Genomic DNA, 56,683 nt, shown 5'->3' on the forward strand with positions numbered 1-56,683 from the left:
GCTACGCAGCTCGTTCACCTCGGGATAGGCCCTCGCAATTGCCTATTTGTGCAATAACAGTCCTGCAATGTTGCGAATGTTGCGAATGGCTTCTCGGTAGGGTGAACCCGATCGGCACCGAGGAGATTCGATGAAGAAGATGTACGCGGGAGCGCGGCTGCGACGACTGCGGGAAGAACGAAACCTGTCACAGTCCGCACTGGCGAAGGCGCTCGAACTCTCCCCCAGTTATGTCAATCAGCTCGAGAACGATCAACGACCGCTGACGGTCCCCGTCCTTCTCAAGCTCAACGCCGAGTTCGATCTCGACGTGCAATTCTTCGCTTCCGATTCCGACGCACGACTCGTTGCGGACGTTCATCACGCCTTGGCCGAAACCTCGGAATCCGGGGACGTATCGCTGGCAGAGGTGGACGAATTGGTGGCCCGAATGCCGGCGGTCGGACGCACCCTCGTGATGTTGCACCGCCGCCTTCACGCCGCAACAGAGCAATTGGACCAGTTCTCGACGCAATTGTCCGGCGAGGCAGCATCTGACGTGTCGCTGGTGCCCATGCCTTACGAAGAAGTTCGAGACTTCTTCTACGACCGAAAGAACCACATCGCCGTTCTCGACGACGCTGCCGAGCGGATGTTCGTGGACAACGGGTTGTCCGTGGGAGCAGTGGATCTGCAGCTGGCACGACTGCTTCGCGATCAGCACGGCGTCACCGTGACGATCCGCACGGACGAACCAGACAAGCTCGGGCCCAAGCGCTTCTACGATCCGGAGAAGTCGATCCTGACCCTGGCGCGGCGTCTGTCGGCAGGCCAACGCGCATTCCAGATCGCGATGCAGTTGGCCTTCTTCACGCAGGCCGACGTGATCGATTCCCTTGTCGCCGAGGACGAATCGTTGAGTGCCGAGTCCGCGGCACTGGCTCGAATCGGACTCGCGCACTACTTCGCCGGCGCACTGCTACTCCCGTACACCCAATTCCTGGAATCGGCCGAGGCTCTGCGGTACGACATCGATCTGCTCAGCCTCAAATTCGAGGTCGGCTTCGAAACAGTTTGTCACCGGCTGTCCACTCTCCAGCGTCATGGCCAACGCGGCATCCCCTTCTTCTTCGTCCGAACCGATCGCGCCGGAAACATCTCGAAGCGTCAGTCTGCTACCGCTTTTCACTTCTCCAGAGTCGGCGGCAGTTGCCCACTGTGGGTTATCCACGAGGCATTCGCGAGCCCAGGCCGCATCCTCACCCAGGTCGCGAAGATGCCTGACGGCCGGACATACCTCTGGGTGGCGCGCACCACCCACAGCGGCGGACTCGGATACCTCGCGCCCGAGCGGAACTTCGCCGTCGGACTCGGTTGCGACATCGGCTACGCCGATCGCATGGTCTACTCCCACGGAATCCAGACGGACGACCCCGCGACCATCGTGCCGATCGGCGCGGGGTGCAAAGTCTGTGACAGACCAGCGTGCTCTCAACGCGCCTTCCCCCAACTCGGCCGCTCGATCTCCGTCAGTGAGAACAGCAGCAGCCATCTGCCGTATCCGCAACAATAGGACGCAAACAATAGGGCGCACCGACTCCACCTGCGGTTCCTCTGCGCTACGACGCTCTTCTGCTTCCATGGACGTCATGCACCCCGATACCGTGACCCCTCGTCGACTGGTTCTTCGCCGCCTTTCGGCCGTGGTCGGCGTGGCCGGAATCGTGACTGGTGTGGTTGCCTTGATCGCAACTCAGCTGGACGTCGATCACAACATCGTGATCGTTCTGGCATCAGTGGCACCCTTGTTGATGATTGCTCCGCTGATCGGTGCCGTCGTCTCGGGTATCGGGCGTCAGTGGATCGTATGCGCCGCATCCCTTGTCGTCCTTGCACTGTTCGGATGGTCCGTGAGCCCGCTGTACATCAGCGGAACTGGCGAGTCGACGTCTGCGAACGGCCCGTCGATTCGGATGATGCAGGCCAACTTGATGATCGGTACAGCGGATCCGGAGTCGCTTGTAGCGATGGTCCGCGAAAGCAACGTCGACGTGGTGACGGTCCAGGAGTTGACGTACCAGGAAGTCGACGCGCTCGAAGCCGCCGGGCTCGAAGAGGTTTTGAGCCACCAGTTCCTGGTCCCCTACGCCGACGGCGGTGGCGGGGCCGGAATCTACAGTCGCTTTCCTCTCTCCAATCCACGTAGCCTCGACGGGTTCTCACCCGAAACGCTCTCGGCAGAGCTGAATGTCGGCTTGGCGCGGCCAGTCACATTGTTCGCCGTGCATCCGGCACCGGCGTACATCTCGCCGGCTTCGGTGTGGGCGGCCGAGCAGCAAAGGCTTGGGTCTTACATGGACGAAGCCGCCGGGATGGACAATGTGATAGTCAGCGGCGATTTCAATGCGTCGTACTCGAACAAGCAGTTTCGGAATCTCCTCAGAAACGGATATACCAGCGCCGCCGATCAATTGGGTTCCGGCCTGATCCCGACCTACCCGACCGACAAGTCGTATCCGGCGATGGTCGGTATCGACCACATCATCACCAAAGGCGCTGTGGCGACGTCCCTCGAACGGATCGAGATCAAGGGATCCGATCATCACGGACTGATCGCCGACATCACGTTGTCTTGAGTAAATACTGGATTGAGCACGCACCGGGGCATGGTTATGCCCCGGTGCTCACGTCTTCAGTTGTCGCGGTTCACGCCGCTGTGGGTGGGCTGTTCCCGCCGATCGGGTGCTGATACGGGTCGATCGACATCGGCGGATAAACGCCACTCCGTGTGGTGCAACGTCCGATGATGATGACCACACAACAAGATCAGATTATCGAGATCTGTTGGGCCACCATCATTCCAATGAACGATATGGTGAGCATCGCACCACCCCGACGGAGTCCCATACCCCGGAAACGCACACCCACCGTCCCGGACGGCCAACGCCCGCCTTTGCGGCACCGTCGCGGTTCTCGCTTCCTTACCGCAGTCGAGCGGAACACCATTCTCATCCAACAAGATCCGCGTGACCGTGCAGTCGCAGGCCAGCATCCGGGCCGTGTCGATACTGATCGGGCCCACCCAATCCGTCCACGCGAACCCGAATTCCTGAGTCGACGGCAGGAGGTCTTTCAAAGCTTGCAGATCTGTCATGTCTTTGGCGCTGGCGGTGACCGTGATGTGCGGTTTCACCCCACCTTCGATCGGACCCAACCCCGCCCGCTCGTACCGGCACAGGAGTTCGCAGAACCCGTGGGCCCGTCGTAATGCCGGCGTGCGGGTGTCCTTGACACCGTCCTTCTCCGGTGTCGGAGCGGACAGGCTCGAGAGCAGCGTGATCAACCGTGCCCCGTTGATCGCATCCAGATCGCCCTTGACCGTGACCCGCCCATACAAGCCTTTCGAGGCGTAAAACTCGTTGCGCTCAGAGTCTTCCCCGACCGGAACACCGTCCTCACGGTTGCCGTACTGCTTCTCGATCCGCCGAATCGCCGCCCGCACCGCATCACAATCCGCAATATTCTTCGACGCCAGATCAAGCAGAATCCTGCGAGCCTTGTCCACATCGGCACGATGAAACGCATCGCCCACCACGGGTTCGAGCGTCAACAACCGCGCCAACCCGACCCAGCAGACTGCACTCACCGATCTCCAGATTCGTCGACCCGTGCAACCACTGCGCGATCGCCCGAAAACCCTTCCCGCCGAGAACCTCCCGGGAAAACATCTCCACGATCAGCAACACCATCCGCGACTGCAATTCGTGCCGGACACGCACCAGATCCAGAACCTCACCCTCGAGGTCCTCACCATCCAGCTGCCACGAGCCCCGACTGCCCATACCGAAAGCTTAATCGAACACACTTTCGGCAACCAGGGACATGACGGACAACTTCAGAAGCGCCCAGAACTCGAGACTCGTTGAAATACATCATCATTGAACTGTCTCACGCCGCTAGGTCGGCGTGACTATCGCAAAATTCGGATCAGGCTCGTCAAGGTGCCCCGCAAGTTCTGCGAGTTTCGCCGGGTCGCCGGCAACCGAGATACTGCCGTTCGCAATCTCGGCGCCCAGGTCCGCACCACCGAGCAGCACACCGAGTAAGCCGAGACGACTCACACTGAACGTCGCATCCACAGACCCAGCATCTGCAGACCCACCTTCCACGTCGAAGTGGATCAGCACGCCGTTGCTCAGTTCCGTTCGGTGCACGATGTTTTCGTCGGTGATGTTCCAGTCGATGACGATGTGGGAATTCGCTGCACTCACTCCGTCCACGCGGAGCGACACAGCGTCGAACACCTGCTTCACCGACAACGCTGCGGTGATATCAGGAGCTGCAGCAACTGTGGGCGTACCCACCGAACCGTTGCGCAGTTCGTATGCACCGGTGAGGTAGAAGTTTCGCCAGGTGCCGTTCTCTGCGCCGTACCCGAGCTGCTCGAAGGTATCGGCCTGCAGGGTCTTGGCCTCGGTGTTGCCCGGTTCGGCAAAGATGACGTAGTTCACCACCTGCGCGACCCACCGAAAGTCTCCGCTCTCGTATGATTCCCGAGCTTTTCGGAGCACCTCTGCCGATCCGCCCATGAACTCCACGTGACGTTTGGCCGATTCGACGGGTGGATGCTCCCACAGATGCGCAGGGTTACCGTCGAACCATCCCATGTAGCGCTGGTAGATGGCCTTGACGTTGTGACTGACGGAACCGTAGTACCCGTGCGTGTGCCATGCCTGCGCCAATGCAGGTGGCAGTTCGATCGATTCGGCGATCTCGAGACCGGTCCACCCCTGATTGATTCGACGAAGTGTCTGATCGTGAAGGTACCCGTAGAGGTCGCGCTGCAATGACATGAACTCGGTGAGCCGTTCGGTCCCCCACGTCGGCCAGTGGTGGGACGCAAACAGAACGTCGGATCGTGAGGCGTAACGATTGATCGATTCGGTCAGGTACGCAGACCAGACGTGAGGATCTCGTACCAGGGCACCCCGTAGCGTGAGCAGGTTGTGGAGAGTATGAGTTGCGTTCTCCGCCATACACAGCGCGCGCAAGTCCGGGAAGTAGAAGTTCATCTCGGACGGGGCCTCGGTTCCGGGCGTCATCTGGAACTCGATCCGAACGCCGTCGATCGTCTCCGTGTGACCTGTCGTCGAGATCGACACCGTCGGCGAAATGAGCGTCGGCGTCCCGGTTGAGGTGGTCTGCCCCAACCCGGCTCCGACGGCACCGCGAGGACCTCGGGGCAATGCGGCCCCGTACATATAGGCCGCACGTCGAGCCATTGCCGTTCCCGCATAGACGTTTTCCTCGACGGCATGCTCCACGAGTCCAGTGGGGGCGACGATTACGCATCGCCCGGCAGCGACATCTTCGTCGGTGGTCACCCCTTTGACCCCACCGAAATGGTCGATATGCGAATGCGTGTAGATCACCGCGACGACCGGTCGATCACCACGATGCTCCCGATACAACGCGAGACCAGCGGCCGCGGTTTCCCGAGAAATCAGTGGATCGACGACGATGATCCCGCTCTCCCCCTCGATCAACGTCATGTTCGACAGATCGAGGCCGCGAATCTGATAGATCGAATCCGTCACCGCAAAGAGTCCCTGCTTGGCGACCAACCTCGACTGACGCCACAAGCTCGGATTGACGGTCGGCGGGCACTCCTCATCCAGGAATGAGTAAGAATCGTTGTCCCACAGCACTTTTCCGTCCGGACCGGATACCACGCCGGGATCGAGCGCGCCGATGAACCCTCGCTCGGCATCGGTGAAATCGGTCTTGTCGGAGAACGGCAGGGTCTCGGCGACTCGGGCGTTCGCCGCTTCGACTGCGGCCGATGCTGCGCGTGGATCGATCATAGATCAGCCTTTCATCTTCAATTGTCCAGTGTGGTAAACCTGTTCAGGACTCCAATAATCAGCGGGGACTAGCTCAACAGCTGCGATTTTGCCGCCGCGAACTCCGCGTCGGTCAACACGCCGGACTGATGAAGCTGCCCCAACTCCTGCAGCTTGGAGACCAGATCGTCAGCACCCGAAGGGGGAACGGACTGCACGGGAGCGACCTGTGCCGGCGGCGCTTGTTGCTGCTGGTACTCCTGCTGATACTCCTGCTGCTGCTCGGAGGCCTTCCGTTGACTCCGTCGATCCATGGCGTTGGACGTCGCTTTTGCGGTTCCAGCCACTACCGCAGTGCGTGCCACCGTGCCGAGCAATCCGGGCCGCCCTCTGCGTCCACCTCGAAAAACCATTGCGAACTCCTTGGGTAATTGTCGCTACTGAAATGCTGCTTCTACCGCTGCGACGACTACCTCGCGCGGTATCTGAACGTGAAGGACTACATCGCCGCCGCCACCGCGAACCGTCGTCGCGAGCTCACGCGCCCATGTCTGCTCGTAGACGATGACTGCGGCGGACGTTCCTGGCTCGAGTGACTCACGGACCACGTCCAGGTCCTCGTCACTGATCAATGCCTTGGCTTCGATGGAGAGAATCGCCAGTCCGATGTCGGTGAGATCTTCGTCGACGTCGATCTGCGACACCTGTCCGTTGGCGTCCTTGGCGATGTACACGAGGTCGAGCAGGGTGACAAAACCTCGTTCCACCACGTTCTGCAGCGCGGCGACAGCTTCAGGATCCACAGTTGAACCTGGGAATGCCAGCACCACGAGCTCGACCGGTCCGATGTTCATTGTGTCGTTCATCCATCAAGCCTGGTAGCTCTGGCGCGCAGTGACCTCACCCGCAGGGGATGAATTACCCGAGGCGATCGAGTTATTTGTTGCGACGAATGACTTCGCGGATCGGGCGTACGTGCACGCCTTCTGCCGCGAGGGCGCGCCGGGCTTTACCCCGGGTGACGAGTACGCCGATGATGCCGAGAACCCAGACCGGATATTGCACCATCCAGGCGACGCGGAATCCGTCGAACGTGTACCCACCCATGTGTCCGAGGATCACGCCCATCACTTGAATCACGATGAGGGATGCGAGGAATCCGCCGATGTTGACCATGCCCTGGGCGGTTCCCATCGCCGAACTCGGATTGGATGTGCGCGCGTAGTCGAAGCCGATCACCGAACCCGGCCCACCCACCGAGATCACAATCACCAGGATCGTCAACAACCAGAGCGGAGACGGTTCGCTGCGCGAAAGCACGATCGTCCACATGAGCGCGCTGGCCACCATGATGGTGAGAACCAACCACGATCGACGCATGGGATAGCGACCGGTGAGAATGCCGAGGATCGGGCCGGCCACGATTGCCGAGATGACCGACAGCGTCAGCAGCGAGCCGACGGTCGCGGAATCGAGACCCTGAGCCGATTTCAGATACGGCACACCCCATAGCAGTGCGAACGTCGTGATCGAGAACTGCGTCCCCATGTGACTGAAGAACCCGAGTCGGGTGCCGGGTCGCATCCACACCGTCTTGATCTGTCGCCCGATCTCCTTGGCACCGGCAGGCACGGCCACCACGTCGGCACCGGGAGGCACGTCGCGGATGACACTCAGCGCCAGAGCAAACGCCAACAGTCCGACGGCCGCAGCGCTGCCGTAGGCAAAAGTCCAGCCCGGACCGGACAACAGCAACATGAACGGGAGCGCGGACATCACCTGGCCCAGCTGACCGAGGATGCCCGTGAACTGCGAGACCAACGGCACCTGCCGGGGCGGGAACCACTGTGGTACCAACCGCAGCACCGAGATGAAGGTGAGAGCGTCGCCGGCGCCGACGGCAATACGTGCACCGATCGCGACGGGCAGCGATTCGGTGAAGGCGAGGGCCAACTGCGCGGACATCATGATGAACGCACCGACTGCGATCATGATCCGCGAACCGTAGCGGTCGAGGAGGACTCCCGCCGGAATCTGCATACCGGCGTACACGACGATCTGCAGTACGACGAAGCTCGACAGAACGCTGGGTGATATCGAGAACCGATCAGCAGCAGACAGACCCGAGACACCGAACGAAGTGCGGTGAAGCACGGCGATCACGTAGGCAAAAACACCGACACCCCAGACCAACCACACTTTTTTCATCGGGTCTGTATGTTACTCCTGTCTTTCGCAAGGCTCAGGACATGATTATTCGCGGCCCTGAGACACCCAATTCAGATCAGCCGACCGGAAGCCTTCGGTGATCGCGGCGAGGGAGTCTAGGCGAGCGATCTGGTCTTCGCTCAGAACGATGTCCAACGCTCCGGCGTTCTCGGTGACTCGTGCAGCGAACCGAGTGCCGGGAATCGACACGGAAGGCAACCCGTACTGACGGCCCTTGGCATCGAGCCATGCCAGGGAAACCTGTGCAGGCGTCGCGCCGAGCTCGTCGCCGACGGCGCGGACCACGTCGAGAACCTTCTGATTGGCAGGGAGCGCGGAGTCCGAGAAGCGGGGGAAGCGTCGGCGCAGGTCGTTGTCACCGAGCGTCGCCGCATCGAACGATCCCGCCAGGAAGCCTCGACCGACCGGCGAGAAGGGCACGAATCCGACTCCGAGTTCAGCGGCGGTGGGTACTACCTTGTTCTCGACGTCCCGACTCCAGATACTCCATTCCGACTGGATCGCCGCGATCGGATGCACCCCGTACGCACGACGCAGTTCGTCACCGGTCGCCTCGGACAGGCCGATGTTGCGGACCTTGCCCGCCTTCACCTGCTCTGCGATCGCGCCGACGGTGTCTTCGATCGGGACGTTCGGGTCGACCCGGTGCAAGTAGTAGAGATCAACATGATCGACGCCGAGTCGTCCCAGAGACTCGTCGAGTGCCTGCGGTACGTACGCCGGGTCTCCGTTGATCCCGCGCTGACCGTTGGCGATGTTGCCGACAAGACCGAACTTCGTCGCCAGCTGCACTTCGCCTCGGCGGTCCTTGAGAAGCTCCCCCACAGCACGCTCACTCGCGCCCTCGCCGTACACGTTGGCGGTGTCGATGAATGTGATCCCGATGTCCACCGCATGGTGCAGCGTGGCAAGCGCCTCGGCCGGGTCCACCGGGCCGTAGACCGGGGCGACGGACATCGCGCCGTATCCCTGAGCACTGACGGTGAGGCCTTCAGCCAGGGTGACGGTGGGGACGGTCATGAAATCTCCTCGATTCGAGTAAGCGACAACCTCGACAGTCTTCACCGAATCGAAGCCTGACGCACCGATTAACGTCACGCTGATCGGGTTACCCTCGAGTGATGGCATTCGATTGGCTCGAACTCGTGCTCACCGCCCACCGCGAATTCGGTTCACGACTCGCCGCAGTCGAGGACTGGAACGCACCCACGCCTGACTCCGACTGGCACGTCGAACACCTCGTCCGCCACGTCATCGAGGAGCAGCAGTGGGTACCGCCGCTCCTGGCCGGACTGACGGTCGGCGAGGCGACACCGGACATCGTTCCCGTCGGGGACGACCTGTGGACCGAATGGCAGAAGTATTCCGATGCCGCCATCAAGGCGTGGAAATCGACGGACCTCAGCGCCCACGTTCACCTCTCGTACGGCACGGTGAAGGTGGAACCGTATCTGCGCCAGCAGACTTCGGACGTCACGATCCACACCTGGGACCTCGCGCGAGCGGTCGGAGCCGACGAGCGGCTCGACCCTGACCTCGTCGAGGCCGTCTGGTCCGACCTCGACGGGCAGCGCGACATGCTCGCCGAGAGCGGACTCTTCTCCGCTCCCGTCGACCTCCCTGACGATGCGTCGTTGCAGGACAAGCTGATTGCCCTGACCGGTCGCGATCCTCGCTAGACGTTCAGCGACACACCCGTCGTGCGAGCGACGCCGTCCCAACCACCGGCAGGTGCACCGAGGCCGAGCAGTGCCGCAACCGTCGGCGCGACGTCGATCGTGCGAGCCTGCGTGTCGATCTTCCGTCCACCGTCGAGAGCGGGATGCCCACCGCTGAGAAAGAACGGAATGGGCAGCGTCACGAAATGGCCGTGGTTGCCGGGAATCGGATTGGACAGCGGAGTCGGATCACTGAACCGCCAGCCCTGAGCGCAAAACGCAACGACGTCACCGGCATTGGTGCCGAGATCGAATTCGGCCGGGAGGTGGCTGGATTCGACGCCCTCGACGCCCTCCACGATCTGTTGAATCCGGCGGACGGCCTCGGCCCGTTCGCCGTCCGGCCCGACGAAGTAGATCAGATCTGCGCCGCCGTTCTGGGCTATCCGAATCTTGCCTGCCAGCAACGGATCCGCGTTCAGTGGTCGATCCAAGCCGATGAGCCGCGCGGGTTCCGACCAGTCCATCGAGTGGTCGGCCAACACGATCAGAATGCTCCGATTCCAACGACCGGTGTCATGAAGGAAGTCGACGAAGCGGCGAACCTGGCTGTCGGTGTTCTGAAGTGCGGCTGTACGTGCGATACGAATGGACGGACCGGACAGATCCAGGTGCCCGACCCGATCGACGTCACCGAGGTTGGTGAACGACAGTCGCGGGGAGTTCCCCCCGACGATCCGGATCAGCGCGTCGATCGTGAAGTTGTCCGGCGCGTGCTCGGTGCCGGGGACGAGTGGCTGCGGATCCCACACCAACGAAGCGCGGTTACCGAACAGCCCGTGCAGGTAGTGCTTCGACAGCACACTTGCAGTGGTCAATCCGAGTTCGGTGCGCACCCGATCCAGAACCGTCGACGTCTGCAGGTCGGAAGGCCGATCGAGGTCACGCTTCTTGTCGATGGACGGATCGTAGACGGAGTTGGCGGGTACGCCCGAACGCGCCGGCAGCACTCCCGTCATCATCGCGGTGTGGTTCGGCAGCGTCTCCGCGATCGGGATGGCGCTGGCGTCCGGGTAGTGAATACCGCCGACCGCAAGCCCGGTCAGCGTCGGGGTGAGCTCCGATCGCAATTCGTCCGGACGCATGCCGTCGACGACGATGACATGCACGTCCAGGTCTGGGATTCCGGCGCTGGTGGGAACACTCGCACGAGCCGGCGTTCCGAGCAAAGCCGTTCCGGCGACAACACTTCCACCGATCAGAACGCTACGACGCGAAACTTCGATACTCACTGGTCGACTCCTGGTCGGTACGAGGCCTGATCGAGGGCGGCCGAGGTGGGTGAGACTCTACTGCCCGCGCCTGCCGGTAGACGGTAGCTCACGGCGTAGTGCGCATTGCTCTGCGGATTGGTGAGATCGTCGACGTAGTACCAGTCCATCTGAGTACCTTCGCGGGCGATTTCGAATACGCCGTAGCCGTGCGAATCCAGTTCGACGTACCGCACATGTCGGTTCACGGCCTTGAATGCCTCCTCTGCCGCAACGGTTACCGTGCGCGGCGGCACTTTCAGCATGTCGTCGATGTTGGGCGAGGTCACCGACGGGACGACGAACTCGGCGCCGACGGTCGGCCCACCCGGATAGTCGGCGGCGTTGGTCGGTAGGTCGCAAGCCCACGACGTGTGGATGTCACCGGTGATGAAAACGGTGTTGTCCACACCGTTCGAGGTGATCGCGTCGAAAAGCCTGGTGCGGTCGGCGGTGTACCCGTCCCACTGATCCGTGTTGTACGGGACACCGGCCTGCGGCACTCCCACCAGTTCGGTCAACGCCGCGGTGGTCGCCGGCTCCAGCGGCGGGAACACGCACGGCGTGATCATGACCGGATTGCCGACGATTTTCCACTGCGTCGGGGAGGTGACGATTCCGTTGGTCAACCAATCCATCTGTGCGCGTCCGGTAATGGAGCGCGACGGATCGTCGACCTGCTTCATGGTCGGTTGCTCGTCGCGGTAGGTACGCAGATCGAGCATCGAGATCTCGGCCAGATTCCCGAAACGGAACCGTCGATACAGCTGAACGCTCGAACCACTACCCGACGGCCGGACGGGCATCCACTCGAAATATGCCTTGGCCGAGTTCGCCTTTCGATCTGCCCAATCGCCTTCGACGCCGGGCGTGTGGTTTTCGGCGCCGTCCCGGTACGCATTGTCGGCCGATTCGTGGTCGTCCCATGTGGCGATGAACGGCAACTTCAGGTGAAGGGCTGCCAGATCCGGATCGGTCTTGTACTGCGCGTGCCGAATTCGATAGTCGGCCAGCGAGATGATCTCGTGGGCCGGCTCGTGAAGGCGAACGGATCCGTTTCTCGCGCCGTACTCCCCCTGCCCGTACTCGTAGATGTAGTCACCGAGATGGATGATCGCATCGAGGTCTTCGCGGAACGCGAGGTGACGATAGGCACCGAAATACCCCGCCTCCCAGTTGGAGCAGGACACGACGCCGAAGCGAAGCCGATCGAGATCCGCAGAGTTCGACGGAGCCGTACGGGTGCGGCCCACCGGAGAAACGGCCGAACCCGCAATGAATCGGTACCAGTACGTCGTCGACGGATCGAGTCCGGTGACGTCGACCTTCGCGGTGTGATCGGAATCTGCCGAAGCAGCAACACTTCCGGACGCCACGACGCTCGCGAACCCCTCATCGGTCGCGACCTGCCAGTTGAGCGTCACCGCCGGCCCGACGCCGGAACCGGGCGTCGCCTCTGCCGTCGGGGTGATGCGGGTCCAGATGATCACCGCATCCGGCAACGGGTCACCGGATGCCACGCCGTGCGCGAAGCCCGGGCTGCCACCCGGAACCTCGGCACCGGCGCGGCTCGCCGAAGCGACACCGAGGCCTACTGCGCCGGCGAGTGCCGCCGATCCCTGCAGCAGGCCACGTCTGGATATTCGATCGAAGGCATTCGTGTGCACGCTAGGAGTGAACCCGCACCTGAACAGCCGTTCAAGAGAGCTTCGGGATGTTCACCCAGGCTTCGCCTGCGCTTCTCTGCAAGTTTGATCGAGCCGATCCGGATTACAACCGGTAGTCGAGGGCCGAGCCCCGAACCACACCGACCTTGACTCCGATGTATCCGCCGAGTGCACCCCCGGTCGCAATCAGGATCCAGAACACCGACGGAATCAGAGTCTCGGACCCGTCGACCTGGGTGAACGCGGCGTAGCCGACGATCAACGCACCGAACAGCACGGGCAGAATCAGCAGTGCGGCAAAGAACGTCAACCACACCGATACGAATCGACCCTTCCACCGGGCGATCTCGTGCAGGACCGTCAGAACAACCAGGAAGACACCACCACCGGTCAAGACCGCCGACAGAACTGCAAACCCGAAAGCTGACATCAGCTCCGACTCCACTTGAATCCCCCCGTATTCGAAGCACCTGCGCACCCAGCCCCAACTGCGATGCAATGAGTCTATTCAAGACGGCCGGCGTTTCGTGGCAACTCGAGTCGCTCGTCTGCCGGAAACACACCCCGCCGACGCCTATGCTTGGAAAATGACCGAACCCGACATCAAGCCCAGAAGTCGTGACGTCACCGACGGACTCGAAAAGACCGCAGCGCGCGGCATGTTGCGTGCAGTAGGAATGGGTGACGACGACTGGGTCAAGTCGCAGATCGGCGTCGCCTCGTCCTGGAACGAGATCACCCCGTGCAACCTGTCCCTCGATCGCCTGGCCAAGGCTGTCAAGGAGGGCGTCCGAGAGGCCGGCGGGTTCCCCCTCGAATTCGGCACTATCTCCGTTTCCGACGGCATTTCGATGGGTCACGAGGGCATGCACTTCTCCCTCGTCTCCCGTGAAGTGATCGCGGACAGCGTCGAGACCGTCATGCAGGCCGAGCGCCTCGACGGATCGGTTCTTCTCGCCGGCTGTGACAAATCCTTGCCCGGCATGATGATGGCGGCGGCCCGCCTCGACCTCGCCAGTGTGTTCCTCTACGCCGGGTCGACTCTCCCCGGCGTCGCCAAGCTGTCCGACGGCAGCGAGCGGGAAGTCACCGTCATCGACGCGTTCGAGGCCGTGGGCGCCTGCTCGCGTGGGCTGATGAGCCGCGCCGACGTAGACACCATCGAACGGGCGATCTGCCCGGGCGAAGGCGCGTGCGGCGGTATGTACACCGCGAACACGATGGCCAGCGCCGCCGAGGCCATGGGAATGTCGCTGCCCGGCAGCGCTTCACCGCCCGCACCGGATCGTCGCCGCGACGGATTCGCGCGCGAGAGCGGCAAAGCCGTGGTCGAACTGCTGCGCCGCGGAATCACCGCGAGGGACATCCTCACCAAGGAAGCGTTCGAGAACGCCATCGCAGTAGTCATGGCATTCGGTGGTTCCACCAATGCGGTGCTCCATCTCCTCGCGATCGCGCACGAGGCGTACGTCCCGTTGACGCTCGACGATTTCGCCCGCGTCGGCGCGAAGGTCCCGCACCTCGCCGACGTCAAGCCTTTCGGAAAGCACGTCATGACGGACGTCGACCGTATCGGCGGCGTCCCCGTCATCATGAAGGCATTGCTCGACGCGGGACTCATGCACGGAGATTGTCTGACCGTCACCGGCAAGACTGTTGCGGAGAATCTGGCGCACATCACCCCGCCCGATCCGGACGGCAAGGTCTTGCGGGCGATGAACAAGCCCATCCACCCGACCGGAGGCATCACGATCTTGAAGGGGTCGCTCGCTCCCGGCGGCGCGGTGGTCAAGTCGGCAGGATTCGAGTCGGATGTATTCGTCGGCACTGCACGAGTTTTCGAACGCGAGCGCGCAGCGATGGATGCTCTCGAGGACGGAACCATCACCGGCGGTGACGTTGTCGTCATCCGCTACGAGGGCCCGAAGGGTGGTCCTGGAATGCGCGAGATGCTGGCCATCACGGGCGCGATCAAGGGTGCGGGTCTCGGCAAGGACGTCCTGCTGCTGACGGACGGACGATTCTCGGGCGGCACCACCGGCCTGTGTGTCGGACACGTTGCGCCCGAGGCCGTCGACGGCGGTCCCATCGCGTTCGTTCGCGACGGCGACCAGATCCGGCTCGACGTGGGTACCGGACAACTCGAATTGTTGGTCGACGATTCCGAACTGGAAGCTCGCAAGGAGGGCTGGGAGCCGTTGCCGCCTCGCTACACACGTGGCGTGTTGGCCAAGTACTCCAAGCTCGTGGGATCAGCATCGGGTGGAGCGGTGTGCGGCTGATCCCAGCTCGCTGCTAGATGGGCCGGTACCCGGCGCCGACGCCTCCGTGGGCATTGATCGTGTCCACGATGGAGGTCATGTTGGTGCCGAGTTCCGGCCCCAGGCACGGCACCCAGAGATAAGCGTTGACCATCGCGACCAGCGTCGTCCCGACCGTGACCGGGGCTCCCGAATCACCGTGGTCGACGCAGATCTGAGTCCAGGTGGATGCGTCGGCGCTCAGGTCTCCCCAGACGACGCCGCAGGTGGTGCCCGTCGTACGGCCTTCCTTGCAGGCTGTGGCCGGGAAACTGGCCGGTGCGCCGATCGAGGTGATGGTCGCCGCGCCCACTGTGCGCACTGGTGTGACCTTGCCCGGATCGAACTGGATGACCCCGTAGTCCAGGTCCGGGTTCGACTCGACGAAGGTGCCGACCACGCCGGCGTCCTCGTTGCTTTCCGGGATCACGAACGACCCAGGACCGCCGCAGTGACCTGCGGTGATACCCACGAGTCTGCCGCCGTTGTCGTGACCGATGGTGGTCAACGTACACACCAACTGGTTGTCGATGATGATGCCCGAGCCACCACCCATGGGCGTGGGTGCAGCAACCGCATTGCTGCTGACGATGAAGCCGAGTCCGAGTGCCAAGACCAACGCTGCCAGAGCCGAAACAATTCGCTGCAACATCACAATCTCTCCGCCGGTAATCTCCCCGCTGCAAAAAACGCATACCCCGGAAAGTGCGGACTTACGCAGCGGTTCTAGTCGGTGGCTCCGAGCGCCTCGAGCATCTTGCGCGCCTCTTCGAGCTGGCGGCTCAACTCGTCGACTCGAGCCGCAGCCATGTCTCGCGCAGCGACGATGATGGACTCGACGGCTTCGATGGCGGTGGGCTCACCCAACTCGCGGACAGCTCGCTCGACTGCATCGGGTGCGACCGGAACTGCTTTGCCCGGACGCTTCGCGCCCTGTGTGACCGTCACGCTCCAGTCGTTGTCCGCGCCCGCATGGATCGTGACGCTGATGCCGGCCGGCAGTTTCTTCGCACGCTTGACGGCCGGACGAGGTGTCGCGGCAGGGGCAGCAGTGGTAGTCGGTACCGGAGCGGGTGCAGGCTGCGCACGCGGCTTCGGTCGAACAGGCTCTACGAGTGGCTCCATCAGGGGTTCGGACTCCACAACTGGTTTGGGCCGTGGCGCCGGTTTGGCCGGTGCCGCGGAGACGCGGTTGATGCGCAATTCCTCTGCCTCGAAAGGCAATTCGTCGTTGACGCCCTTGGGGCGAATCAGCACTGTGTTGCCGTCCACCGACACGACTTTCGCCGAGGTACCGGCCTCGATCCCCAGGCTGGGAGTCGCTTCGCGCAGATAGACGGTGGCGCGCTTGCCTTCGGCGACAGCCGTGGCGAGCGCTGCCAGATTTTCCGCAGTGAGGTGATCCGGCGTTGATGCGGCGGCGCCGGAACGTCTACGGGGTGGCATGCGCAGGTCCTTTCAGAAGTACGTGGTGCATTTCAGTATCGACAGTGCATTTCAGTATCGACAGTGCATTTCTCGGGGCAACTCTTGCACAAGCCACCGACGTGTTGACTCTCACCGCCCGCCTGACCCCGAGGATCCGTAGACGGTTCGGCCAATTCAGTACTGTTCTCGGGGCACCGCGTGGAAGATGGTGGACAGAAATTCGTTGCGGCAAGAAGGAGCACGGTGAGCAGTTCGGAGTCAGAGTGGATCGACGAGGTCACCGAACCCGCCCCTGCTGAATCTCACGCTGCCGAACATCACACTGCTGATCCGGTCGACGTCGATGCTCATCTGCTCAGCCGGATTCAAGCCGACATCGAAGAGTCTCTCCTCGGCGGGCCCCGTTGTTTCACTCAGTCACAGATCGCGGAATTCGCCGGTGTGACACGCGAGCGTGCCGATCGTTTGTGGGTCGCGATGGGCTTTGCCGTCGACGAGGATCCCGACGCCGTCATGTTCACCCAGCAAGACGCCGACGCCCTCAAGACGATTATCGACATGGTCAATCGAGGAGTCATCTCGCAGAGCAGTGAGGTCGCTGCCGCCCGCTCACTCGGGCAGTCGATGTCGAGGTTGGCCGAGTGGCAGGTCTCGCTGATCAGCACACACATCATCGACCAGCTCGCCGACTCGGCAGATCACGAGCCCGAAACGATCCGGAAGATCGTTCTGCGCCTCGGCGCCGAGATCATTCCCGCTGTCGAATCTCTGCAGACGTACGTCTGGAAGCGCCACGTCGCGTCCTCGACGGGCCGCAACGTCGGAAACCCGGGCGAAGAAGTAGCGAGTCGTGTTCTGGTAGTGGGTTTCGCCGACATCGTCGGGTACACCTCACTGACCCGCGGCCTCGACTCCGCCGAACTCAACGATCTGCTCGAGCGGTTCGAGTCCGCGTCCACCGAAATCATCGGTCGCAACTACGGATGGGTGGTCAAGACCGTCGGTGACGAGGTCATGTTCGCCGCCGAGAGCCCCCACTACGCCGCCGAGATCGCCTTGCAGATCCAGCAGGCGGTCCTCGCCGATCACGACGATCCACAGCTTCGGGTGGGTCTGGCCATGGGGCCGACGTTGGTTCGCTTCGGAGATCTCTACGGTTCGGTGGTCAACAAGGCCGCGCGCCTCACCAGCTCCGCTCGCCCCGGCACTGTGCTGATCGACTCCGAGTTGGCCACCCAGCTCGGCTCGGACGCCAATTTCAAACTGCGACACCTCCGTCCGCGACGAGTACGCGGAATCGACAGGCTCGAACAGTACGTCCTTCGACGCAATCTGGAGCCGTGAGCGTCAGCTCGACACTCCGCGTGCAGCCAGAAAGTCGTCCACGATCTGCTCACACGCAGCCTCCCCGAGAGGCGTCAGCGTGGCCAGCTTGGTGAGCACCAAAGGTCCCACCAACTGAGCAAGTGCGACGTCGTAGTCGTACTCCCCCAACGCGTCGATCGCGTCCGGCGAGCGCAGGATCCGATCGAACGCGTGACGGTACTGCTCGAAAACCGTCTGCCGCAGCGATCGCAATTCGGGCTTGTCCGTGGACAGGGCATCGACGCTCGAGTAACCCTTCAGCTCCGGTCCCAAGCCGAGCCAGCACATCGCCGTCACCTGGATCGGTGCGCTTTCGATGGCCTTGGCCTGACTGGTCAACAACTCGAGCAATTGCGCGCGGAGATCGCCTTCACCGGACATCTCCGGCACCGGCGGTAGTAGACGTGCAAATGCCGCGGCGAGTAACTCCGTGCCGCTGTCGAAATGCCGATACAACGTCGCACGCGCGACGTTGGCCAACTTGGTGACGGCATCGATCGTCACGGCGTCGACGCCGCCTTCTGCCAGCAGCGTGGTCGCTGCGTCGAGCAACCTCGACCTGGAGCGCTGTTTGCGCGGGTCCTCGTCGTTTCCCTGCTGATCGATTCCCTGCTTGTCGATTCCCACCGTCACAACTTCAGTTATACCCACTTGGGGGTTGTGGAACTGCTGTTCTTGTAACGATACTGATGGTCTTGTTTCTATCGGGAGGTTTCGTGAGTAGCGATACGACGCTCGAACAGTCGACGTGGACCATCCGACAGATCTGGATGCTGACGGTCGCATGCTGCGCTGTCGCGCTGGTCGTCGCAGCAATGGCCGCACTCAACACGGCCCTTCCCGACCTGGCCCGCGATACCGGAGCAACACAGAGCCAGCTCACGTGGATCGTGGACGGGTACACGCTCACACTGGCTTGCCTCTTGTTGCCGGCGGGCGCACTCGGCGATCGCTACGGTCGACGCGAACTGCTCATGTTCGGACTACTAGTTTTTGCTGCCGGCTCGTCGATTCCGGTCTTCGCGGACGAGCCGTCGTGGATCATCGTCTCCCGCGTGATCTCCGGCGTCGGCGCCGCGTTTGTCATGCCGGCGACGTTGTCTCTGCTCACTGCAGGTTTCCCGCCGGCGCAGCGTGCCCGCGCCGTCGGAGTCTGGTCCGGCGTCGCAGGGTCCGGTGCAATCGCCGGACTCGTCGTCTCCGGACTGCTCCTCGAAAAGTGGTCCTGGCATTCGATTTTCGTCGGCCTGGCCGTCGTCTCCGTCCTGATCCTCGTGGTGTCGTTCACGATCGTGACATCGAAAGACGCGGAGGCAGCTCCCCTCGATCTGCCTGGCACCGCACTGATCGCCGGCTCGATCGGACTGTTCGTCCTGGGCATGATCGAGGCACCCGCCCGCGGTTGGCTCGATCCGGTGGTTCTCGCGTTGCTGATCGGCGGAATTGCCATGACGGCAGTCTTCAGCTGGGTCGAATTACGCACTCGCCATCCACTTCTGGACGTCAGACTGTTTGCCAATCGCGCATTCGGCAGCGGCGCGGCGTCACTGACCCTGCAATTTCTGGCGACCTTCGGCCTGTTCTTCCTGATCGTGCAGTATCTCCAACTGGTGCTCGACTACTCCCCCCTGCAATCGGCACTCGCCCTCATGCCTATCGCCGTGCCGGTGATGGCCCTGTCCGTGGTTGCGCCCCTACTGATTCCGCGTATCGGCCTTCGCGCTCTCACCGCCACCGGGGTTGCCTTCCTCGGAACCGGAATTGCGCTCTTGACGCGCTTGGACCCCAGTTCGACCTATGCCGAAGTCTGTGTCCCCTTGGTAGTAGCCGCTATTGGATTGGGCTTGTCGACAACCCCCGCCACTGCTGCCATCGTCTCCAACGCACCGGATTCCAAACAGGGTGTTGCATCAGCAGTCAACGACGCAACCCGTGAGATCGGCTCTGCCATCGGTGTTGCACTGGCGGGAAGTATCCTCGCCGCCGGCTACGGCAATCACGTCCAGCCCGCGGTGGACTTGCTGCCCGAACCCGCCAAGGAACCGGTATCCGGTTCTCTGGCCGCTGCTCTCCATGTCGCCGAAGCAGCCGGGCCGCAGGGAGCCCAGTTGGCCGAATTCGCCCGTGAATCCTTCATCAAAGGCATGGATCAAGGAGCACTCACGCTCGCCGCGATCATGTGGGTATCCGCGATCGTTCTGGGATTCTGGGCTCCGGGTCGTCAGCGAGACTGACCGCCTCGTCGGTATGCCGGGGCCTTGGTCGTCTGCTCCGATTGCAGAGTCTGGAGTAGGGGCATCGACCGGAGCGGCACCACAACCGAGAGAACCATGACGCTGGTCGACCGGGTGGCTATCCCCGACCGATTCAGTTCGAGCAGCGTCGCTTGCAAATCCTCGTGCGACGCAGCGGCAATCCTGCACAGCACGTCGCCGGAACCGGTAGTGGCAAAGGCTTCGAGCACACCGGGGATTGCCTCGAGTTCCGCTGTGACGGTGTCGAGCGCCCCTTGGGCGATCTGCAAAGTCACGAATGCTTGCACTCCGAAACCCGCTGCAGCCAAATTGACGTGCGGCGCGTATCCGGCGATGACGCCCGCGTCTTCCATCCTTTTCAATCTCGCCTGCACCGTCGCCCGGGCAACCTTGACCTGACGCGAAAGCTCCAACGCACCGGCTCTCGGGTGCTTGTTCATCGCGTCCAACAGAGCCAGATCCACTGCGTCGAGATTCACGTCTGCTCCACTCGCCATTCAACTATGCAAACTGCCTACAAAACCATGCCGTTGTCTTCGGATTCCGGCGCTGTGTCTACTTTCAACTACCTCCGTTGACTACCCAACCTTGGAAGGACTTATCTGTTTGTACTGGCAGTGCCGAACATAACTCGAGCACCGCGCTGTGTACATCGCACTCAGAGGGGACTCATCATGACCGTCGAACAGACTCTCACCGACGACGAACAGTTGGCCGGCCTGGATCTGGAGCAATTGCGCCAGTTGGTCGGCTTGGTCGAGTACGACAGCGATCACGATCCCTTCCCCGTGAGCGGGTGGGACGGACTCGAATGGATCGTCGGAAACGCCACGCAGACTTCGCATTTCTTCCAGTCTGCGTTCGGCATGGAATTGATGGCCTATTCAGGTCCGTCGACCGGAAACCGCGACCACCACGCGTTTGTACTCAAGAGCGGGGCGGTCCGGTTTGTCGTCAAGGGTGCTGTGGATCCGGCTAGTCCGCTGATCGAACATCACAGCCGTCACGGTGACGGCATTCGCGACATCGCGCTCAGCGTCCCCGACGTGGACAAGTGCATCGGGCACGCCATCACCCAAGGTGCGACGGTGTTGAGTGAACCGCACGACATCACCGACGAGCACGGCACCGTCCGCCTGGCCACCATCGCGACGTACGGCGAGACTCGGCACACCCTCGTCGACCGTTCCCGCTACACCGGCCCTTACCTCCCGGGCTATGTCGAACGGACGTCGTCGTACCGCAAGCGTGACGGCGCACCGAAACGAATCTTCCAGGCCCTCGACCACGTCGTCGGAAACGTCGAACTGGGGAAGATGGACCAGTGGGTCGACTTCTACAACCGGGTCATGGGATTCACCAACATGGCCGAGTTCGTGGGCGGCGACATAGCCACCGACTACTCCGCGCTGATGAGCAAGGTCGTCTCGAGCGGCAATCACCGAGTCAAGTTCCCACTCAACGAACCTGCCATCGCGAAGAAGCGGTCACAGATCGACGAATACCTCGAGTTCTACCAAGGCCCGGGCGCTCAGCATCTTGCACTTGCGACCAACGACATCCTCGCAGCGGTGGACGCTCTGGTCGACGAAGGAATCGAGTTTCTCTCCACTCCTGCTTCGTATTACGAGGATCCCGAACTCCGAGCGCGCATCGGCGAGGTTCGAGTCCCGATCGAGGAATTGCAGAAGCGAGGCATCTTGGTCGACCGCGACGAAGACGGCTATCTTCTACAGATCTTCACCAAGCCGATCGGTGATCGTCCCACCGTGTTCTTCGAGATCATCGAGCGCCACGGATCGCTGGGATTCGGACTGGGAAACTTCAAGGCCCTGTTCGAAGCGATCGAGCGTGAGCAGGCTGCGCGGGGCAACTTCTGAGGTAGGTCAGCTGTTTTCGGTCCACGCCCAGACCACCGCGGGTCGCCCGGTGGCGTTGACCCGGACTCGTTCGTCGGTTCGTTCCAGTCCTGGCAACGATTTGAGTGTGCGGTTCAAGTTGCCCGGGTCCGGACGCACACCGGAAAGCTCCTCCGCCACGGCCAAGGCGTACGACGCCGGAAACGACGGTCCCAGCAGCGCTCGTGTGAATGCCTGATCTCGCCACAAGAGGGTGTCCGCAAGGATGGGGCGAGTATCGGCGACTATCCGATTGTGGTCGAACGCAAGGTCCCCCGGGTTGTCCCAGCTCACCCATTCGGCTGAACCCGGCACCTCGTCAGACGAGATCACTGCCCACATGGTCACCGAGAGCGTCGGACCACGAGGGTCGCGATTGGGCTCGTCGAACACGGTCAGTTGTCCACCGGCCAGGATCTTCTCTTCGGGAATTCCGAGTTTGGTGGTCACCGCTCGCCTGGCGGCATCCTGCAATCTCTCACCGGCACCGAGAAGTACACCGGGCAGCGCCAACTGCCCGGTGTACGGCTCTGCTTGCCGCGGCGTGACGGCAAATCGCAGTTGCCCCGGCTCCGGGTTACCGAACCGCAGAGCGATGACGTCGATCGAGACGAGAGACTGGTCCACACCATCCATCATGCAGGCACAGGGCTCCACTCACGACGATCGGCCCGGTCAGGGCCGTCGGCAGTCAGAACCACCGGAACTCCCATTTCCTGACCCAGGTAACCGGCGAAGCCCTCCCTGTCAGTCGGAATACCCTTCGGCACAACCGCTACCGCCTGCAAGGCATCTGTCAGTGCCTGTTGGTGATCGAGATCCTTCCACTGTCCGACCGGGAGGGATCGCCACCCCTCGTATTCCTGCACCCCGTGGATCGGGATGCCTGCCGTCAGGCCACGATCCATCGCATCGAGGTGCGTCAGCGCCAATCCGTCGACGCCACCGCTGACCTCGATTGCGTAGCGCAACAACAACTCGTCGAGGTGCCCGATCCGAAACTCACCTTGATACTCGCCGGTGCCGTTGTGCTCCTCGGGCAAGACCTTCGCCAGCGCTGGATCCTCGGTCGGGAAGGGCCCAGCTCCGTGCCGTGTCATGTAGGTGCGGGTGACACCGAGTACGTAACTGTCCCGGCCCAACTGGTCGATCATTGCTCGCGCATTCGACGGCTCGACCGTCGACCATGTGGTGTGTGGGTGAAAGCCCCGCCACTCGTCGAGAAGGACACCTTGTGCCCCCTCGAACACCAATCGGCCATCAGCACCGATCGCACCCAAAGCATCCGGACCGGTGATGTCCACGACCGCAGCGAATTCCGTATACATGTCGACCATGTCGTCGATCGGCGGAAAACCGTGGCGACTCTCCGCGATCATCGGATCGTGGAATGTGGCCAACGCCGACAACTTACGACGCAAGGAGTCCGGCCGAAGGCAGTCCCCCACCGTAGGCGCATTCGCAACTTCGAGCGCATACGCCGCAGTCTCACCGATCCCCTTTCCACACGAGCCGTGTCGGTTACCGCCGCGAGCATCCTCGCGGGCCCTGTTGGCGGCCACGTGAATCGGTGTCGTCAACAATGCGCGCGCGTCGATCCGTATCAGATCGAACGGGTTTCGAACTCCGAGCGCTTCCAGAGCACGCGCCTCCCGGGCGAGCGCGATGGGCTCGACCAACACGAATCTCGAGAGAAACGTCGGGACGCCGGACAGCGTGCCCGAACCGAACTGCGAAAACGTGTGGTGCCGCTCGCCGACCGTTACGTTGTGCGCTGCCTGTGCCCCACCGTTGAAGCGGACCACTGCGGCCACATCCAGGTCGGCTTGATCGGAGCACAGCCAATCGACGGTTGCTCCCTTCCCTGCATCTCCGAACCCGAGGTCTACGACGACGATGTCGCGGTCTTCGAACGGCTCCATCATGTTCTCCTCTCAAGCGAAATCGACATCGTCAGTGCTCGTTCCGAGATCGCGGGGCAACCCGGCCACCGTCGCGGTGCTGCGCCCTGGAATCAGGGCGAGAGCCTTGCCGACAGTCTCGGCTTCAGCTCTTGAACCGATGTCGCGGAGATCCGCCAGTCCGTCACGCAGGTCGATGCGGTCCTCGCCGATTCCGACCGTCAGCGCGATCAGTTCGCACACCGCGGCGGGATCGTCGAGTTTGACGAAGCGTTCACCGAGCAACGTCTTCCAGTGATCCGCGATTTCCGGATCGTTGAAGTACGACGACTGATCCGGCAGAACGAAGTAGACGTTCCATCTTTCTTCGAGTTCACGGTAGATCGACGGCACCGACACGTCCTGACGTACCTTGTCCCCGATCACCGAACGGATGTGACGAGCCGAGAGCCGCGGCTTGTTCAGCTCGTCGCCGATGATGAAGAGGTAGCCTTTCCTTCCGCGCTTCTCCCAGGCATCCGTACTGGTGTGACGTGCCATGAAATATGCGGCCAATTCATAGCTTTCCGACTTCTGACCACCACCGTTGCCCTCGAGGAAGATCGTCCGAAGCTGCTCGTCCATCGCGTTACCCGACTCGAACTGGCCGACTTGTAGTGGCACCTGATCGGAATCGGCGTCGCCGATACCACCGAACAGAATCTGCGGATCATCCGCATATCCCTTGCGTTGCAGCAGCCCGTGCAGCTTTCCGAGCTTGTCCTGCATGATTCGAGGAACAGCGCCCATCGAGCCGGTGACATCGAAAAGCACTGCTATCGGGAGAGAATCGGGGTGCCCGTCCGAGTCTCGGCATTCACGCTTGTCGACGCCGAAGGGGTCGAGGGTCGGGTCCGCTTTCCAACTGCTTCGCGGACGCGACCGAAGCGAATCGGTGTAACCGAAGTCGTCGACACCGCGTGCGGCACGAAAAGTCTTGCCCGCCAAATAGGTGTTGTCGTCCCAGTATCCGTAGCCCATGACAATCACTGTCCTTTCGTGGATGGAACGGCGAACGGACGAAATGTCCGCTGGCCATAGAGAAGATCGAGGAGTTCGTCGAACTCGCCAAGTAGGTCGACCGCGTCGGGACGCAATCTCGGGTTGTCCTGCATGCAGCCGTCGGCAAACGCCTTCATCCGTTCGTGGGTCTGCTCGCCCAGCATTCGGAGCATCAAATGATGAGCCATGTACACGTCCCAGGCCGGAGACGCTCCTTCGCCGAGTTCCGGTGGGTACGAATCACGATCGGAACCGATCGTCGCCACCGGGCGGCTGCCCGTACGGGTGGCAAAGGACCAGCCGACCAGCACCACCCCGTGCCGATCAGGCTCGATCAGCACGTTCTCCGCGGTAATCGCGGTGTGCACCCAACCAGTCGCATGCGCTGCTGCCAGAGCACGAAGTAGCCGTCGGTGCATCCACGCCCAGTCCCGTGGATCGAGGCCACCTGGATACGCCTCACGGACGTCGGCGAGACTCACAAAACCTTCGGTCAGATCGTCCAGCACGTCGATCTGGCGTCGCGCGCCGGCGTCCACATGAGTGATTCGGTCGATCAACCGCGGGAAGTACGGCGCTGCCCAACCGGCTTCGCACGAATTCTCGATGTCCGTCAACACATTCCGTTCGGCCTCGATCATCGAGTTCGCCCGAGGGTTTCGCGGAATCTTGAGTACGACACCGGCATCGGACCGGTACAGGTTGGCGACCGAGCCGCGGGCTACCAGTCCACCCAACGAATACTCTCCCCGCTCGCCTACATATACGGGACGAGAATCTGCGGACTCGAACTCTGCCGACCAACTCCGGTAGAGCTCGTTCAACCGAGATGTTGCCGCCGAGTACCGCACCCGATCTTCGGGCTTCGCCCGGTCCGGATGGATGGCAGAGGCGAGCCGATGAAAACGACGCTTTGCAGCGCGGCGGGAGTCGAGATCACTGGAGACTCCCCCGAACACATCAGCCGAAACCTTTGCCGTCTCGACCGTTTCGAGTGCAGTGCGCGTCGTTTTCATGGTTTTAGTCTAACTGACTAAAACGAATGCGGCAACAATGCGTATTGCATCCCGGTAGATGCGCATTGCATCCTCACCATCGAGACCGGTCTCGCTTGAAGATAGGTATACCTAACTTCGATTGCTTCCAAGGAGCACCACATGCAGGACACGCAAACGGCCATCCGCCCCCGATTCACCACCCATCGCGCTGTCGTCACAAGGAAAAGGGAGATAGGGCCTCATTTCGTTCGAGTGACGTTCGGCGAACTCCGCGACTACGACTGCGTCGGCATCGCTCCGAAGGTGAAGATCTTTCTGCCCGATGACGCCGACCATTCCGCAGCCGCCCGAGAACTGACGATTCCGACCGTCGGGGTACACGGTTTCGAGTACCCCGACGACGCACCCAAGCCGATAGTGCGGACGTACACGATCCGCGCACACCGCCGGGAACTGTGTGAGGTCGACATCGATTTCGTCGTCCACAGCGACGGGCCGGCAGGCAGATGGGTCACGAACGCCGTTCCCGGCGACGTTGTCGGACTGACCAATGCTGCAGGGAACCAACCACTCCCGGAGCTGGCGCGTTCCCTGCTGCTGCTCGGTGACGTGTCCGCGCTCCCCGCGATCATGACGATCTTGGAGTCTCTCACTACCGATCAGGAAGCGATCACGCTCCTGATCACCGACAGCCCGGAGAATGAGATTCCGTTGGAAGCGGCCGCCGACGGTCGCGCTCGGTGGATCCACGGGTCCGACGAAGAGACGATGATCGAAGAGCTCCGTCAAGCGTTGTCGGCACATCAGCCTGACTACGTCTGGGCCGCGGGAGAGGCAGGCTCGCTCCGCGGAGTCCGTCACCTCCTCCGCCTGGACATCGGCTACTCCCCGATGAACTCGCATATCGTTGGATACTGGAAACGCAAAGCCGACGCAGACGAGGTGGCCGACGACGTCTTCGCCCGCATGCACGCGGCGATCGCCGAAGGCCGGAACCTGACGCCTCAGGAACTGGACGAACTGACAGTCGACGATGTGGAGTTCCTATCTACGAAGCCGTGAACTGCAAGGGAGGAGGGAAACGTGGGCGTCACGCCGACGAACACCACGGAGCGTTCCCGTCGCCGAGTGCGCGCCGAGCATCTTCGCCTCGACCACGACGTGGAAGTACACAGCCACGACGTGGTGGAATTGGCTCTCGTACGAGATGGCCGAGCAGTCCAGCGCAGCGCAGACGATGTGACGGATATTCGTTCGGGTCACGTGTTGATCCTCACTCCCGGCACACGCCACAGCCTCGAATCGAATTGCCTGCTGACCACCAATGTTTTCCTGGATCCGACGCTGTTCGTCGACGAGTTGTCCTGGATCACGAGAGTTCCGGGCTGGGGTGCCGCGTTTTCTCCGCAGTCGCGCGCGCCTCGCCCCGTTCTCATCCTCGATGCCGACGACCGCACCGCGCAACTGGCCGAACTCTTCGACGAACTCGCAGCAGGCACGGGCCGATCCCGAGATCTCGGGATCGGAATTTTCGAGCAGTATGCCCTGCTGTTCGCAGCGTTCTCCGTGCTCGAGCCTCTCGTCTCCGCCACGGTGAATAGCCGTGAAGAACGCAGCTACCGTGCAACGGTCGAACTGGCTGTGGAGTTGATGAGCAATAACCTCGATCATCCCTGGACTCTGGGTTCGCTGGCCGCGGAGGTCGCCCTCTCGCCTTCACAATTGAGCCGCGTGTTCGTTGCCGACACCGGTTCCAGTCCGATGTCCTATCTGCAGACATTGCGCGTCGAACATCTCGCATCTCTCTTGCGCACAACAGAACTCAGCATTTCCGGGGCTGCCCGCGCCGTCGGATGGCACGATCCCGGCCACGCAGCGCGTAGGTTCCGATCCCGGTGGCAGTGCAGCCCGAACCAGTATCGCGAACGGTTTCGCTGATCACTCCACCTTTCGGTCACTCGCTCGTCGTCCTGCCGAGGCCCAGGGCGGCTACGGCTTTGCGTAGCTCGATCACCGCCGGACCAGTGTCCCCCTCACGGGTACACAGATCGATCGAACACTGCTCGATGTCGGAGATTCGCACGAAACTGACATCCGAGCGGGTGTAGTACTCGGCAATGGTTGCTGCCGTTATGACCACCGCTCGACCGTTGGCGACGACCTCGAGCGCTTCGTCCATCGTGCGGACCGAGGGACCGTACCGGACGGGTACACCACTCGGGCGCGGGTCCACCGACCACCATTTCACCCATTCGAGTGGTGCACCGTCACTCGAAACCTGCACCATCCCATCTATTTCAGAAATCTCGATGCTCGTACGACCCGCCAGTCGGTGTCCTCGAGGCAACGCCGCCACCCGCGGTTCGACGCCTATCCGTTCGAGCACCACACCGTCGAGCACCGGCAGTGGCGGCCGCACGAAGGCGGCATCGACGGTCGCGCTCGCCACCGCGGAAACCTGTTGGGACCAATCCAATTGGACCAGCTCCACCTCCGCATGCAACGAATCGATCACCGCACGCCCCAAACTTCCGGCAGCCCCGTTGATGAATCCGATCCGCAACCGCCTGGCCCGCCGACGCTCGAGTGCATCGAGCCCGTTCATCGCGCGAACGGCGAACTCGAGCGCGGGCCGCGCATCCGCGACGAACACCTCACCCGCGGCGGTGAGCACCACCGGGTGTGAACTGCGATCGACCAACTCGACTCCCACCTGCTCCTCGAGTCGACGAATCTGCTGACTGAGAGCAGGCGCCGTGACGAACAACCGGTCTGCCGCTCGTCCGAAGTGCCCTTCCGCCACGACGACGAGCAACGAGGACACCAACCGCAGGTTCAGATCCTCACCTCTTCGCGCCTTTTTCATTACCGTCCATTCGGTTGTTTACGGCCGCCGTAGACCCATGAAGTGATGACCATCACGGTATCTGAACAGCGGCGTTAAGCAAACTGGCAATTTTCGAACGAAGTTCTACATGTACAACGAATGCCTCGCAGGGTCACAGTTGTCGCAGATCCGGACAGCCCGCCGAATCTGCGAAACCAGGAGATGTGATGAGCAAGTACGAGCACGAATTCGTCCACATGATGGATGGCGTCGAAAAGCAATTGGAAACCATCGACAATCCACGGCACCAGAAGATCCTCCGCAACTACCGACGCCACGCGTTGCTCGAGGTCTCCGGTCGTTACAAGGAAATCCTCTCGCCCGACATGACCGTCGAAGAACCCGTTTACCGGTTGTTCGAAGACGGGCAGTCGATTGTTCTGGACGGCATGGACGCCGTCACCACCTTCTACCAGTCGCTCGCCGAGACGGACACCCTTGTCATGTGGACCGGCAAGTCCGACTTCGCCGTATCCGACAGTGGGTTCTCCGGCGAGACCCTCTTCAGTCAGTTCGTCCCCGGTTCGATCCTCGGAGACGGGGTGTTCGGCGCTGTCCACGAATCGGGTGGATCCACGTCCACCGTCCTCGAACAGTCGTCGGACATCGACCCCGACGGTTGGTACCTCGTACGTCGTACCTTGGCATTCGTCTGGCCATATGACGAGCAGGGTCGACTCATCGGTGAGCACGTCTACGAAGATTCTGCCTCGAAAGTGGTGACCAAGGTGGACCCGAGCGAAGTCATCACGGCAGCGCGCGCGGCCGAACTGCTTGCACCACTGCTCGAAACGCATCTGCCGTGAGCGCGCCGGTAGCGATCGTCACCGGCGCAGCAGCCGGGTTGGGTGCCGCCATTGCCGAGCGCCTTGCCGAGGACTTCGGCACCCTGCTTCTCCTCGACATCGTAGAGGCGGCGCTCGCCGACACCGCAGCACGCCTGGAAAGCCTTGGCGTAGAGGTTCACACGGAACGATGCGACGTTCGACGTGAACGCGACGTCAAGAACGCGTTCGACGTGGCTGCGTCGATCGGCAGACCGGCAGCACTCGTCAACGGTGCCGGCATCGGCGTCTTCACTCCGTTTCTCGAAATCACCGAAGACCAGTGGGACAACACCTTTGCGGTGAACACCAAGGGCAGCTTCCTGATGTGCCGAGAATTCGTGAGTAGAACCGAGGGTCCCGCAGCGATCGTCAACATCGCGTCGATCGGCGCCCGCTTGGGCGGTGACATGCTCGCGCACTACGGACCGTCGAAGGCCGCGGTGATCGAGATGAGTCACAGTGTCGCCCGGATCGGCGCGACCCGAGGACTCCGTTCGAACACCGTCATGCCCGGACTGATCCTCACCGACATGTGGTTGCGGACCATCAAGGAACTGCGTCGACGCGATCCCTCGCTCGCAGATGTCTCCGATTCCGACGTCTTCGATTCTTTTGTTGCCCAGATGGTTCCGATGGGTCGAGCTCAGACACCCGGAGACATCGCCGAGATGGTCGCGTTCTTGCTCAGCGACAAGGCTCGCAACGTCACCGGGCAGACGATTGCCGTCGACGGCGGCGCCGTGATGACCTGATCGGGTAGATGGCGGTCAGCCCCAGCGTGACTGGCCGCCGTCGAGCGGGATCGTGGCACCCGTGAGGTAACCGGCGTCTTCGCTGACGAGGAAGACGACGGCACGCCCGATGTCGGTCTCGGGATCTCCGACTCGTCCCAGCGGAATACCCGCGACAAATGCCGCCGCCTCTTCCGGATTCTTGTCCATCCACCACTGCAACGCGGGAGTCTTGGCGTGCGGGGCGACGTTGAGAACTCGAATGTTGTCCTTGCCCCATTCGCAGGCCGCGGCGCGGGTCAACGAGCGCATTCCTTCCTTGATGGAACCGTAAGCGCCGTAGTTGCTGGCATCCCAGCGCACGGCCGCCGAGGTGACCATGTTGATGATGACGCCACCGCCACGACTGTTCATGTGCGGGTACGACGCCTGCATCATGCGCAGGGTGGCGAGTGGGCCCGTAGCGAAGGAACGCTCGAAGTCTTCGTCGAGCACACTCAGGAGAGGACCCGGCTTGGAGTCGTTGGCGTTGTTGACCAGGATGTCGATTCCGCCGAACAGTTCGACGGTACGGTCCACGGCCGCGGTGATGTCGTCCTTCTTGCTGACGTCGCAGACCACCGCCTCACCGCGCGCGCCGATGTCAGCGAGTAGTCCGCAGGTGGTGTGCAACTTGGATTCGGTACGGCCCGCAACGGCGATCATTGCGCCCTCTTTGGCCAAGGCCAGGGCAATCCCCTGCCCGATTCCCTGACCCGCACCCGTGATGAGTGCGACTTTGCCTTCGAGTTTGCCCATGTGACTACTCCAATGTCTGTCGACGCAGAGGTCCCTTTTGCGGGAAGGACCGGTCGATTCTGGTGACTGCCGCCGTTTGTCGTCTACACTCGACCTACAAAACAACCAAGCACTTGCTTGACCCTAAGGTGTGCGACCATGTCGCGTCAATCGCCTTGGGCGGCAATTCAGCTCGGCACCGCACCAGGAAGGCTCCACCGTGACACTGCCCAACCCCGTCGATTTCAGCGGACGCTCGGTGATCGTCACCGGTGGCACCAAAGGCATCGGCTACGTGATCGCCGAAACCTTCCTCGCCGCGGGCGCGAACGTGCTGGTCTGTGGCCGTAACGAGCCCGAGTCTCTACCCACCGCCGACGGTCGTAGCGCCGCCTTTCGCGCCACCGACGTCCGTGACCCCGCCGACGCCGCAGCCCTCGTCCAGGACGCAGTCGAGCGCTTCGGCCGTCTGGACGTCCTGGTCAACAACGCCGGTGGCTCCCCTGACGCCGATGCTGCGACGGTGTCGCCCCGCTTCGTCGAGAAGATCGTGGCACTGAACTTGTTGGCTCCCTTCAACGTTGCCCAGGCTGCCAACTCAGTCATGCAGACGCAGGACGACGGCGGCGCCATCATCAACATCGGCAGCGTCTCGGCAATCGACCCGCAGCCCGGAACCGCGGCGTACAGCGCGGCCAAGGCGGGCCTCCTCGTTCTGACCAAGGCGTTGGCCCTCGAATGGGCGCCCAAGGTCCGGATCAACCACATCACCACCGGCCTGATCCGTACGGAGGCTGCCGCCGAGGTCTACGGTGCCGACGGCGGCGCTGCGGTCACCAAGACCATTCCGATGGAGCGTATGGCCGTACCGGCCGATATAGCCAACTCCTGCCTGTTCCTGGCGAGCCCACTCTCCTCGTACGTGAACGGCGCCGACATCGCCGTTCACGGCGGCGGCGAATACCCGGCTCGCTACATGGCGACCCATCAGGACTGAATCACTCGCAAAGCAGCCCCTGAGCGAATGTGCTCAGGGGCTGCTTTTTCGTGCGAACAACTGCGGGGCGCGACGAGGGGGTCAAGCACCCCGCAGTTGAGTATGGAGGGGCTAGTGAGTGGAGAAGCTCACTCGTGCACCGGAAATCGCCACCTGATCATCCTTGACGACCTGGAACGCAAGGTCGTCGGGAGTTCCCCACGCAACGATGGACGGCGCTTCACCCGGATGGATTGCCGCAGCGAATCGGCCCTCGAGGCTGACGAGATCAGCCGGATGCACTCCGGCGACCCGAGCAAGCTCGAGTGTGCTGGCGGCCAACGTGCACAACCCGTGCATGATCGGACGGGGCTGGTTGATCCGCGCCGCAGCCTCGGGATCGATGTGGATGTGGTGTTTGTCGCCCAGCAGCCGGTACATCGCCGTCTGGTTCTCCGCGGTGGTCAGCACACCGGTGAGCGAGGGCTCGCCAGTCGGCTCCGCCGGACGTGAGGGTCCACGTTCTCCGCCGAATCCACCGGCACCGGGAGCGAACAGTGACCAGGTTGCGACGAAGTATTCGCACTCGACCTTGACCTCGAACACCGCTGCTGCACCCTTGTCCCACACCTCGCCGACCGAAGCCTTCAAGGTCACGTCACCGCTACGCGGCAGCGGGGCAAGCACTTTCAGTTCCTGCGAGCCGTGCAGTGCCGTCGAGGTGTCGAAGGCGCCCGCCGAGCCCAGAGCGTCGGGAGCCCACTGCGCCAGCGTCAGCGCAAAAGTCGGCAGTACCCGAAGCTGATCCTCGAAGACGAGGTCCAGTTCGGTTGCCTTGGCGCCCACGGCAAGTGCGTACAAGATCGCATCGCGCTCGGTGTACGACACGGTACGGGTACCGAGATCGGCTCCGCGCCAATCACCGGCGGTCTTCGCAGCTTCCGAAGTTGTCACTGTCATTTCCTCTCTCAAACAGCGCCGAGAACGAGACCGCTGGTGGGTACTGCCGTCCCGGCTGTGACCAGCACGTTTTCGACGCCCGCCGGTTGATTGGTCGATGTGCCTCGGACCAGACGCACACCTTCGGCAATTCCGTTGACGCCGTGCAGGTATGCCTCGCCCACCTGACCACCGTGAGTGTTGGACGGCAGGCGTCCGCCGATCTCCAGGTTGCCTTCACGGATGAAGTCCTTGGCTTCACCGGGCTTGCAGAAGCCCAGTTCTTCGAGCTGCGGAAGCACCAACGGGGTGAAGTGGTCGTACAGGATCGCTGCGTTTATGTCATCGGGGCTCAGGCCACTCTGGCCGTACAGCTGACGAGCAACCAGGCCCATCTCGGGGATACCGGAGATGTCGGGGCGGTAGTAGCTGGTCATCATGTGCTGATCCTTGCTACTGCCCTGAGCGGCGCCCTTGATGACGACGGGCTTGTTGGCCAGATCCTTTGCGCGCTCGGCAGAGACGATGACCAGCGCCTGGCCGCCGTCGGTCTCTTGGCAGCAGTCGAGCAGGTGCAGCGGCTCGGCGATCCAGCGTGAGTTCTGATGATCTTCGAGCGTGATCGGGCGCTGGTAGAACCACGCAGCCGGGTTGTTGGCGGCGTGCTTGCGCGCCACCACTGCAACTCGTCCGAAGTCCTCACTCGTCGCACCGTACTGGTGCATGTATCGACGGGCGAACATGGCGACCCACTGAGCGGGAGTCGACAATCCCTGAGGAGTCATCCACGCATATGCCGCTCGGTCCGCCGTGCTGTCCATGGGTCGATCGTGCTGCCCCAGGCCGTATCGCACACCGGAGCGCTCGTTGAAGGCTCGGTAGCAGACCACGACGTCGGCAACACCCGTCGCAACTGCCATAGCAGCCTGTTGCACCGTGGCACACGCAGCGCCGCCACCGTAGTGAATACGCGAGAAGAACTTCAGCTCACCGAGGCCGCAGTTGCGAGCCACGATCGCTTCGCCGTTCGTCTCCGACGTGTAGGTGGACAGACCGTCGACCTCGGAGGGATCGATACCGGCGTCAGCGAGCGCCGCGATGATGGCCTCACACGCCAACTGCAGTTCGGTGCGGCCGGAGTTCTTCGAGAACTCGGTGGATCCGATGCCGACGATGGCAGCGGCACCCGAGAGCGGGCTGATCGCCATCAGGGCCTCCCCTCTTCCTTGAAAGCGACTGCGACGGTGCCGGATGCGTGATTCCCCAGGCTGTTCGCGCCCTGTACCTTGACCACGACCACTCCGTCTTCCTTGGAGACGACTTCACCGGTCATCGTCATGGTGTCGCCCGGGTAGTTGGGCGCCCCGAGACGAATGGCGATGCGGCGCAAGGTCGATGCAGATCCGGCCCAGTCGGTGACGTACCGGCCGACGAGACCGTTGCTCGTGAGGATGTTCATGAAGACATCCTTGGAGCCGCGCTCCTGAGCCAGGCTCGGGTCGTGGTGCACGTCCTGGAAATCGCGGGTGGCGATCGCGGTGGCGACGATCAACGTACGGGTCAGCGGGATCGCCAACTCGGGCAGTGCCTCTCCGACCATGATGTCCGCGTAACTGCGACCGGCAAGAACGGTCATGCGAGCACCTCCACACCGGATGCGAGCTGCGCACCCAGACGCGCGAGGTCGGAGCTGGAACCGCCGAGGGTGGCAGCAATCTGCTTGCCCCACAGCAAGTGACGGTGAACCGGATAGTCGGTGTCGACGCCCATGCCGCCGTGGACATGCGTGGTGCGATGCACGACGCGCTGTCCGCCGTCGGTTGCCCACCACTTGGCGACCAGTACCGAGGTGCCGAGATCCAGGCCCTCGGAGATGCGCCAGGCGGCCTGCCACAGTGTCACGCGCATCGCTTCGAGATCGATGTAGCAGTCAGCGAGTTGATGATTGACAGCCTGGAAGGTCGCGAGCGGACGGCCGAACTGCTTTCGGCCGTTCAGGTACGTGACGGCCTGCGCGACTGCGCCCGATCCGACACCCCATTGGATTGCTGCCAACGCCAGCTGAACTCGGTCGATCAGCCACGGAACCGTCGTACCGTCGGCCGCACCGATGAGCTGCGCCGGCGCACCGGCGAAGGTGACGTTGGCACAGATCTCCCAGTTGGTGGACTGCGTCTGTTCGAGCGTCACTCCTTCGGCATTCAGATCCACCAGCAGCAGTGCCGTACCGGTGGAAGCGGTTGCCGAAACGAGAGCGAGGTTCGCGACGTGAGTCATCGGCACTACGGCCTTCTCACCCGTCACGGTCCAGTTGCCGTCGGCGTCCTGCTCAGCCGTGGTCAGTGGGTCGCCGCCCGTGTACGGACCGAACTCTTCGAGACCGATGGTCAGGAATCGACTGCCGTCGGCAACACTCGGAAGGATCTCGGCGCGAAGGGAATCGGAGCCGAATTCATTGACAGCCGATGCCGCAAGGGTCGTCTCCCAGATCGGCACGGCCGCAACGTGACGTCCCTGCTGTTCGAGCAGTGCGTACAGCTCCGACAAGCCGAGGCCGCCGCCGCCGAACTCCTCCGGCAGTGCGATGCCGAGCAGCCCGGTGCTCGCGAGTTCGCGCCACAGTTCACGGTCGACGCGCTCGGCCGAGAGTTCGATCTCCTTGGTGCGCTCGATCGTTGCCTTGCTGGTGAAGACCTCGTCGGCCAGTGCGCGAATTGCTTCCTGCTCTTCGCTGAAATTGAAGTCCATCAGTGCTCCTCGCGTACGGCCGGCCGGAACGCGGGAAGCGTCAGATCCGGGTCGGCGTCGATCCAGTCAAGTTCCACGGGCATGTCGACCACGACATCTTCGGGCGCGATACCCACCATGTTGGCGATCAATCGTGTTCCCTCTTCGAGTTCGATTACCGCAACGACGAGCGGGTAGTCGAACGCGTCGATCTTGGGATGATGATTGACCACGAAGCTGTACACCGTGCCGCGCCCCGACGCGTCGATCGTGTCCCACTCGAGTGACTGACACTCCCCGCACATCGGGCCGGTGGGATGACGCAGCGTCTTGCAGGACGTGCAGCGCTGGATCACCAGACGGTGCTCCTTGGCGGCTTCGAACCAGAAAGCGTTGTCCGCGTTGAGAGCCGGACGCGGACGCAGAGCGCGCGGCGCCTCCGGTGCAGCAGCTTCCTGAGGCTTGAACCGCAGCGTCCGCCACCGCTGGGTGCCGACCACCTCGCCGTCACCGTTGCGGTAGGTCTTGAGCGTCGTGACAAAGTGTCCGACACCGAGTCCGGTCTTCTTCTCCGGCGAAATCGACTCGATGACCTCGGTGTAGTTCACGCGATCTCCTGGCCGCAGTTCGGCGAAGAACTCCTGATCGGAATCGGTTGCCACAACGGAGCTGTAACCGGCTGCGTCGAGAGTGGCGATCAGATCGGTCCACACCTGCGACGGGTCGTTGCCCGCCATCTTGTCGGTGAACGTCCGCATGATCCAGACCTGGAGCATCTGAGCGGGAGCGACGACGCCGTCACGTCCGGTGGCGCGGGCAGCTTCGTCGTCGAGGTAGACGGGGTTGGTATCGCCCATGGTCTCGGCCCAATGGCGGATCATGGGGATGTTGACCTCGTCGGGCCCCCAGGTGGTGGGGACCAGAGTCTGGCCGACAAAGGCGTCCAGTTGCGCCGAAATGTCGCTCACTTGACCCTCTTTTCGCGAACGAGTCCCAAGCCGATGGTGCCGACCATGTCACGCAGAACTTCGTTGACGCCGCCACCGAAGGTGTTCACGACACCCTGACGCGAGATCTGTTCGATCTGACCGGCAAGCAGCGCACCTGGGGACTCCGGGCGAATGCGTCCGGCGGAGCCGAGAATTCCGAGGAGGGTGCGATAGACGTCGACGTGAGTTTCGGTGCCGTACGTCTTGGTGGCACCGGCGTCGGCTCCGGAGAGCGTGTCCTGCGCGACGGCTGCCGTCATCTTCCAGTTCAGCAGTCGCATGGCCTCGAGCTTGGCGTGTGTACGAGCGAAGTCCTGCTGCACCCATGGGATGTCGATGGCGCCGTTTTCCTTGGCCCAGTCCAGGACCAGGTTCCACAGACCGTAAGTACGCCCACCGATCGCTGCCAAGCCGATTCGCTCGTGATTGAGCTGAGCCGTGATGAGCTGCCAGCCGCCGTTGACCTCGCCGACGACGTCCTTCGACGGAACACGAATGCCGGAGTAGTACGTGGACGTCACCATCAAGCCGCCGACGGTGTTGATCGGTGACCACTCGAAGCCTGCGTCCTCGGTGGGGACGATCAGGATCGAGATGCCCTTGTGCTTGGGGGCATCCGCGTCGGTGCGGCACGCCAGCCACACGTAGTCGGCGGTGTTGGCGCCACTGGTGAAGATCTTGTTGCCGTCGACGATCCACTCGTCACCGTCGAGGACCGCACGGGTCTTGAGCGAAGCCAAGTCCGTTCCGGCCTCGGGCTCGGTGTATCCGATGGCGAAAACGATGTCGCCGGCCAGAATGCCGGGCAGGAATCGTTCCTTCTGCTCTTCGGTGCCGTACTTCATCAACGTCGGTCCGACGGTATTGACCGTCACGAAGGGGAACGGCAGACCCGCGCGCTGAACCTCGTCGAAGAACACGAACTGCTCTTCGATGGAGCGTCCCTGGCCACCGAATTCCTTGGGCCAGCCGATGCCGAGCCAGCCGTCCTTACCCAGCAACTTCACGATCTCGCGGAAGTACTCGCCGCCCACACCTTGCTCGCCGGCCGCGCGACGCTTCTCTTCCGGCAGCAGCGCCGCGAAATACGCGCGCAACTCCTTGCGGAGCTCCTGCTGCTCGGGCGATTCCCTCAGATCCATCGCTGTTTCTCCTATGGCATTCATGGCTGGCAACTCTTGGCCTGGACGCTAACCAGATGCCCAGGTGGGCGCTGTGAATGTCTCGTTGAGCGGGAAGCCGAAACATGAGCGGCGTCACATAAGGTGAGATATGCGCATGGACTCATCGGATCGCGTCGCTCTCACCGACTTGGCCGCCAGGTACGCGCAGGCCGTCGACCGCCGAAACACCACCGCACTTGCGGCTCTCTTCACTGACGACGTGGCATTCGTCTTGCCGCCGGCATTGAACGGAACGGATGCACCGACGGAGATACGTGGGAACTCCGTTGTCAGTAGTTCAGTGGTCGATGCGGTCTCACATCTGCACTCGACCCGGCACATCGTCGAGCAGCAGATCCTCGACCTCGACAGCCCCACCACCGCGCACGGTGAGGCCTACTGCTCCGCCCACCACATCTATCCGCGGGGCGAGGGCCACCGGGACAACCGGATCGAGATTCGTTATCAGGACAGCTTCGACAAGGTCGACGGCACCTGGCTGTTCTCGCGTCGCGAATTGGTGGTCGATTTCGCGGAGGACGTTCCGGTCATCCTCCTCGGACAATAGGTAGACGAAAAAATCGCGGTGATTCTGTATCTCCTCACAGGAGGATTACCGGGCTAGCGTTCACGAACTGTCACGCCATCTCGGCGTGGCGTTCGGCTATGTCTTGGAGATTCACATGTCACGCTCGCGCACCAGAAGATTCCTCGCTGCCTTCGCAGTGGCCGCCGTCGCAGTCGGAACCGTCGCAGCGTGCTCGAGCGACAACTCCTCCGACGAGAACGCACCCCTTCGCATCGTCGCTTCTTCTGTTCCGCATGCCGAGATCCTGAAGTTCGTCGAAGAAAATGGCCTGCTCGGCGACACCAAGATCGAGGTCAGCGAGATCACCGGCGATCTCGACGCCAACGAGGTGCTCGAAGCCGGAGACACCGACGCCAACTTCTTCCAGCACGTGCCGTACCAGGAATCGTGGTCGAAGGAGAAGGGTGTCGACGACCTGGTCGCCGTGGCGAAGGTCCACGTCGAGCCCCTCGGTGCATATTCCAAGAAGGTCACCAACGTGGCCGACCTACGCCAGGGCGCAACGGTCGCTTTGTCCAACAACGTGACGAACTTCGCCCGTGGGTTGTACCTGTTGCAGCAGGCCGGATTGATCAAGCTCGATCAGCAGTTGGGTGCCCCCGGCACCGACATCACCCAGATCAGCGAGAAGAACATCATCGACAACCCCAAGGGGCTCACGTTCACCCAGGTCGATCCCCCGCAGCTTCCGCGCACGCTCGATGACGGAAACGTCGATCTCGCAATCATCAACGGCAACTACGCAATCGAAGGCGGGCTCAATCCGGCCAAGGACGCACTGGTGCTCGAGAAGGCCGAAGGCAACCCGTACGCCAACGTCCTGACGGTTCGTACCTCCCTCGAAAACGATGCGCGAGTGCAGAAGTTGGCTGAGGCATTGACGTCCACCGACGTCGCGACATTCATCGAGCAGACCTACCAGGGCTCGGTCATTCCGGCCAGCGCCACCTGATCGAGACCCGTCATGGTCTTCTCGATCGAATCGGTCTCCAAGGAATACCGCAGCGGCACGAAAGTTCTGCATGCACTCGATTCCGTGTCCCTGAAAATCGAAGACGGCGAAATCTTCGGCATCATCGGCAAGAGCGGCGCCGGCAAGTCCACTCTGCTGCGATGCCTCAACCTGCTCGAACGCCCCACCAGCGGCCGGATTCTGTTGGGCGACACCGATCTGACTGCGCTGAGCCCGGCGCAGTTGCGCGATGCACGCAAGCGGATCGGTGTCGTGTTCCAGCATTTCAATCTGCTGCATTCCCGCTCCGTCGCCGCCAACATCGCGTTTCCTCTCGAAGTGGCGGGGTATTCGCGGGCAGATCGACGTGCCCGCGTCGACGAACTGATCGAGCTGGTCGGTCTGGAAGACCGACGCGACGCTTTCCCTTCGCAACTGTCCGGTGGCCAGAAACAACGCGTCGGCATCGCGAGAGCCTTGGCGGCTTCACCCGATGTCCTCCTGTGCGACGAGGCCACGAGCGCCCTCGACTCGGACACGACCGACTCGATCCTCGACCTGCTCGCCGACCTCAATCGAGGACTCGGTGTCACCATTGTTCTGATCACCCACGAGCTCAACGTGGTTCGACGGATCTGCCATCGCGCTGCTCTGATCGATCAGGGCCGCATCGTCGACGAGGGAACTCTCACCGAACTGGTCGCGGACCCGGACTCGCCTCTCGGTGAAGCACTGCTGCCGACCGGAACGGTGCGAACATCCCGGACCGGAATTCCGGCGCTCCTCACCTTTGTCGATTCACTGTCGACCTCGCCCGTGATTTCCCAACTCTCACGGGATCTCGACGTCGACGTCACCGTGATCTCCGGCGGGATCGAGGACATCGGAGCCCATCAGGTCGGCCGTCTTCGCGTGGAGTTCGCCTCGCACACGGGACTCGTCAGCGACGAAGAGACAAGAAAGGCTGTCGAAGAACATCTTTCGCAGCGCGGAGTGAAGGTGACGTTCTCATGAACAAGACGTCCTGGCAGGATTCCCTCGGCGAAGCGTGGGAAGCCCTACTCGACACGCTCTACATGGTCGGCGTCTCGTTCGTGCTCACCGTGATCATCGGTATCGCCCTCGGCGTTCTCTTGCACGCGAGCGCGCCCGACGGAATCCGTCCCAACCGCGTCCTCAATTCGGTACTGGGCACCGTGGTGAACATCGGCCGTTCGCTGCCGTTCGTCATCTTGTTGGTTCTACTCATCCCGGCGACGAGGGCGATCGTCGGGACAGCGCTCGGTGCCACGGCAGCTATCGTGCCGCTGACCATCGGCTCGGTGCCATTCTTCGCGCGCGTCGTCGAGAACGCTCTGCGTGAGGTCGATTCCGGACGCGTCGAGGCCGCACGGTCCATGGGCGCTACCGACAAGGACATTGTCGTCAAAGTACTACTGCCCGAATCGGTTCCGGGCTTGGTAGCCGGAGCAACCCTGACGGCGGTGATGCTGATCGGTTTCTCGGCCATGGCAGGCGCCATCGGCGCCGGTGGTCTCGGCGACTTCGCGATCAAGTACGGCTACCAACGATTCAACACCCCGGTGCTGTTCGTCGCAGTCGTGATCTTGATCGTGCTGGTCCAGGCGATCCAGTCGACCGGCGATCTCGTAGTTCGTTCAATGGCGCACAAGCGGTAACCGTTCAGCTCGAGACCATCGCGATCGCAGTTCGCAGGCCGCGCCGCTTACCGGTCTGCGGATCGACGCCGAAGACTTCCTTGATTCCACCGCGGATGCGGAACTTCAACTCCGAATGCGTCTCCGGAGCATCGTCCTGAGACGCGGAGAGAAACCTGTTGGGCAGAGACAACTTCCAGATGGTCCGCAGCGTCAATCCGTACTGCTTCCACAACGGGCCGGTGGTGTACGGGAGGTCGTACTTGTCGCACAGGTCGCGCAGCGGCACAGCGATTTCCGAGTACCGGTTGCTCGGCAAGTCGGGGAAGCAGTGGTGCTCGATCTGGTAGCAGAGGTTGCCGCTCATGAATGCCATGACCGGACCGGCGTGAAAGTTGGCTGACCCCAGCATCTGTCGCAGATACCACTGAGCGCGCGATTCGTTCTCGAATTCCTCGAGCGTGAACTTCTCGGCACCGTCTGGGAAGTGCCCGCAGAAGATGACGGCGTAACTCCAATAGTTGCGGATGAGATTTGCAACGACGTTGGCCGTCAACGTGGTCTTCCACGCCGGACCGGTCAGAGCGGGGAACAGGATGTAATCCTTCGTCACCTGCCGCGCGATCTTCTTTCCGACGTCCTTGGCCATCTCCGATTTCTCGGACCACTTCACCTCGCCCTTGCGGAGTTTGTCCGTTTCCAGGTGATGCAGTGCCACGCCCCACTCGAACAGTGTCGCGAGAACGAAATTCGTGATCGGTTGAAAAAGATAGTCGGCGTGCCACTTCTGATCACGGGTGACGCGCATGATTCCGTAACCCACGTCGTTGTCGAGGCCGACGATGTTGGTGAACTTGTGATGAGTGAAGTTGTGCGAGTGCTTCCATCCCGAGGACGGGCAGGTGTTGTCCCACTCCCAGTTGCTCGAGTGAATCTCGGGATCGTTCATCCAGTCCCACTGGCCGTGGATGATGTTGTGGCCGAGTTCCATGTTCTCGATGATCTTGCCGGCACCCAGGAGCGCAGTCCCCAGAATCCAGGCAGGCTTCTTCTTGCTGGCGAACAAGACGATGCGGCCGGCCACCATCAATGAGCGTTGAAACGCGATCGTTCGCTGGATGTATCGAGCATCGTGCGCTCCGCGCTTCTCCTCGATGTCGAGCCGAATGGCATCCAGCTCGCGCCCGAGCGCCTCGACGTCTTCCTCGGTCAGATGGGCATATTCCTTGATGTCGGTGATCGCCACAGTGTTTCTCCGTATCGGTTTTCTCCGTGCCGCAGGACTGGTCCGTCGGGCGGTACCCCTGGGAGCCGGTGAGGAAACGTCAGCCCCGATATTCATGTGCGTCTTCACGCAATCTATGCCAGAGTCGATATACGTGAGCCCCGAAAACAAGATCACCATCCGCACCGCTACCGAGAGTGACTGGCCGGCTCTCCAACTACTCGACTCGGTGGGGTTCGGTTTTCACCCGTCTCCCGCGGTCAGCGAACTGACGAAGGCGCTCTACAAGCCCGAGGACATCATCCTCGCCGTCGACGGTGACTTACCCGTCGGCGTGGCCATCGAAATCGACATGGAATTCACCGTGCCCGGCGGACGCCAACTCCCCACGCGCGGAATCACCTGGGTATCCGTCGCCCCGACTCACCGTCGTCGTGGCGTCCTACGCTCGATGTTCACTGCACTTCACGCCCACATCGAGTCGACCGGAGCACCACTGGCCGCCCTGACGGCCAGCGAAGCCGGCATCTACAACCGCTTCGGATACGGCCCCGCCACCTTCAGCGAGGGCATCACCCTCGATCGCCGCTTCGCGCGGTTCCGCCCCGAGGTGCCCGACAACGGTGGCGTGTCCATCGTCGACATCAAAGCTGCCTCGACGCTTCTACCCGAGATCTACGACCGCTGGCGGCTGCAGACACCCGGCGCTCAAGTGCGTCCGCAACCGCTCTGGGACCATATGTTCGCCGACCCGTCCGAGGATCGTGACGGCGCCTCCGGACTGTTCTTTCTGACACACGCGGACGGATACATCGCTTACCGGCACACGAGCGAGGGCCGCGACAGCATCGCCCGGATCGACGAGTTCGTGACGATCACCGAAGATGCGCACGCGGCGCTGTGGCGAACGATCTGCGGCCTCGACCTCGTTACCCGGATCGAGACACGCCAGCATCCTGCCGATCCACTCCGGCTGATGCTCACGGACTACCGCCTTGCCCGGACGACGACGCGCTCCGATCGACTGTGGCTGCGCATCATGAACGTGCCCGCGGCTCTCGAGGCTCGTGAATATGCTGCTGACCTGGACACAGTCATCAAGGTCGACGATCCGTTCCTGAAGGCCGGCGGAACTTTCGCGCTTCAGGTCAAGGGCGGCAAGGCCACCTGTACGGTCACTGACGCGGAGCCTGCGATCACGATGCCCTCTGATGTTCTGAGCAGCTTGTACCTGGGCGAGCACCAGGCCAAGTCCTTCGCGGCGGCGCACAGGCTCCACGCGTCCGATCCGCAGGAGATCCGGAATTTCGACTTCGCTTTCAACGCGCAGAAGCCCGCAATTCTCGGGTACGGATTCTGATGATCTTGCCGACACGTGGGTGGACGATTTGTGCCGTCGGCCGTATTCAGGGTTAGCCTCGAACAATGGCGTTTGTCGGAAAGATGGTCAATAGGCTTCCTGAGCGGGTCCTCGTGCGCGTCCTGCCGCACGCAGAAATGCTCAAGTTCCTGGTGGTCGGCGGCATCGCCTTCATCGTCACCACGGTTCTGTTCTTCGGTATCAAGTGGACGGTCCTGCCTCAGCACCCGGTGACGGCCAACATCCTCGCAGTCCTCATCGCGACGGTTCTGTCCTACGTGCTCAACCGCGAATGGTCGTTTGCTCAGCGTGGTGGTAGACAGCGCCATCACGAGGCCGCGCTGTTCTTCATCGTCGCGGGTATCGGTTTGGCCATCAACCAGGTTCCGCTGTGGATCTCCAGCTACGTGTTCCACCTGCGCCAGCCCAACGTCTCCCTCTTCATGGAGAACTTCGCGGACTTCATCAGCGGATCGATCATCGGAACCCTGCTGGCCACGGCCTTCCGCTGGTGGGCCATGCGTCGGTACGTCTTCCCCGAAGAAGCCACCGACAGCCAGGTCGTTCTCGACATCGAAGCGACTCCCGGCACCAAGACACCGACAACCGACGCCACCGCCCTCGACTGACTTTCCGGATCGACGCACCCGATCGCTCGCGCTTCGATCAGAGTTCGTCGATACCGATCAGCCCGTCCTGAAGGGCGCGTGCAAGCAGTGCCATCTTCGTCGGGGCTGTCCGGCCCACTCCGTCGTACTTCCCTCGAATACGGGCGAGGTGCGTATTCACCGTTCCCTCCGCGATGTACAACTCACGGGAGACTTCGGCTTTCGAGTCGCAGCGAATCCAGGTCAACAGCACCTGTACTTCACGCCTACTGAGGCTGGGTGAGTCGGCAGTCTTCATCGGTGGTGTCCCTTACTTCCAGGCTTTCAGCGCGGTCGAACTCCCATGGAAACGGAGCGTGGTCGCGGGGTCACTCCGTTTGTTGACTGACCGCGACGCGTCCACCATGCAATTCGTCGATGCAGGCGTGACGACGCTCGTCGAGGCCCCTCGAGACATTCTCGAACGCGGACTTCGGAGCGAACAGGTCGTCAACCACGCCGGTGCATCGCAGGCCACGTTCTTTCGCAAGTTCCGAACCAAATCCGAATTCATCGAGGCCGTGATCACCAGCCTCACCGAATCGACCTTGCACAGCGCCGACAAAGTGAAGCAGACCGTGCGCGCACAGTTGGTAGCAAACGACGACGCGCTTCGTCCGACGGTCACCACTCTCGTCAAAGAGGCATTCGACGCAATCGTCAACGACGCGTCGACTGCAAGAAGTCTTCTCTCACACATTTTTGCGGGCTCACACCGGCGAACCTCCACCGCTCTGGAAAACGAATATCGTCGACGCGACGAGCTCGTGTCCGCGGCCTACGAGGCCCTCTTCGAGAAAACCGACGCAACACTCCGAAGGCCGTTCACCACCAAGACCTTCGCTGTCACGGTCAATGCGGTGATCGACGGCTTCCGCATTCGTAGCCGCACCGATTCCCGCTCCGTCTCACCCGACATCATGTCCGACGCGCTGCTCGCGATATTGGGTGCCGTCGTCGACACGTCTGGCCTTCACCAACACCTCGATGACGTTGTCAGTCCCATCGACCAGCCCGCGGAGACGCGTCCGCTGCCGCGTGATCCGCGAGCGGCGTTTCTCGCCGCCGCCCGTAGCGAATTCGGCAAACGCGGATACTTCATGACGCAGATCAACGACATCGCCGACACTGCGGCAGTCCCCCGCGCCGCCGCGAACAAACTGTTTCCCACCAAGCCCCACATCCTGGTGGCAGCCCTTCAGAGCCGAGTGGACTCACTGCGAGAAACTGTTGCCGACGACATCCTGATCGGTCTCGGCGACGTCGCGATCATCGAGAACTTCCTACTCCGCTGCGCTCAACTAGCCTCTGACGAAACAGAGTTCATGGATGCACTGCTGGTTGCCGTTGCCCTCGACACCTACGGCGAGCCCGAGAGCCTGCTGTCACTCAAAGAGAAACTCAACATTCCCTCGATCATCGCGCCGATTGTGCAGCGGGGCCAGGACAACGGAGTCTTGTCGACCATCAGTGCTCCGATGGACATCGCCGCGGGAATCACCAACACCCTCCTATTGCGGTGCTTCACCCGCCGAGCCGACAGCCCGGCCGACAACGCAGCCTTCGTCGGCGCGATGCTCCTGAACGGGCTGGCCCATCCCTGATCAGACGGGGCGAATTACGCTACGAGCCCCAGCCGCTTCGAGCATTCGGCCATTTCGTCGATGATCAGTTCCAGCGACGTGCCACGACGGCTGGCGGACAGCACGATTCGATCGGCTCCCAAGCCGCGTGCCCACTCGAGTTTCGCTTCGTCGAGCCTGGGCAGGCTCGCACCGAGTACCAGAGAGACGTCGGCAGAATCTCGATCTGCCTTCACCGCAGCAGCTTTCATCGCTGCAATGGCCTTGTCGAGATCTTCACCGGCGAGTCCCAGCGGCTGGAAACCATCACCCAACCGGCCGGCACGCCGAGCAGCAGCAAGACTGTGTCCACCGATGTAGAGCGGAACTCCGGACTCGCGATGAGGTTTCGGCCAGCTGTACGCACCCTTGAACGAGAAGTAATCGCCGTCGAAATCGACTGCTTCCTTGCCCACCCAGAGTGCACGCATCACCGCGATGGCCTCATCGGCTACCTTGCCGCGGCGCTCGAAGTCACCGCCGCACGCTTCGATCTCTTCCTTCATCCACCCCAGACCGAGGCAGATGCGCAATCGCCCACCCGAAAGGCGATCGAGCGTCGCCAATCGCTTGGCGAGCACCACCGGATTGTGATTTGGCAGCACCAGAACTCCAGTGGACAAGCCCAACGTGGTTGTCGCACCCGCCACGAACGAGAGCAGTTCAAGCGGATCCGGGATGTCGCAGTCATCGGGAAGATGCGATTTGCCGGTCGGAGAATAGGGGTATTCACTCTCGGTGTCGGCGATGACCACCGAGTGCTCCACTGCCGAGATCTCGTCGAAACCCAGCGATTCAGCCGCACGGGCGAATTGCAGAATCCAATCAGGGTCTCCGCTTCGACCCAGTTCGACCGGAACGACCACGCCGAGCTTCATACCGTTTCCTCCAGTGTCGCCATCAATTTCGGACCGTCCACGACGCGACCGACGAACCGGTCCGCATCGGGATCTGTTGCAAGCCACACCGCCGCTGCAGCGGGTACGGATGCCGGTGTGGCCGCAAATCCGGCTTCCACTATTGCTTCCGCGCCACCGCGGGCTTTACCTGATTCCGTGATGACAAATCCCGGACTCAGGTTGAACGCTTTGATTCCGGCGTTTCGATACTCGGAGTTGATCGCTCCGGCGATACGTCCGAACGACGCCTTCGACGCGGCGTACGACAAACCCCAACCACCCTCGCCGGGCGGCGCAGGCGGATCCATGGTCGCCGAACCCGATGCCAGGTTGACCACTACGCCGTTGCCCCTCTTGATCATCGACGGGAGTATCACCTGAACCAGAGCGAGTTGGTGCAGATAATTTCCGATCACCATCGCCTGAGCGTCGTCGATCTCGATGTCGAGCACCCGGTCCATGTTTCCGACCGTCTGCGCGTAGGCGTTGTTCACCAGCACGTCGACATGTCCCCACTCTGCCAGCACCCGTTCACCGGCGCCGCGGACGGATGTCAGATCGAGCAGGTTCATCGGAACGGCCAATGCGCGCACACCGAAGGACTCGATCTCGGCAACCGTCGTCTCCAGGCTGCCGGGCACCGGAATCACTTGCTCGCCTTGCCTGGTTCGCGGGGCTGCCCGCCCCTCTCCTTCACGAACGGTGCGAGCAGTGATTGCTACGTCGAATCCGGCGCGCGCGAATGCAAGCGCGCACTCTCGGCCGATCCCCCGGGAGGCGCCGGTGACCAGCGCAACTCCACTCACAGGAACCGCGAACGGCCGTGTGTCTCGAACTCCTTCTCCAGATTCACCACGTCAGTTTCGGTCATCAACGTGTATTCGGGAGTGCCGCGGCCCACCCAGTGGAACACCGGCTCGTCGGTACGCCAGCGATCGGCCTGAAGCTCACGTTTGAGAACCTTGTTGGAGCCCGTGACGGGCAGGTCGGTCGAAACGCGAACAAATCGTGGCGCCGCCTTGGTACCCAAATCCGCCTGCGCGGCAAGGTAGTCAGCGAACTCGACCGGATCGAAATCGGCGAGATCGGCAACCTCGATCGCAGCCATCACCTGATCACCCGAACGCGGATCCGGCACCGCGAAGACACCCGTGGCAATCACCTTCGGATGACGACGCAGGATGTGCTCGATCATCAGCGCCGAGGTGTTCTCACCGTCGACCCGGATCCAGTCACCCTTGCGTCCGGCGAAGTAGATGAAGCCGGCCTCGTCGACGTAGCCGAGATCGCCTGTCCAATACCAACCGTGGCGAATCTTCTCCGCGATGGCGTCTTCGTTCTTGTAGTACCCCTCGAACTTCTTCGATCCGGCCTTGTCGACCATCTCGCCGATCGATTCGTCGGGGTTGAGCACGTGACCGTGCTCGTCGAGGATCGCGCGGGGGCGCTCTTCGCGGGTGTCGGGATCGACGATGACGATGTTCTCGTTCGCGGGTCGGCCCAGCGCTCCGGCCGGTTGGTTCGGATCGAGCACCACCGAACCGGCACCTTCACTCGAGCCGTATCCCTCGAAAAGTTGTGCACCGAATCGGCGGATGAATTCTGCCTTGTCCCCCGGTGAGGCCTCGGTCCCGAATCCGTGTGTGAGGGTGTTCTCGATGTCGTCCGGTTGTTCTGCCGTCGCCATGAGATACCCCAAGGCCTTACCGACGTAGGTGAAATATGTTGCGCCGTAGAACCGAACGTCCGGCATGAAGCCCGAAGCGGTGAACTTGCGGACGAGGCAGACGGTGGCTCCTTGTGAAAGGGCAGGCGCCCACAGGGCCATCAGCGCGTTGCCGTGGAAGAGCGGCATGCAGCAGTAGCAGACATCGTCGCGGTCGATGTCGTACTTGGCGCAGTTCGCGTAGGCCAACCGTGTCAGGCGCCCCTGGCTGCACCGCACTGCCTTGGACATTCCGGTGGTACCCGAGGTGAAGAGAAGCAGGAACAGAGTCGACGCGTCGACGCCGAGGTCGATTTGAGGCGATTCGACGTGATGCGTTGCAATCTTGTCCGGGTAGGACGCGTCGTCGACGAGCACGAAACGGTCTTCGGTCAGTCCGAGGTCAAGGCCGGACAACTTCTCGTAGCCCGCTTTGTCGGTGACGATCAGCTGGCAGTCGACGTACCGGACCTCGGCCTCGAGCTCGGCTCCACGCCTGGTCGGATTGATGCCGACGATCGTGGCTCCGGTCAGGGCCGCGCCGCCGAGCCAGAACAGGAACTCGGGATCGTTCTCGAGAAGGACTCCGATGTGAAACGGTCCAGGCGCGCGAAGCGACTTCGCAAGCGAGCCACGCGCTGCGCTCTCGCGCACCACTTCGTCCCAGCTCCAGTCCTGCGTCCGCGTCCGCAGACCCAAGTGCTGATCACCGAGACGGTCGATCAACATCTGCGCGACGTCCTCGCGCTGAGGAGCTGCAAGAGCTGCATTCGAAGATGCTTCGGTGGCGGTGTTCGTCATCGTGTCCTGTGTCCTAGTCGATATCGGAATGTCGATTACTCCAACTGCGATACGACTCGAACGTATCGACGCCTCAAAGCCGGAACCGTCTCAGTCTCGCTCAGTGGTAACCGCCGCCACAGATATGATTTTCTCGTGAGATTTTGTGACGTGAAAAGCGCCACAATACGAAAGGCCATTCCATGACTGCCCCCGCAGATCCGCAGTTGCTTCTGGACCAGGCGGTCTCACGCCTCACCGGTCCAGGTGGGCCGTTCGAGATCGTCGAAGAAGAGGTTCTCGGCACCGTCATGCCCGTGATGAAGAACCGTGGTCACGCCATCGGTGAACTCATCTCGGCATCTCGCGCCTGGGGCGACGGCGACTATCTCGTCACCAGCGATCGTCGAATCTCGTTCACCGAGCACGCCGATTCCGTCGCCGCGCTGGCAACTGCTCTGCGGGACAAGTACGGCGTCCGCAAGGGCGACCGTGTGGGCATCCTCGCTGCCAACACTCCCGAATGGGTCATGACGTTCTTCGCGACGCAGGCGCTCGGCGCGATCGCTGTCGGTCTCAACGGTTGGTGGGTTCCGCGCGAGGTCACCCACGGGATCGAGCTCTCACGTCCGAAGGTTCTGGTCGTGGACGCCAAGCGCGGCGCCGCCCTCCCCGAACTGCCGGCAGACATCACGGTCCTCACCATGGAGGAGGATCTGCCCGCGCTCATCGCGGAATATGCAGGCTCCGACGTGCCGAGCACCGACATCGACGAGGACGATCCCGCCGTCATCCTGTTCACCAGTGGTACCAGCGGCCGCCCCAAGGGCGCACTCCACTCGCACCGCAACGTGATGGCCGTCGTCGACTACCACAAGTACAGCGACGCGATCGGCGCAGCATTCACCGGCCGTGAGTACGACGCATCCAAGCCGAGCCCACTGCGTTATCTACTCACCTCCCCGCTCTTCCACATCGCCAGCCTGCACAATCTGGTGGTCCCCCGTCTCGCGACGGGCAGTGCCGTCATCCTGACCGAGGGCGGCTTCGACGTCGACAAGGTGCTCGGATTGGTTGAACGCGAACGCGTCACCAACTGGGGTGCGGTGCCGACGATGGCGTCGCGTCTACTCGAACACGGCAACATCGCCAAGTACGACGTCTCCTCACTGACTGCATTCTCGCTGGCGTCGGCGCCGTCGTCACCCGCTTTCAAGGAACGACTCAAGGAGCAGGTGCCGTTCGCACGCAATGCTCTGGTCGACAGCTACGGTCTCACCGAATGCAGCACCGCCATCGCAGTCGCCGTCGGCGCCGAACTCGAAGAGTTCCCAGGCACTCTCGGACGTCCGATCATCACCGTCTCGATGGAGATTCGCGATCCCTTCGGCGAGTGGCTGCCGGACGGCATCGAAGGTGAAGTGTGCGTGCGCAGCCCGTTCGTCATGCTCGGATACTGGGAGAACGACGAGGCGACCGAGTCTGCAATTGCACCTGGACGCTGGCTCCGCACCGGCGATTTCGGCGTCATCGAGAACGGACGTCTCCGTCTCACCGGTCGTCGTTCCGACCTGATCCTGCGTGGCGGCGAGAACGTCTACCCCACCGAGATCGAGCAGACGCTCGACGAACACCCCGACGTGATCGAGTGCGCTGTCATCGGCATGCCGCACCCCGACCTCGGCCAGGAAGTGTCCGCCGTGGTGGTCCTGCGTCCCGGAGCGGACACCACGGAGGCCGAGTTGCGCGACTACGCCGCCGAGCGCCTGTCCTACTTCAAGGTGCCGTCGAAGTGGCGCATCACCAATGATCTGTTGCCTCGCAACGCAACCGGCAAGATGGTTCGGCGCGAGATCACCGTATGACCGCGGAGCTGTCACGGATCGTCGCCGAGTCGGCGATCCGTGACCTGCTCTGCGAGTACACGCATCTGATCGATCAGGGCAGATTGCGTGAAGTCTCCGCATTGTTCGCCCGGTCCGACTACGGGCAGTGCGGGCCGGACGGGATTGCCACCACGCTCATTTCATCCGACGCCGATGCCGTGTTCGCAGCCTGCAGTGGCTTCATTCGCATGTACGGCGATCCTCCGATTCCACGAACCAAGCACCTGCTGACAAACACGCGGATCGCAGTCGACGGCGAATCGGCGTCGGCGCTCTCGTACATCACGGTCATACAAGGCACTGAAACACTTGCCCTGCAACCCATCCTGTCGGGGCGTTACTTCGATCGTTTCAGCTGCGTCGACGGATCGTGGCAGTTCAGCTCGAGACTCTTCTGTATGGACAACATGGGCGACATGTCCGCTCATGCCAAGCGTGCGCTGTAGAGGAACGACGGTGGAAATCGGCGTCAACGTTCTGGGCCTCGAGGCCCTGTTCGACGGCGAGATTCGCCCGGTTCTGGACTTCGCCGCGCGCGCTGACCGTGCCGGAGTCGATCTGATCTGCACCGGCGATCACCTCGGCTTCAATGCCGACGCACACGCTCGGCGGGTAGTCGAACACAACTTCTTGTTCCCCTTGGATCACCCTTGGTACGAACCGATTTCATTGCTGTCCTCGATCGCTGCAGTGACGGAACGTGCTCGCCTCGGGGTGTCGGTTCTGATCGCCACTGTTCGTCCGGCGGCTCTGCTCGCCAAACAGGTTGCCACACTCGACTCACTGTCCGAAGGTCGAACTGTGATGGGCTTCGGCGTCGGTTGGCAAGAAGCCGAATACACTGCCACCAACATGCCTTTCGATGCGCGATTCGGGCGCATGGAGGAGACTGTCGCAGCGTGTCGCGAACTGTGGACCAATGCCCCGGCCAACTTCAAGGGACGCGACTTCGCCTTCGAGAACTACCACAGCCTCCCACTGCCGATCCAGCCCCGAGTACCAGTGCTCTTCGGGTTCGGACCAAGTCAGCGGAACTTCGACCGCATCGCACGCGTCGCCGACGGTTGGACCGTGAACCCGACCGATCTGGGAACGTTCTCCGACAGTGTCACATTGCTGCGCAACACGTTCGAGGCCCACGACCGTGACCCGGATACCGCACGTGTGCAAGTATCTGCAGCACCGATTCGACGCGACAACGGGTCCGTCGACCTCTCGGCAACGGCAGACAAAGCCCGGGACTGGTTCGACCGCGGCGCGTCCGTCGTCGTCTTTCGACCTGCCGTATTCGACTGCGCAGCCGAAGAACTACCAGAACTACTCGACTGGATGAGCAGCATCAAGGAGGCGTGACATGGACCGGGCACTGCAAGATCTCATCGACAAGCAGGCAATCCGTGAGGTAGTTCTGACGTACTGTCGCGGCATCGACCGCCTCGACTTCGATCTCGTCCGCAGCGCCTACCATCCGGACGCGATCGACCACCACACCGGTTTCGACGGCAACATAGACGAGTACATCGCCTGGGTCACACCGAAACTCTCGGCGATCGGCGGCACGATGCATCACATCGGCAACCACCTGGTCGAACTACACGGCGACCAGGCGATCAGCGAGGCGTATTCGATGTCCACACATTGGGGCGGTCCCGAAGGCATCGGGATGGTCAACTTCACCAGCGGTGCGCGATTCATCGACCACATGGAGCGACGCGACGGTCGTTGGGCGATCAAGGAGCGATGGGCCGTACGAGAGTGGACCCGCTCGGACGAGGGCCGCTTCGTCAACCCCGAAGGGCCTGGACCGCGTGGGCGTCGAGATGCCTCGGATCCGCTGACAGCACTACGCCAAACCCTTGAAATGCGTTGAGGTTCACGATTCGGACTATTCCGACTGGTTTGAAGATTCGGCTGCATTCGAACATGAATTCGAATATGATGAATGCATGTTCAACCCCGCGACAGAGCTTTTCGGTATCTCGGCACAGCTGACCGGTACCGAAACCGATTGTGCGCTGGTTGATCTCATGACAGATCTGCATGCGTGCGAGGCGATGCTGGTCGAACGCAAGCTCGCTGTGATTGCCGAGTTCTTTTCGCGGCGAAGCTCAGAGCATGTCGCCGGTGGTGCGTGGTCGTCGACCGCACACGAGATGGCGGAATCGGAAGTCGGCGCGACACTCACGATGGGTCGCGCCGCGGCCGGGAAATTGATCGGGTTGGGGTTCTCGTTGAAGACTCGGCTGCACCGCACTCGAGCAGCGATGGCGCGTGGCGAGTTGGATCTGTACCAAGTCGGTTTGATCGATTCCGCGACCGCGAACGTGAAAGACGAGCTGATCGACGAGGTGGAACGACAACTGCTCGAACAAGTTCTCGCCCCACCGGTAGCCGGCGGAACGGGCCTGACGGGCAGACGACTTACAGCGGCGATCGATCGGATCGTGGCGATGGTGGACCCAGAAGGTATGCGAGAACGCCGACGTCGTGCGCTCACCGATCGGTTTGTCGGGGTCAGCGCTGCCGAGGACGGGATGGCAAAGATCTTGGGAAGCGTTCCGGCAGAGCAGGCTCGGGCATTCGACGGCCGACTACGCGAGTTGGCAACGTCGGTATGCCGAAACGACTCTCGAACGTACGAGCAGCGGCGAGCCGACGCACTCTTCGAATTGACCAACGGATCACCATTCTTGCCGTGCAACTGTGGCGGAGCTGATTGCCCGCAGGATCGTAGCGGCGGTGTTGTCGTTCGTCGGCCCGTGGTTCACGTCGTGATGACTGATTCCACTCTGCGAGGAGACAGCGAGCCCGCTCACCTCGACGGGTACGGGGTGATCAGCGCTGAGCATGCTCGCGACATCGCCCAAGACGCCGTAATTCGAAACGTCCGAGTACCCGCTGATACCGCCACCGAATCGGTGCCCGGTTCGGCGTACGTCTACCGGCCTGGTTCAGTTCTCGATACCTGGTTGCGGATCATCGCGGGCAGCTGCCAATGGCTGCATTGTGATGTCCCGGCCTGGAATTCCGATCTGGACCACAATGAACCGTTCCATCATGGCGACCCCGAACGCGGCGGCAAGACAGTCGAATCGAATATGAGTGCGTTCTGCCGCAATCATCATCGCCTCAAGCATTCCGATCGCTGGCGGTTCGCGTCGAACGGGGATCGGACCTTGTCGCTGACGTCACCGACCGGGCATCGCTACCGAACGCGACCTGCAGGGATGGCGGCGGGGTCGGCCGAACCGATAGCGCCGCAGGGCGGTCGAAATCGACGGACCCAGGCGGAGAACAAGGCTGCGCGTATCCAGAGTGAACGGAATCGCCGGCGCCGACAGATTCAGAAAAGAGCACAGGAGCACATTCAATGTGAGCAGCGGAAATCACCGCGAGCCCATCGAGAACCCATCGATTACGGAGACGACCCGCCACCGTTCTGAGGTGCCGAGGTGCGTCGACGTGTCGCCGGGGTCAGTCTGACGTCGGCTTGGTGTCGTCATCTCCCGCTGACGGATCGTCTTCGGCAAACGGATCGATGGTGTCGACACCTTCGAGGACGGTCAGCTCTTCTTCAGCCTCGGCCAGGAGGCCCTTGGCTTCAGCTTCGAACTTCTTCTCCCAATCGGACATACCGAGCCCCTTCTCTTCCGAAGCGAGTTCCCGCTGTATCTGAACTCAGACTACGTCGCCGGCGACGAGTTTCGCCTTCCGCTCGAGTCATTACTCATGACCGAGGAATCATGTATCTCGACGGACGGAGCACCCATGCCCGGACAGTTGGAAGGCAAAACCGCACTGATCACCGGAGCCGCCCGAGGTCAGGGCCGAAGCCACGCCGTGCGACTGGCGCAGGAGGGCGCGAACATCATTGCGCTCGACATCTGCCGTCAGATCGAATCGGTGGCCTACCCGATGGGAACCGACGACGATTTGAGGCAGACAACGGCAATGGTCGAGGCCCTCGGGCGACATGTCGTCGCGCGAGAAGTCGACGTTCGCGATTTACCTGCGCTAGAAGCTGCAGTATCCGAAGGAATTGCGGAGTTGGGCAGCCTCGACATCGTCCTGGCCAACGCCGGTATCGGCATGATGTCTCCGGACGTCGACGATGCTCGCGCCTTCCGCGACCAGATGGAGGTCAATCTCTTCGGTGTCTGGAATACCGTCCAGGCCGCAGCGCCCCCGATGATCGAGCAAGGGACAGGCGGCGCAATCGTCCTGACCGGATCAACACTGGGACTTGTCGGTCGCGGAGGTGACGGCACCGGCGGGTCCGACGGCTACTGCGCGAGTAAACATGCCATCGTGGGGCTTGGTCGGACGTGGTCGCACTGGCTTGCTCCCCACAATATTCGTGTCAACTCCGTGCACCCGACGGGCGCGAATACACCCATGGTCGTCAACGACGCCGTCGCGAAACTGTTTGCGGACTCCCCCACATCGAGCGGAGCCGACGTGGGCAACCTCTTGAACGTCGGGCTGATCGAGGCTGCCGACGTCAGCAACGCGATAGCCTGGTTGGTTTCGGATCAGGCTCGATACGTCACAGGTATCGCGTTGCCGGTCGACGCCGGTTTCACGGCCAAATAGACACCGGAATCTCGAGCCGAACAACTGCCGATCAGTCGACGGTCGGCGCCCACTGCACACCGTTGATGTGCCCGCCGCCGTCGACGAAGAGGGTGTTGCCGGTGACGTAGCGGCTGTCGTCACTCGCCAGGAAGGCCGCAACGGGGCCGATGTCGTCGAGGGGATCGCCGATCCGCCCCATCGGGTTCTGTGCGGCCATCACTGCCACGTTCTCCGGATTGGCTTCGGCGACACGCTTGTACGCCGCACTCTGCGCACCGGGACAGATAACGTTGCAGTTCACATGCTTGGGGGCCCACTCGCGGGCAGCAGTGCGAGTCAGCGTTCGCAATGCTTCCTTGGCCGCGTTGTACTGCACCGAGTACATGTGAGCATTCACCCCGTTGAGGCTGCACATGTTGATCACGCGGCCGGTGCCGTGACGCTCGAGTTCCGGCAACGCGGCCTGCATGGCCCAGAAAGCGGCCATCACTGCCATGTCGAAACCGCCGCGCAACTGCTCGTCGGTCATGTTCTCGAGCCGAGCGAAACCGAAAGTCCGCCAAGCATTGTTGACCAGGATGTCGAGGCGCCCGAACCGCTCGACGGCCCGGTCCACCATGGCGACAACCTGCGCTTTGTCGGTGACATCGGTACGGATGAACTCAGCCTCCACGCCCCATTCGTCCCGCAACCACTGGGTGGTTTCGAGGCCCGCTGCCTCGTCGATCTCGGCAACCAACACCGACGCGCCTTCACGCGCGAACGCGCCCGCCACTCCGCGCCCGATGCCCATACCGGCACCGGTGACCACTGCTACACGTCCGTCGAGCTTGCCCACTGGGCCCTCCTTCGTCAGAACCCCTACCTGGGGCGCGGCACGGTCTTGTCGATGAACAG

Annotated in this window: 57 protein-coding genes and 1 pseudogene (1 of these 58 running past the window's edge); 25 read left to right on the forward strand and 33 right to left on the reverse strand. The window is 62.2% G+C overall.

Annotation, left to right across the window (positions count from 1 at the left end):
• The first annotated feature begins 130 nt into the window (after positions 1–130).
• Together ABWI03_RS01425 and ABWI03_RS01430 are read left to right on the forward strand one after the other, a co-directional pair.
• On the forward strand, positions 131–1,552 hold the full coding sequence (locus ABWI03_RS01425) for a short-chain fatty acyl-CoA regulator family protein (protein ID WP_095968516.1): 1,422 nt from the start codon (positions 131–133) through the stop codon (positions 1,550–1,552).
• A 67-nt stretch (positions 1,553–1,619) separates the two neighbouring features.
• The gene (locus tag ABWI03_RS01430) at positions 1,620–2,615 is read left to right on the forward strand and encodes an endonuclease/exonuclease/phosphatase family protein (protein ID WP_095968515.1); all 996 of its coding nucleotides are present in this window, start codon (positions 1,620–1,622) and stop codon (positions 2,613–2,615) included.
• Between the two features lie 70 nt (positions 2,616–2,685).
• On the opposite strand, the pseudogene ABWI03_RS01435 reads toward ABWI03_RS01430, so the two are convergent.
• The 6 genes and pseudogenes from ABWI03_RS01435 to ABWI03_RS01460 all read right to left on the reverse strand — a co-directional run bounded on the left by ABWI03_RS01435 (position 2,686) and on the right by ABWI03_RS01460 (position 9,071).
• Positions 2,686–3,821, reverse strand: a pseudogene (locus ABWI03_RS01435) (HNH endonuclease signature motif containing protein).
• Positions 3,822–3,935: 114 nt separating this feature from the next.
• Positions 3,936–5,843, reverse strand: coding sequence for an alkyl/aryl-sulfatase (locus ABWI03_RS01440; protein WP_124567799.1), 1,908 nt, complete (start codon positions 5,841–5,843; stop codon positions 3,936–3,938).
• 68 nt (positions 5,844–5,911) lie between these two features.
• Entirely contained in the window at positions 5,912–6,235 is a 324-nt protein-coding gene (locus tag ABWI03_RS01445; protein WP_095968513.1) for an SHOCT domain-containing protein, read from the reverse strand.
• A 24-nt stretch (positions 6,236–6,259) separates the two neighbouring features.
• Complete coding sequence (locus ABWI03_RS01450; protein WP_095968512.1) at positions 6,260–6,688, reverse strand: DUF6325 family protein; 429 nt, start codon at positions 6,686–6,688, stop codon at positions 6,260–6,262.
• A 70-nt stretch (positions 6,689–6,758) separates the two neighbouring features.
• Positions 6,759–8,030: an MFS transporter gene (locus ABWI03_RS01455; protein ID WP_298777170.1), complete on the reverse strand. Its 1,272-nt coding sequence runs from the start codon at positions 8,028–8,030 to the stop codon at positions 6,759–6,761.
• 45 nt (positions 8,031–8,075) lie between these two features.
• Positions 8,076–9,071: an aldo/keto reductase gene (locus tag ABWI03_RS01460; protein WP_095968850.1), complete on the reverse strand. Its 996-nt coding sequence runs from the start codon at positions 9,069–9,071 to the stop codon at positions 8,076–8,078.
• A gap of 101 nt (positions 9,072–9,172) precedes the next feature.
• Between ABWI03_RS01460 and ABWI03_RS01465 the strand changes: the two genes are divergently transcribed.
• On the forward strand, positions 9,173–9,730 hold the full coding sequence (locus tag ABWI03_RS01465) for a TIGR03086 family metal-binding protein (RefSeq protein ID WP_020970773.1): 558 nt from the start codon (positions 9,173–9,175) through the stop codon (positions 9,728–9,730).
• Here the strand turns inward: ABWI03_RS01465 and ABWI03_RS01470 are convergent.
• The 3 genes from ABWI03_RS01470 to ABWI03_RS01480 all read right to left on the reverse strand — a co-directional run bounded on the left by ABWI03_RS01470 (position 9,727) and on the right by ABWI03_RS01480 (position 13,116).
• Positions 9,727–11,001 (reverse strand): alkaline phosphatase family protein, encoded by a 1,275-nt coding sequence (locus ABWI03_RS01470; RefSeq protein WP_298777169.1) that lies wholly within the window; start codon positions 10,999–11,001, stop codon positions 9,727–9,729. The two genes, ABWI03_RS01465 and ABWI03_RS01470, sit on opposite strands and share 4 nt — an antisense overlap.
• Complete coding sequence (locus tag ABWI03_RS01475) at positions 10,998–12,686, reverse strand: alkaline phosphatase D family protein (protein WP_296551885.1); 1,689 nt, start codon at positions 12,684–12,686, stop codon at positions 10,998–11,000. The genes ABWI03_RS01470 and ABWI03_RS01475 overlap by 4 nt, the downstream gene beginning before the upstream one ends.
• 103 nt (positions 12,687–12,789) lie before the next feature.
• Positions 12,790–13,116 carry a hypothetical protein gene (locus ABWI03_RS01480; protein ID WP_206028794.1) on the reverse strand — a complete coding sequence of 109 codons (327 nt, stop codon included), beginning with the start codon at positions 13,114–13,116 and terminating at the stop codon, positions 12,790–12,792.
• 157 nt (positions 13,117–13,273) lie between these two features.
• Here ABWI03_RS01480 and ilvD point away from each other — a divergent pair, with 157 nt between their 5' ends.
• A complete protein-coding gene (gene ilvD / locus ABWI03_RS01485; protein WP_095968507.1) occupies positions 13,274–14,968 on the forward strand; it encodes a dihydroxy-acid dehydratase in 1,695 nt (564 codons plus the stop codon).
• Between the two features lie 13 nt (positions 14,969–14,981).
• Here ilvD and ABWI03_RS01490 read toward each other — a convergent pair whose 3' ends face one another.
• Positions 14,982–15,638 (reverse strand): S1 family peptidase, encoded by a 657-nt coding sequence (locus ABWI03_RS01490; RefSeq protein ID WP_007732621.1) that lies wholly within the window; start codon positions 15,636–15,638, stop codon positions 14,982–14,984.
• A 74-nt stretch (positions 15,639–15,712) separates the two neighbouring features.
• Positions 15,713–16,432: a DUF6319 family protein gene (locus ABWI03_RS01495; protein ID WP_095968506.1), complete on the reverse strand. Its 720-nt coding sequence runs from the start codon at positions 16,430–16,432 to the stop codon at positions 15,713–15,715.
• A 225-nt stretch (positions 16,433–16,657) separates the two neighbouring features.
• Here ABWI03_RS01495 and ABWI03_RS01500 point away from each other — a divergent pair, with 225 nt between their 5' ends.
• Positions 16,658–17,758, forward strand: a complete 1,101-nt coding sequence (locus ABWI03_RS01500) for an adenylate/guanylate cyclase domain-containing protein (protein WP_366054792.1) — start codon at positions 16,658–16,660, stop codon at positions 17,756–17,758.
• A 3-nt stretch (positions 17,759–17,761) separates the two neighbouring features.
• Here ABWI03_RS01500 and ABWI03_RS01505 read toward each other — a convergent pair whose 3' ends face one another.
• The gene (locus tag ABWI03_RS01505; protein WP_095968504.1) at positions 17,762–18,412 is read right to left on the reverse strand and encodes a TetR/AcrR family transcriptional regulator; all 651 of its coding nucleotides are present in this window, start codon (positions 18,410–18,412) and stop codon (positions 17,762–17,764) included.
• A 56-nt stretch (positions 18,413–18,468) separates the two neighbouring features.
• Between ABWI03_RS01505 and ABWI03_RS01510 the strand changes: the two genes are divergently transcribed.
• Positions 18,469–20,013 (forward strand): MFS transporter, encoded by a 1,545-nt coding sequence (locus ABWI03_RS01510; RefSeq protein ID WP_298777168.1) that lies wholly within the window; start codon positions 18,469–18,471, stop codon positions 20,011–20,013.
• On the opposite strand, the gene ABWI03_RS01515 is transcribed toward ABWI03_RS01510, so the two are convergent.
• Positions 20,001–20,513 (reverse strand): Lrp/AsnC family transcriptional regulator, encoded by a 513-nt coding sequence (locus ABWI03_RS01515; protein ID WP_051649709.1) that lies wholly within the window; start codon positions 20,511–20,513, stop codon positions 20,001–20,003. The genes ABWI03_RS01510 and ABWI03_RS01515 overlap by 13 nt on opposite strands.
• A 195-nt stretch (positions 20,514–20,708) precedes the next feature.
• Between ABWI03_RS01515 and hppD the strand changes: the two genes are divergently transcribed.
• Entirely contained in the window at positions 20,709–21,914 is a 1,206-nt protein-coding gene (gene hppD, locus ABWI03_RS01520) for a 4-hydroxyphenylpyruvate dioxygenase (RefSeq protein ID WP_095968502.1), read from the forward strand.
• A 6-nt stretch (positions 21,915–21,920) separates the two neighbouring features.
• Here the strand turns inward: hppD and ABWI03_RS01525 are convergent, their stop codons facing one another.
• The 4 genes from ABWI03_RS01525 to ABWI03_RS01540 are packed head-to-tail and all read right to left on the reverse strand — an operon-like array spanning position 21,921 to position 25,890.
• Positions 21,921–22,571: an NUDIX hydrolase gene (locus tag ABWI03_RS01525; protein ID WP_095968501.1), complete on the reverse strand. Its 651-nt coding sequence runs from the start codon at positions 22,569–22,571 to the stop codon at positions 21,921–21,923.
• Positions 22,568–23,857: an adenylosuccinate synthetase gene (locus ABWI03_RS01530; RefSeq protein ID WP_366054642.1), complete on the reverse strand. Its 1,290-nt coding sequence runs from the start codon at positions 23,855–23,857 to the stop codon at positions 22,568–22,570. The genes ABWI03_RS01525 and ABWI03_RS01530 overlap by 4 nt, the downstream gene beginning before the upstream one ends.
• Positions 23,858–23,866: 9 nt before the next feature.
• Positions 23,867–24,853 carry a hypothetical protein gene (locus ABWI03_RS01535; RefSeq protein ID WP_124569654.1) on the reverse strand — a complete coding sequence of 329 codons (987 nt, stop codon included), beginning with the start codon at positions 24,851–24,853 and terminating at the stop codon, positions 23,867–23,869.
• Between the two features lie 5 nt (positions 24,854–24,858).
• Complete coding sequence (locus tag ABWI03_RS01540; RefSeq protein WP_124569653.1) at positions 24,859–25,890, reverse strand: hypothetical protein; 1,032 nt, start codon at positions 25,888–25,890, stop codon at positions 24,859–24,861.
• Between the two features lie 141 nt (positions 25,891–26,031).
• Between ABWI03_RS01540 and ABWI03_RS01545 the strand changes: the two genes are divergently transcribed.
• Both ABWI03_RS01545 and ABWI03_RS01550 read left to right on the forward strand, forming a co-directional pair.
• Positions 26,032–26,934 (forward strand): siderophore-interacting protein, encoded by a 903-nt coding sequence (locus ABWI03_RS01545; protein ID WP_298777166.1) that lies wholly within the window; start codon positions 26,032–26,034, stop codon positions 26,932–26,934.
• A gap of 21 nt (positions 26,935–26,955) precedes the next feature.
• A complete protein-coding gene (locus ABWI03_RS01550) occupies positions 26,956–27,810 on the forward strand; it encodes an AraC family transcriptional regulator (protein ID WP_298777165.1) in 855 nt (284 codons plus the stop codon).
• Between the two features lie 16 nt (positions 27,811–27,826).
• Here the strand turns inward: ABWI03_RS01550 and ABWI03_RS01555 are convergent, their stop codons facing one another.
• On the reverse strand, positions 27,827–28,738 hold the full coding sequence (locus tag ABWI03_RS01555; protein ID WP_124569650.1) for a LysR family transcriptional regulator: 912 nt from the start codon (positions 28,736–28,738) through the stop codon (positions 27,827–27,829).
• Between the two features lie 188 nt (positions 28,739–28,926).
• Between ABWI03_RS01555 and ABWI03_RS01560 the strand changes: the two genes are divergently transcribed.
• Complete coding sequence (locus ABWI03_RS01560; RefSeq protein ID WP_095968496.1) at positions 28,927–29,565, forward strand: hypothetical protein; 639 nt, start codon at positions 28,927–28,929, stop codon at positions 29,563–29,565.
• The gene (locus ABWI03_RS01565; RefSeq protein ID WP_298777164.1) at positions 29,562–30,338 is read left to right on the forward strand and encodes an SDR family NAD(P)-dependent oxidoreductase; all 777 of its coding nucleotides are present in this window, start codon (positions 29,562–29,564) and stop codon (positions 30,336–30,338) included. Before ABWI03_RS01560 ends, ABWI03_RS01565 begins: the two co-directional genes overlap by 4 nt.
• Positions 30,339–30,353: 15 nt before the next feature.
• On the opposite strand, the gene ABWI03_RS01570 is transcribed toward ABWI03_RS01565, so the two are convergent.
• Entirely contained in the window at positions 30,354–31,115 is a 762-nt protein-coding gene (locus ABWI03_RS01570; protein ID WP_298777163.1) for an SDR family NAD(P)-dependent oxidoreductase, read from the reverse strand.
• 199 nt (positions 31,116–31,314) lie between these two features.
• Between ABWI03_RS01570 and ABWI03_RS01575 the strand changes: the two genes are divergently transcribed.
• The gene (locus ABWI03_RS01575) at positions 31,315–32,091 is read left to right on the forward strand and encodes an SDR family oxidoreductase (RefSeq protein ID WP_124569647.1); all 777 of its coding nucleotides are present in this window, start codon (positions 31,315–31,317) and stop codon (positions 32,089–32,091) included.
• 111 nt (positions 32,092–32,202) lie between these two features.
• On the opposite strand, the gene ABWI03_RS01580 is transcribed toward ABWI03_RS01575, so the two are convergent.
• The 6 genes from ABWI03_RS01580 to ABWI03_RS01605 are packed head-to-tail and all read right to left on the reverse strand — an operon-like array spanning position 32,203 to position 37,867.
• Complete coding sequence (locus ABWI03_RS01580) at positions 32,203–33,024, reverse strand: MaoC/PaaZ C-terminal domain-containing protein (protein WP_298777162.1); 822 nt, start codon at positions 33,022–33,024, stop codon at positions 32,203–32,205.
• 14 nt (positions 33,025–33,038) lie between these two features.
• Positions 33,039–34,217 (reverse strand): lipid-transfer protein, encoded by a 1,179-nt coding sequence (locus ABWI03_RS01585; RefSeq protein WP_124569645.1) that lies wholly within the window; start codon positions 34,215–34,217, stop codon positions 33,039–33,041.
• Positions 34,217–34,645 (reverse strand): MaoC family dehydratase, encoded by a 429-nt coding sequence (locus ABWI03_RS01590; protein WP_095968491.1) that lies wholly within the window; start codon positions 34,643–34,645, stop codon positions 34,217–34,219. Before ABWI03_RS01590 ends, ABWI03_RS01585 begins: the two co-directional genes overlap by 1 nt.
• The gene (locus ABWI03_RS01595) at positions 34,642–35,757 is read right to left on the reverse strand and encodes an acyl-CoA dehydrogenase family protein (RefSeq protein WP_124569644.1); all 1,116 of its coding nucleotides are present in this window, start codon (positions 35,755–35,757) and stop codon (positions 34,642–34,644) included. Before ABWI03_RS01595 ends, ABWI03_RS01590 begins: the two co-directional genes overlap by 4 nt.
• A complete protein-coding gene (locus ABWI03_RS01600; RefSeq protein ID WP_095968489.1) occupies positions 35,757–36,704 on the reverse strand; it encodes a bifunctional MaoC family dehydratase N-terminal/OB-fold nucleic acid binding domain-containing protein in 948 nt (315 codons plus the stop codon). Before ABWI03_RS01600 ends, ABWI03_RS01595 begins: the two co-directional genes overlap by 1 nt.
• Positions 36,701–37,867: an acyl-CoA dehydrogenase family protein gene (locus tag ABWI03_RS01605; protein ID WP_003940442.1), complete on the reverse strand. Its 1,167-nt coding sequence runs from the start codon at positions 37,865–37,867 to the stop codon at positions 36,701–36,703. Before ABWI03_RS01605 ends, ABWI03_RS01600 begins: the two co-directional genes overlap by 4 nt.
• A 130-nt stretch (positions 37,868–37,997) precedes the next feature.
• Here ABWI03_RS01605 and ABWI03_RS01610 point away from each other — a divergent pair, with 130 nt between their 5' ends.
• The 4 genes from ABWI03_RS01610 (at position 37,998) to ABWI03_RS01625 (ending at position 41,108) form a co-directional block, all read left to right on the forward strand.
• Positions 37,998–38,456: a nuclear transport factor 2 family protein gene (locus ABWI03_RS01610; RefSeq protein WP_353798699.1), complete on the forward strand. Its 459-nt coding sequence runs from the start codon at positions 37,998–38,000 to the stop codon at positions 38,454–38,456.
• Positions 38,457–38,571: 115 nt separating this feature from the next.
• Positions 38,572–39,429 carry a MetQ/NlpA family ABC transporter substrate-binding protein gene (locus ABWI03_RS01615; protein ID WP_353798698.1) on the forward strand — a complete coding sequence of 286 codons (858 nt, stop codon included), beginning with the start codon at positions 38,572–38,574 and terminating at the stop codon, positions 39,427–39,429.
• A gap of 12 nt (positions 39,430–39,441) precedes the next feature.
• Complete coding sequence (locus ABWI03_RS01620) at positions 39,442–40,443, forward strand: methionine ABC transporter ATP-binding protein (RefSeq protein WP_298777161.1); 1,002 nt, start codon at positions 39,442–39,444, stop codon at positions 40,441–40,443.
• Positions 40,440–41,108, forward strand: coding sequence for a methionine ABC transporter permease (locus tag ABWI03_RS01625; protein ID WP_166809122.1), 669 nt, complete (start codon positions 40,440–40,442; stop codon positions 41,106–41,108). Before ABWI03_RS01620 ends, ABWI03_RS01625 begins: the two co-directional genes overlap by 4 nt.
• Positions 41,109–41,112: 4 nt before the next feature.
• On the opposite strand, the gene ABWI03_RS01630 is transcribed toward ABWI03_RS01625, so the two are convergent.
• The gene (locus tag ABWI03_RS01630) at positions 41,113–42,333 is read right to left on the reverse strand and encodes a fatty acid desaturase family protein (protein ID WP_095968485.1); all 1,221 of its coding nucleotides are present in this window, start codon (positions 42,331–42,333) and stop codon (positions 41,113–41,115) included.
• A 133-nt stretch (positions 42,334–42,466) separates the two neighbouring features.
• On the opposite strand from ABWI03_RS01630, the gene ABWI03_RS01635 reads away from it, so the two are divergent.
• Positions 42,467–43,672, forward strand: a complete 1,206-nt coding sequence (locus ABWI03_RS01635) for an enhanced intracellular survival protein Eis (protein WP_397488160.1) — start codon at positions 42,467–42,469, stop codon at positions 43,670–43,672.
• A 65-nt stretch (positions 43,673–43,737) separates the two neighbouring features.
• Positions 43,738–44,301, forward strand: a complete 564-nt coding sequence (locus ABWI03_RS01640) for a GtrA family protein (protein WP_095968483.1) — start codon at positions 43,738–43,740, stop codon at positions 44,299–44,301.
• A gap of 37 nt (positions 44,302–44,338) precedes the next feature.
• On the opposite strand, the gene ABWI03_RS01645 is transcribed toward ABWI03_RS01640, so the two are convergent.
• Positions 44,339–44,578, reverse strand: coding sequence for a helix-turn-helix transcriptional regulator (locus ABWI03_RS01645; protein ID WP_095968482.1), 240 nt, complete (start codon positions 44,576–44,578; stop codon positions 44,339–44,341).
• Positions 44,579–44,636: 58 nt separating this feature from the next.
• On the opposite strand from ABWI03_RS01645, the gene ABWI03_RS01650 reads away from it, so the two are divergent.
• Positions 44,637–45,923 (forward strand): TetR/AcrR family transcriptional regulator, encoded by a 1,287-nt coding sequence (locus ABWI03_RS01650; protein WP_298777160.1) that lies wholly within the window; start codon positions 44,637–44,639, stop codon positions 45,921–45,923.
• A 14-nt stretch (positions 45,924–45,937) separates the two neighbouring features.
• Here the strand turns inward: ABWI03_RS01650 and ABWI03_RS01655 are convergent, their stop codons facing one another.
• The 3 genes from ABWI03_RS01655 to casI are packed head-to-tail and all read right to left on the reverse strand — an operon-like array spanning position 45,938 to position 49,274.
• A complete protein-coding gene (locus ABWI03_RS01655) occupies positions 45,938–46,819 on the reverse strand; it encodes an LLM class F420-dependent oxidoreductase (protein WP_095968480.1) in 882 nt (293 codons plus the stop codon).
• On the reverse strand, positions 46,816–47,646 hold the full coding sequence (locus ABWI03_RS01660; RefSeq protein ID WP_095968479.1) for an SDR family NAD(P)-dependent oxidoreductase: 831 nt from the start codon (positions 47,644–47,646) through the stop codon (positions 46,816–46,818). Before ABWI03_RS01660 ends, ABWI03_RS01655 begins: the two co-directional genes overlap by 4 nt.
• Complete coding sequence (casI, locus tag ABWI03_RS01665) at positions 47,643–49,274, reverse strand: steroid-22-oyl-CoA synthetase (RefSeq protein WP_397488172.1); 1,632 nt, start codon at positions 49,272–49,274, stop codon at positions 47,643–47,645. The genes ABWI03_RS01660 and casI overlap by 4 nt, the downstream gene beginning before the upstream one ends.
• A 254-nt stretch (positions 49,275–49,528) precedes the next feature.
• Here casI and casG point away from each other — a divergent pair, with 254 nt between their 5' ends.
• From casG to ABWI03_RS01690, 5 genes are all read left to right on the forward strand, one after another.
• Entirely contained in the window at positions 49,529–51,190 is a 1,662-nt protein-coding gene (casG, locus tag ABWI03_RS01670; RefSeq protein WP_095968477.1) for a steroid-24-oyl-CoA synthetase, read from the forward strand.
• Positions 51,187–51,657: a nuclear transport factor 2 family protein gene (locus ABWI03_RS01675; protein WP_298777159.1), complete on the forward strand. Its 471-nt coding sequence runs from the start codon at positions 51,187–51,189 to the stop codon at positions 51,655–51,657. Before casG ends, ABWI03_RS01675 begins: the two co-directional genes overlap by 4 nt.
• Before the next feature lie 10 nt (positions 51,658–51,667).
• Complete coding sequence (locus tag ABWI03_RS01680; RefSeq protein ID WP_298777158.1) at positions 51,668–52,564, forward strand: TIGR03619 family F420-dependent LLM class oxidoreductase; 897 nt, start codon at positions 51,668–51,670, stop codon at positions 52,562–52,564.
• A 1-nt stretch (position 52,565) separates the two neighbouring features.
• Positions 52,566–53,081, forward strand: coding sequence for a nuclear transport factor 2 family protein (locus ABWI03_RS01685; RefSeq protein ID WP_095968474.1), 516 nt, complete (start codon positions 52,566–52,568; stop codon positions 53,079–53,081).
• A 76-nt stretch (positions 53,082–53,157) separates the two neighbouring features.
• A complete protein-coding gene (locus ABWI03_RS01690) occupies positions 53,158–54,654 on the forward strand; it encodes a DUF222 domain-containing protein (protein ID WP_298777157.1) in 1,497 nt (498 codons plus the stop codon).
• Positions 54,655–54,685: 31 nt separating this feature from the next.
• Here the strand turns inward: ABWI03_RS01690 and ABWI03_RS01695 are convergent, their stop codons facing one another.
• Complete coding sequence (locus ABWI03_RS01695; protein ID WP_296551930.1) at positions 54,686–54,844, reverse strand: hypothetical protein; 159 nt, start codon at positions 54,842–54,844, stop codon at positions 54,686–54,688.
• A 135-nt stretch (positions 54,845–54,979) separates the two neighbouring features.
• Here ABWI03_RS01695 and ABWI03_RS01700 point away from each other — a divergent pair, with 135 nt between their 5' ends.
• Entirely contained in the window at positions 54,980–55,804 is an 825-nt protein-coding gene (locus ABWI03_RS01700) for a mycofactocin-coupled SDR family oxidoreductase (RefSeq protein WP_124569632.1), read from the forward strand.
• 31 nt (positions 55,805–55,835) lie between these two features.
• On the opposite strand, the gene ABWI03_RS01705 is transcribed toward ABWI03_RS01700, so the two are convergent.
• Together ABWI03_RS01705 and ABWI03_RS01710 are read right to left on the reverse strand one after the other, a co-directional pair.
• Positions 55,836–56,624, reverse strand: coding sequence for an SDR family NAD(P)-dependent oxidoreductase (locus ABWI03_RS01705; protein ID WP_298777156.1), 789 nt, complete (start codon positions 56,622–56,624; stop codon positions 55,836–55,838).
• Positions 56,625–56,647: 23 nt separating this feature from the next.
• A protein-coding gene (locus ABWI03_RS01710; RefSeq protein WP_019745318.1) for a PaaI family thioesterase crosses the window boundary here: on the reverse strand, positions 56,648–56,683 show its 3' portion. Its footprint extends 615 nt past the window's final position; 36 of the gene's 651 nt are visible here — the last part of the coding sequence; the start codon falls outside the window, past its right edge; the stop codon is at positions 56,648–56,650.

Source organism: Rhodococcus baikonurensis, from assembly GCF_040489275.1.
GTDB classification, from domain to species: Bacteria; Actinomycetota; Actinomycetes; order Mycobacteriales; family Mycobacteriaceae; genus Rhodococcus_F; species Rhodococcus_F baikonurensis.

Bases quoted from the DNA above. Each gene is read 5' to 3' on its own strand.
- ABWI03_RS01490 (WP_007732621.1), bottom strand. From the start codon at position 15,638: ATGTTGCAGCGAATTGTTTCGGCTCTGGCAGCGTTGGTCTTGGCACTC.
- ABWI03_RS01640 (WP_095968483.1), top strand. From the start codon at position 43,738: ATGGCGTTTGTCGGAAAGATGGTCAATAGGCTTCCTGAGCGGGTCCTC.
- ABWI03_RS01675 (WP_298777159.1), top strand. From the start codon at position 51,187: ATGACCGCGGAGCTGTCACGGATCGTCGCCGAGTCGGCGATCCGTGAC.
- ABWI03_RS01620 (WP_298777161.1), top strand. From the start codon at position 39,442: ATGGTCTTCTCGATCGAATCGGTCTCCAAGGAATACCGCAGCGGCACG.
- ABWI03_RS01440 (WP_124567799.1), bottom strand. From the start codon at position 5,843: ATGATCGATCCACGCGCAGCATCGGCCGCAGTCGAAGCGGCGAACGCC.
- ABWI03_RS01590 (WP_095968491.1), bottom strand. From the start codon at position 34,645: ATGACCGTTCTTGCCGGTCGCAGTTACGCGGACATCATGGTCGGAGAG.
- ABWI03_RS01655 (WP_095968480.1), bottom strand. From the start codon at position 46,819: ATGAAGCTCGGCGTGGTCGTTCCGGTCGAACTGGGTCGAAGCGGAGAC.
- ABWI03_RS01605 (WP_003940442.1), bottom strand. From the start codon at position 37,867: ATGGATCTGAGGGAATCGCCCGAGCAGCAGGAGCTCCGCAAGGAGTTG.
- ABWI03_RS01430 (WP_095968515.1), top strand. From the start codon at position 1,620: ATGGACGTCATGCACCCCGATACCGTGACCCCTCGTCGACTGGTTCTT.
- ilvD (WP_095968507.1), top strand. From the start codon at position 13,274: ATGACCGAACCCGACATCAAGCCCAGAAGTCGTGACGTCACCGACGGA.
- ABWI03_RS01625 (WP_166809122.1), top strand. From the start codon at position 40,440: ATGAACAAGACGTCCTGGCAGGATTCCCTCGGCGAAGCGTGGGAAGCC.
- ABWI03_RS01570 (WP_298777163.1), bottom strand. From the start codon at position 31,115: ATGGGCAAACTCGAAGGCAAAGTCGCACTCATCACGGGTGCGGGTCAG.
- ABWI03_RS01560 (WP_095968496.1), top strand. From the start codon at position 28,927: ATGAGCAAGTACGAGCACGAATTCGTCCACATGATGGATGGCGTCGAA.
- ABWI03_RS01555 (WP_124569650.1), bottom strand. From the start codon at position 28,738: ATGAAAAAGGCGCGAAGAGGTGAGGATCTGAACCTGCGGTTGGTGTCC.
- ABWI03_RS01545 (WP_298777166.1), top strand. From the start codon at position 26,032: ATGCAGGACACGCAAACGGCCATCCGCCCCCGATTCACCACCCATCGC.
- casI (WP_397488172.1), bottom strand. From the start codon at position 49,274: ATGTTGATCGACCGTCTCGGTGATCAGCACTTGGGTCTGCGGACGCGG.
- ABWI03_RS01585 (WP_124569645.1), bottom strand. From the start codon at position 34,217: ATGGCGATCAGCCCGCTCTCGGGTGCCGCTGCCATCGTCGGCATCGGA.
- ABWI03_RS01460 (WP_095968850.1), bottom strand. From the start codon at position 9,071: ATGACCGTCCCCACCGTCACCCTGGCTGAAGGCCTCACCGTCAGTGCT.
- ABWI03_RS01595 (WP_124569644.1), bottom strand. From the start codon at position 35,757: ATGGACTTCAATTTCAGCGAAGAGCAGGAAGCAATTCGCGCACTGGCC.
- ABWI03_RS01690 (WP_298777157.1), top strand. From the start codon at position 53,158: ATGTTCAACCCCGCGACAGAGCTTTTCGGTATCTCGGCACAGCTGACC.
- casG (WP_095968477.1), top strand. From the start codon at position 49,529: ATGACTGCCCCCGCAGATCCGCAGTTGCTTCTGGACCAGGCGGTCTCA.
- ABWI03_RS01445 (WP_095968513.1), bottom strand. From the start codon at position 6,235: ATGGTTTTTCGAGGTGGACGCAGAGGGCGGCCCGGATTGCTCGGCACG.
- ABWI03_RS01465 (WP_020970773.1), top strand. From the start codon at position 9,173: ATGGCATTCGATTGGCTCGAACTCGTGCTCACCGCCCACCGCGAATTC.
- ABWI03_RS01700 (WP_124569632.1), top strand. From the start codon at position 54,980: ATGCCCGGACAGTTGGAAGGCAAAACCGCACTGATCACCGGAGCCGCC.
- ABWI03_RS01450 (WP_095968512.1), bottom strand. From the start codon at position 6,688: ATGAACGACACAATGAACATCGGACCGGTCGAGCTCGTGGTGCTGGCA.
- hppD (WP_095968502.1), top strand. From the start codon at position 20,709: ATGACCGTCGAACAGACTCTCACCGACGACGAACAGTTGGCCGGCCTG.
- ABWI03_RS01685 (WP_095968474.1), top strand. From the start codon at position 52,566: ATGGACCGGGCACTGCAAGATCTCATCGACAAGCAGGCAATCCGTGAG.
- ABWI03_RS01495 (WP_095968506.1), bottom strand. From the start codon at position 16,432: ATGCCACCCCGTAGACGTTCCGGCGCCGCCGCATCAACGCCGGATCAC.
- ABWI03_RS01695 (WP_296551930.1), bottom strand. From the start codon at position 54,844: ATGTCCGATTGGGAGAAGAAGTTCGAAGCTGAAGCCAAGGGCCTCCTG.
- ABWI03_RS01455 (WP_298777170.1), bottom strand. From the start codon at position 8,030: ATGAAAAAAGTGTGGTTGGTCTGGGGTGTCGGTGTTTTTGCCTACGTG.
- ABWI03_RS01480 (WP_206028794.1), bottom strand. From the start codon at position 13,116: ATGTCAGCTTTCGGGTTTGCAGTTCTGTCGGCGGTCTTGACCGGTGGT.
- ABWI03_RS01510 (WP_298777168.1), top strand. From the start codon at position 18,469: ATGGTCTTGTTTCTATCGGGAGGTTTCGTGAGTAGCGATACGACGCTC.
- ABWI03_RS01540 (WP_124569653.1), bottom strand. From the start codon at position 25,890: ATGAAAACGACGCGCACTGCACTCGAAACGGTCGAGACGGCAAAGGTT.
- ABWI03_RS01535 (WP_124569654.1), bottom strand. From the start codon at position 24,853: ATGGGCTACGGATACTGGGACGACAACACCTATTTGGCGGGCAAGACT.
- ABWI03_RS01525 (WP_095968501.1), bottom strand. From the start codon at position 22,571: ATGATGGATGGTGTGGACCAGTCTCTCGTCTCGATCGACGTCATCGCT.
- ABWI03_RS01615 (WP_353798698.1), top strand. From the start codon at position 38,572: ATGTCACGCTCGCGCACCAGAAGATTCCTCGCTGCCTTCGCAGTGGCC.
- ABWI03_RS01610 (WP_353798699.1), top strand. From the start codon at position 37,998: ATGCGCATGGACTCATCGGATCGCGTCGCTCTCACCGACTTGGCCGCC.
- ABWI03_RS01425 (WP_095968516.1), top strand. From the start codon at position 131: ATGAAGAAGATGTACGCGGGAGCGCGGCTGCGACGACTGCGGGAAGAA.
- ABWI03_RS01530 (WP_366054642.1), bottom strand. From the start codon at position 23,857: ATGATGGAGCCGTTCGAAGACCGCGACATCGTCGTCGTAGACCTCGGG.
- ABWI03_RS01645 (WP_095968482.1), bottom strand. From the start codon at position 44,578: ATGAAGACTGCCGACTCACCCAGCCTCAGTAGGCGTGAAGTACAGGTG.